Source organism: Vibrio sp. JC009 (assembly GCF_029016485.1).
Lineage (GTDB): Bacteria > Pseudomonadota > Gammaproteobacteria > Enterobacterales > Vibrionaceae > Vibrio.
The window spans coordinates 229,391-287,061 of sequence record NZ_CP092107.1; the positions used below are offsets into that span (position 1 = coordinate 229,391).

The 57,671-nt window shown below is 45.2% G+C and carries 56 protein-coding genes (3 of these 56 only partly in view); 25 read left to right on the forward strand and 31 right to left on the reverse strand.

Annotated elements, in window-relative coordinates; genetic code table 11:
• Positions 1-6 carry the 3' end of a sensor histidine kinase VxrA gene (gene vxrA / locus L3Q72_RS15970; RefSeq protein ID WP_275133155.1) on the forward strand. It extends 1,401 nt beyond the left edge of the window, so the window shows 6 of its 1,407 coding nt (coding positions 1,402-1,407); its start codon lies beyond the left edge, outside the window; its stop codon occupies positions 4-6.
• On the forward strand, positions 1-643 hold the 3' portion of the coding sequence (gene vxrB, locus L3Q72_RS15975; RefSeq protein ID WP_275133156.1) for a response regulator transcription factor VxrB. The gene continues 20 nt to the left of window position 1, outside the view; the window shows 643 of its 663 coding nt (coding positions 21-663); the start codon falls outside the window, past its left edge; it ends in the stop codon at positions 641-643. Before vxrA ends, vxrB begins: the two co-directional genes overlap by 26 nt.
• Positions 643-1,503, forward strand: coding sequence for a DUF2861 family protein (locus L3Q72_RS15980; protein WP_275133157.1), 861 nt, complete (start codon positions 643-645; stop codon positions 1,501-1,503). Before vxrB ends, L3Q72_RS15980 begins: the two co-directional genes overlap by 1 nt.
• A 66-nt stretch (positions 1,504-1,569) precedes the next feature.
• Positions 1,570-2,775 carry a conjugal transfer protein TraF gene (locus L3Q72_RS15985; protein ID WP_275133158.1) on the forward strand — a complete coding sequence of 402 codons (1,206 nt, stop codon included), beginning with the start codon at positions 1,570-1,572 and terminating at the stop codon, positions 2,773-2,775.
• 42 nt (positions 2,776-2,817) lie between these two features.
• Positions 2,818-2,967 carry a YoaH family protein gene (locus tag L3Q72_RS15990; RefSeq protein WP_275133159.1) on the forward strand — a complete coding sequence of 50 codons (150 nt, stop codon included), beginning with the start codon at positions 2,818-2,820 and terminating at the stop codon, positions 2,965-2,967.
• 552 nt (positions 2,968-3,519) lie between these two features.
• Complete coding sequence (locus L3Q72_RS15995; RefSeq protein WP_275133160.1) at positions 3,520-3,708, forward strand: hypothetical protein; 189 nt, start codon at positions 3,520-3,522, stop codon at positions 3,706-3,708.
• Between the two features lie 231 nt (positions 3,709-3,939).
• Here the strand turns inward: L3Q72_RS15995 and yciH are convergent, their stop codons facing one another.
• Both yciH and L3Q72_RS16005 read right to left on the reverse strand, forming a co-directional pair.
• The gene (gene yciH, locus L3Q72_RS16000) at positions 3,940-4,251 is read right to left on the reverse strand and encodes a stress response translation initiation inhibitor YciH (protein WP_275133161.1); all 312 of its coding nucleotides are present in this window, start codon (positions 4,249-4,251) and stop codon (positions 3,940-3,942) included.
• Between the two features lie 4 nt (positions 4,252-4,255).
• Positions 4,256-4,621, reverse strand: coding sequence for a DUF3319 domain-containing protein (locus tag L3Q72_RS16005; protein WP_275133162.1), 366 nt, complete (start codon positions 4,619-4,621; stop codon positions 4,256-4,258).
• A 100-nt stretch (positions 4,622-4,721) separates the two neighbouring features.
• On the opposite strand from L3Q72_RS16005, the gene L3Q72_RS16010 reads away from it, so the two are divergent.
• Positions 4,722-5,684 carry a tyrosine-type recombinase/integrase gene (locus tag L3Q72_RS16010; protein WP_275133163.1) on the forward strand — a complete coding sequence of 321 codons (963 nt, stop codon included), beginning with the start codon at positions 4,722-4,724 and terminating at the stop codon, positions 5,682-5,684.
• Here the strand turns inward: L3Q72_RS16010 and L3Q72_RS16015 are convergent.
• The gene (locus tag L3Q72_RS16015) at positions 5,668-6,672 is read right to left on the reverse strand and encodes a D-alanine--D-alanine ligase (protein WP_275133164.1); all 1,005 of its coding nucleotides are present in this window, start codon (positions 6,670-6,672) and stop codon (positions 5,668-5,670) included. The two genes, L3Q72_RS16010 and L3Q72_RS16015, sit on opposite strands and share 17 nt — an antisense overlap.
• A 152-nt stretch (positions 6,673-6,824) precedes the next feature.
• Positions 6,825-7,436, reverse strand: coding sequence for an SPOR domain-containing protein (locus L3Q72_RS16020; protein WP_275133165.1), 612 nt, complete (start codon positions 7,434-7,436; stop codon positions 6,825-6,827).
• Positions 7,437-7,665: 229 nt separating this feature from the next.
• Between L3Q72_RS16020 and L3Q72_RS16025 the strand changes: the two genes are divergently transcribed.
• The 4 genes from L3Q72_RS16025 (at position 7,666) to L3Q72_RS16040 (ending at position 13,131) form a co-directional block, all read left to right on the forward strand.
• Entirely contained in the window at positions 7,666-10,341 is a 2,676-nt protein-coding gene (locus L3Q72_RS16025) for a bifunctional acetate--CoA ligase family protein/GNAT family N-acetyltransferase (protein WP_275133166.1), read from the forward strand.
• A gap of 419 nt (positions 10,342-10,760) precedes the next feature.
• Positions 10,761-11,504, forward strand: coding sequence for a 5-oxoprolinase subunit PxpA (locus L3Q72_RS16030; RefSeq protein WP_275133167.1), 744 nt, complete (start codon positions 10,761-10,763; stop codon positions 11,502-11,504).
• Between the two features lie 8 nt (positions 11,505-11,512).
• Positions 11,513-12,211 (forward strand): 5-oxoprolinase subunit PxpB, encoded by a 699-nt coding sequence (pxpB, locus tag L3Q72_RS16035; RefSeq protein ID WP_275133168.1) that lies wholly within the window; start codon positions 11,513-11,515, stop codon positions 12,209-12,211.
• Positions 12,202-13,131: a biotin-dependent carboxyltransferase family protein gene (locus L3Q72_RS16040; protein ID WP_275133169.1), complete on the forward strand. Its 930-nt coding sequence runs from the start codon at positions 12,202-12,204 to the stop codon at positions 13,129-13,131. The genes pxpB and L3Q72_RS16040 overlap by 10 nt, the downstream gene beginning before the upstream one ends.
• A gap of 99 nt (positions 13,132-13,230) precedes the next feature.
• Here the strand turns inward: L3Q72_RS16040 and L3Q72_RS16045 are convergent, their stop codons facing one another.
• From L3Q72_RS16045 to L3Q72_RS16060, 4 genes are all read right to left on the reverse strand, one after another.
• Entirely contained in the window at positions 13,231-13,488 is a 258-nt protein-coding gene (locus L3Q72_RS16045) for a hypothetical protein (RefSeq protein ID WP_275133170.1), read from the reverse strand.
• A 489-nt stretch (positions 13,489-13,977) separates the two neighbouring features.
• A complete protein-coding gene (locus L3Q72_RS16050) occupies positions 13,978-14,325 on the reverse strand; it encodes a hypothetical protein (RefSeq protein ID WP_275133171.1) in 348 nt (115 codons plus the stop codon).
• A gap of 152 nt (positions 14,326-14,477) precedes the next feature.
• Positions 14,478-16,895 carry an FtsX-like permease family protein gene (locus tag L3Q72_RS16055; RefSeq protein WP_275133172.1) on the reverse strand — a complete coding sequence of 806 codons (2,418 nt, stop codon included), beginning with the start codon at positions 16,893-16,895 and terminating at the stop codon, positions 14,478-14,480.
• A gap of 1 nt (position 16,896) precedes the next feature.
• A complete protein-coding gene (locus tag L3Q72_RS16060; protein WP_275133173.1) occupies positions 16,897-17,568 on the reverse strand; it encodes an ABC transporter ATP-binding protein in 672 nt (223 codons plus the stop codon).
• Here L3Q72_RS16060 and L3Q72_RS16065 point away from each other — a divergent pair.
• The 3 genes from L3Q72_RS16065 to L3Q72_RS16075 all read left to right on the forward strand — a co-directional run bounded on the left by L3Q72_RS16065 (position 17,567) and on the right by L3Q72_RS16075 (position 21,993).
• On the forward strand, positions 17,567-18,166 hold the full coding sequence (locus L3Q72_RS16065) for an arylesterase (RefSeq protein ID WP_275133174.1): 600 nt from the start codon (positions 17,567-17,569) through the stop codon (positions 18,164-18,166). The genes L3Q72_RS16060 and L3Q72_RS16065 overlap by 2 nt on opposite strands.
• Before the next feature lie 218 nt (positions 18,167-18,384).
• Positions 18,385-20,280 carry an EAL domain-containing protein gene (locus L3Q72_RS16070; protein ID WP_275133175.1) on the forward strand — a complete coding sequence of 632 codons (1,896 nt, stop codon included), beginning with the start codon at positions 18,385-18,387 and terminating at the stop codon, positions 20,278-20,280.
• Between the two features lie 66 nt (positions 20,281-20,346).
• Entirely contained in the window at positions 20,347-21,993 is a 1,647-nt protein-coding gene (locus L3Q72_RS16075; protein WP_275133176.1) for an ABC-ATPase domain-containing protein, read from the forward strand.
• A 38-nt stretch (positions 21,994-22,031) separates the two neighbouring features.
• Here the strand turns inward: L3Q72_RS16075 and L3Q72_RS16080 are convergent, their stop codons facing one another.
• Positions 22,032-22,613 carry a DNA-J related domain-containing protein gene (locus tag L3Q72_RS16080; protein WP_275133177.1) on the reverse strand — a complete coding sequence of 194 codons (582 nt, stop codon included), beginning with the start codon at positions 22,611-22,613 and terminating at the stop codon, positions 22,032-22,034.
• Between the two features lie 195 nt (positions 22,614-22,808).
• Here L3Q72_RS16080 and L3Q72_RS16085 point away from each other — a divergent pair, with 195 nt between their 5' ends.
• Positions 22,809-23,417, forward strand: a complete 609-nt coding sequence (locus tag L3Q72_RS16085) for a DUF2238 domain-containing protein (RefSeq protein ID WP_275133178.1) — start codon at positions 22,809-22,811, stop codon at positions 23,415-23,417.
• 33 nt (positions 23,418-23,450) lie between these two features.
• Here the strand turns inward: L3Q72_RS16085 and L3Q72_RS16090 are convergent, their stop codons facing one another.
• A complete protein-coding gene (locus tag L3Q72_RS16090) occupies positions 23,451-24,227 on the reverse strand; it encodes a RimK/LysX family protein (RefSeq protein WP_275133179.1) in 777 nt (258 codons plus the stop codon).
• 30 nt (positions 24,228-24,257) lie between these two features.
• Positions 24,258-25,442, reverse strand: a complete 1,185-nt coding sequence (locus L3Q72_RS16095) for an amino acid aminotransferase (protein ID WP_275133180.1) — start codon at positions 25,440-25,442, stop codon at positions 24,258-24,260.
• A 200-nt stretch (positions 25,443-25,642) separates the two neighbouring features.
• On the opposite strand from L3Q72_RS16095, the gene L3Q72_RS16100 reads away from it, so the two are divergent.
• From L3Q72_RS16100 to L3Q72_RS16115, 4 genes are all read left to right on the forward strand, one after another.
• Positions 25,643-26,854, forward strand: coding sequence for a radical SAM protein (locus L3Q72_RS16100; protein ID WP_275133181.1), 1,212 nt, complete (start codon positions 25,643-25,645; stop codon positions 26,852-26,854).
• A gap of 240 nt (positions 26,855-27,094) precedes the next feature.
• Entirely contained in the window at positions 27,095-27,994 is a 900-nt protein-coding gene (locus L3Q72_RS16105) for an ABC transporter six-transmembrane domain-containing protein (RefSeq protein WP_275133182.1), read from the forward strand.
• The gene (locus tag L3Q72_RS16110; protein WP_275133183.1) at positions 27,991-29,136 is read left to right on the forward strand and encodes an efflux RND transporter periplasmic adaptor subunit; all 1,146 of its coding nucleotides are present in this window, start codon (positions 27,991-27,993) and stop codon (positions 29,134-29,136) included. The genes L3Q72_RS16105 and L3Q72_RS16110 overlap by 4 nt, the downstream gene beginning before the upstream one ends.
• Positions 29,133-32,219, forward strand: coding sequence for an efflux RND transporter permease subunit (locus tag L3Q72_RS16115; protein ID WP_275133184.1), 3,087 nt, complete (start codon positions 29,133-29,135; stop codon positions 32,217-32,219). Before L3Q72_RS16110 ends, L3Q72_RS16115 begins: the two co-directional genes overlap by 4 nt.
• Here L3Q72_RS16115 and L3Q72_RS16120 read toward each other — a convergent pair.
• The 11 genes from L3Q72_RS16120 to L3Q72_RS16170 form a co-directional block, all read right to left on the reverse strand.
• Positions 32,209-33,486, reverse strand: a complete 1,278-nt coding sequence (locus L3Q72_RS16120) for a HAMP domain-containing sensor histidine kinase (RefSeq protein WP_275133185.1) — start codon at positions 33,484-33,486, stop codon at positions 32,209-32,211. The two genes, L3Q72_RS16115 and L3Q72_RS16120, sit on opposite strands and share 11 nt — an antisense overlap.
• A 1-nt stretch (position 33,487) precedes the next feature.
• The gene (locus tag L3Q72_RS16125; protein WP_275133186.1) at positions 33,488-34,159 is read right to left on the reverse strand and encodes a response regulator transcription factor; all 672 of its coding nucleotides are present in this window, start codon (positions 34,157-34,159) and stop codon (positions 33,488-33,490) included.
• A gap of 94 nt (positions 34,160-34,253) precedes the next feature.
• Complete coding sequence (locus L3Q72_RS16130) at positions 34,254-34,529, reverse strand: hypothetical protein (RefSeq protein WP_275133187.1); 276 nt, start codon at positions 34,527-34,529, stop codon at positions 34,254-34,256.
• A 144-nt stretch (positions 34,530-34,673) separates the two neighbouring features.
• On the reverse strand, positions 34,674-34,826 hold the full coding sequence (locus L3Q72_RS16135; RefSeq protein ID WP_275133188.1) for a hypothetical protein: 153 nt from the start codon (positions 34,824-34,826) through the stop codon (positions 34,674-34,676).
• 122 nt (positions 34,827-34,948) lie between these two features.
• Entirely contained in the window at positions 34,949-35,416 is a 468-nt protein-coding gene (nrdG, locus tag L3Q72_RS16140) for an anaerobic ribonucleoside-triphosphate reductase-activating protein (protein WP_275133189.1), read from the reverse strand.
• Positions 35,417-35,420: 4 nt separating this feature from the next.
• The gene (nrdD, locus tag L3Q72_RS16145; RefSeq protein ID WP_275133190.1) at positions 35,421-37,541 is read right to left on the reverse strand and encodes an anaerobic ribonucleoside-triphosphate reductase; all 2,121 of its coding nucleotides are present in this window, start codon (positions 37,539-37,541) and stop codon (positions 35,421-35,423) included.
• A 373-nt stretch (positions 37,542-37,914) separates the two neighbouring features.
• Positions 37,915-38,961 carry an efflux RND transporter periplasmic adaptor subunit gene (locus tag L3Q72_RS16150; RefSeq protein ID WP_275133191.1) on the reverse strand — a complete coding sequence of 349 codons (1,047 nt, stop codon included), beginning with the start codon at positions 38,959-38,961 and terminating at the stop codon, positions 37,915-37,917.
• On the reverse strand, positions 38,958-42,278 hold the full coding sequence (locus L3Q72_RS16155; protein ID WP_275133192.1) for an efflux RND transporter permease subunit: 3,321 nt from the start codon (positions 42,276-42,278) through the stop codon (positions 38,958-38,960). The genes L3Q72_RS16150 and L3Q72_RS16155 overlap by 4 nt, the downstream gene beginning before the upstream one ends.
• 76 nt (positions 42,279-42,354) lie before the next feature.
• Positions 42,355-42,801 carry a YeeE/YedE family protein gene (locus L3Q72_RS16160; RefSeq protein WP_275133193.1) on the reverse strand — a complete coding sequence of 149 codons (447 nt, stop codon included), beginning with the start codon at positions 42,799-42,801 and terminating at the stop codon, positions 42,355-42,357.
• 13 nt (positions 42,802-42,814) lie between these two features.
• The gene (locus L3Q72_RS16165) at positions 42,815-43,234 is read right to left on the reverse strand and encodes a YeeE/YedE family protein (RefSeq protein WP_275133194.1); all 420 of its coding nucleotides are present in this window, start codon (positions 43,232-43,234) and stop codon (positions 42,815-42,817) included.
• A gap of 27 nt (positions 43,235-43,261) precedes the next feature.
• Entirely contained in the window at positions 43,262-43,555 is a 294-nt protein-coding gene (locus L3Q72_RS16170) for a metalloregulator ArsR/SmtB family transcription factor (RefSeq protein WP_275133195.1), read from the reverse strand.
• Between the two features lie 159 nt (positions 43,556-43,714).
• On the opposite strand from L3Q72_RS16170, the gene L3Q72_RS16175 reads away from it, so the two are divergent.
• The 3 genes from L3Q72_RS16175 to L3Q72_RS16185 all read left to right on the forward strand — a co-directional run bounded on the left by L3Q72_RS16175 (position 43,715) and on the right by L3Q72_RS16185 (position 46,081).
• Entirely contained in the window at positions 43,715-43,906 is a 192-nt protein-coding gene (locus tag L3Q72_RS16175) for a DUF2892 domain-containing protein (RefSeq protein WP_275133196.1), read from the forward strand.
• A gap of 130 nt (positions 43,907-44,036) precedes the next feature.
• A complete protein-coding gene (locus tag L3Q72_RS16180; protein WP_275133197.1) occupies positions 44,037-45,740 on the forward strand; it encodes an FAD-dependent oxidoreductase in 1,704 nt (567 codons plus the stop codon).
• A 119-nt stretch (positions 45,741-45,859) separates the two neighbouring features.
• Positions 45,860-46,081 carry a hypothetical protein gene (locus tag L3Q72_RS16185; RefSeq protein ID WP_275133198.1) on the forward strand — a complete coding sequence of 74 codons (222 nt, stop codon included), beginning with the start codon at positions 45,860-45,862 and terminating at the stop codon, positions 46,079-46,081.
• 481 nt (positions 46,082-46,562) lie between these two features.
• On the opposite strand, the gene L3Q72_RS16190 is transcribed toward L3Q72_RS16185, so the two are convergent.
• From L3Q72_RS16190 to L3Q72_RS16205, 4 genes are all read right to left on the reverse strand, one after another.
• Positions 46,563-47,027 (reverse strand): ASCH domain-containing protein, encoded by a 465-nt coding sequence (locus L3Q72_RS16190; RefSeq protein WP_275133199.1) that lies wholly within the window; start codon positions 47,025-47,027, stop codon positions 46,563-46,565.
• A gap of 90 nt (positions 47,028-47,117) precedes the next feature.
• The gene (locus L3Q72_RS16195) at positions 47,118-48,431 is read right to left on the reverse strand and encodes a hypothetical protein (protein WP_275133200.1); all 1,314 of its coding nucleotides are present in this window, start codon (positions 48,429-48,431) and stop codon (positions 47,118-47,120) included.
• A gap of 15 nt (positions 48,432-48,446) precedes the next feature.
• A complete protein-coding gene (locus L3Q72_RS16200) occupies positions 48,447-48,818 on the reverse strand; it encodes a hypothetical protein (protein ID WP_275133201.1) in 372 nt (123 codons plus the stop codon).
• A 206-nt stretch (positions 48,819-49,024) separates the two neighbouring features.
• Positions 49,025-50,110, reverse strand: a complete 1,086-nt coding sequence (locus tag L3Q72_RS16205; RefSeq protein WP_275133202.1) for a ketoacyl-ACP synthase III — start codon at positions 50,108-50,110, stop codon at positions 49,025-49,027.
• Positions 50,111-50,372: 262 nt separating this feature from the next.
• Here L3Q72_RS16205 and L3Q72_RS16210 point away from each other — a divergent pair, with 262 nt between their 5' ends.
• Positions 50,373-50,561 carry a hypothetical protein gene (locus L3Q72_RS16210; protein WP_275133203.1) on the forward strand — a complete coding sequence of 63 codons (189 nt, stop codon included), beginning with the start codon at positions 50,373-50,375 and terminating at the stop codon, positions 50,559-50,561.
• A 76-nt stretch (positions 50,562-50,637) separates the two neighbouring features.
• Here L3Q72_RS16210 and L3Q72_RS16215 read toward each other — a convergent pair whose 3' ends face one another.
• The 3 genes from L3Q72_RS16215 to L3Q72_RS16225 all read right to left on the reverse strand — a co-directional run bounded on the left by L3Q72_RS16215 (position 50,638) and on the right by L3Q72_RS16225 (position 53,079).
• Positions 50,638-52,335, reverse strand: coding sequence for an SgrR family transcriptional regulator (locus tag L3Q72_RS16215; protein ID WP_275133204.1), 1,698 nt, complete (start codon positions 52,333-52,335; stop codon positions 50,638-50,640).
• Positions 52,336-52,417: 82 nt separating this feature from the next.
• Complete coding sequence (locus L3Q72_RS16220) at positions 52,418-52,651, reverse strand: DUF3389 domain-containing protein (RefSeq protein ID WP_275133205.1); 234 nt, start codon at positions 52,649-52,651, stop codon at positions 52,418-52,420.
• Positions 52,652-52,653: 2 nt separating this feature from the next.
• Positions 52,654-53,079: a hotdog fold thioesterase gene (locus L3Q72_RS16225; RefSeq protein ID WP_275133206.1), complete on the reverse strand. Its 426-nt coding sequence runs from the start codon at positions 53,077-53,079 to the stop codon at positions 52,654-52,656.
• Between the two features lie 244 nt (positions 53,080-53,323).
• Between L3Q72_RS16225 and L3Q72_RS16230 the strand changes: the two genes are divergently transcribed.
• Positions 53,324-53,893 (forward strand): alkylphosphonate utilization protein, encoded by a 570-nt coding sequence (locus tag L3Q72_RS16230; protein ID WP_275133207.1) that lies wholly within the window; start codon positions 53,324-53,326, stop codon positions 53,891-53,893.
• Between the two features lie 48 nt (positions 53,894-53,941).
• Here the strand turns inward: L3Q72_RS16230 and L3Q72_RS16235 are convergent, their stop codons facing one another.
• Both L3Q72_RS16235 and L3Q72_RS16240 read right to left on the reverse strand, forming a co-directional pair.
• Positions 53,942-54,133 carry a hypothetical protein gene (locus tag L3Q72_RS16235; RefSeq protein ID WP_275133208.1) on the reverse strand — a complete coding sequence of 64 codons (192 nt, stop codon included), beginning with the start codon at positions 54,131-54,133 and terminating at the stop codon, positions 53,942-53,944.
• Between the two features lie 583 nt (positions 54,134-54,716).
• Entirely contained in the window at positions 54,717-56,450 is a 1,734-nt protein-coding gene (locus L3Q72_RS16240) for a bifunctional UDP-sugar hydrolase/5'-nucleotidase (RefSeq protein ID WP_275133209.1), read from the reverse strand.
• A gap of 135 nt (positions 56,451-56,585) precedes the next feature.
• Here L3Q72_RS16240 and L3Q72_RS16245 point away from each other — a divergent pair, with 135 nt between their 5' ends.
• A protein-coding gene (locus L3Q72_RS16245; protein WP_275133210.1) for a DUF2813 domain-containing protein crosses the window boundary here: on the forward strand, positions 56,586-57,671 show its 5' portion. 552 nt of this gene lie beyond the right edge of the window; only the first 1,086 of its 1,638 coding nucleotides appear in the window; the start codon lies at positions 56,586-56,588; its stop codon lies beyond the right edge, outside the window.

The following is a 57,671-nucleotide window of genomic DNA, read 5'->3' on the forward strand; positions in this document are numbered from 1 at the left end:
CGTTGAGGATGACAAAAACTTAGCCGATGGTTTATTGGTTAGCCTGGAACAGGCGGGATACGAATGTCTTCACGCTGAAAAGATATCCGAAGTAGCCGCGCTATGGGAAAAGTCAGATCTTGTCATTCTGGACAGACAATTGCCAGATGGGGACTCTGTCACTCATCTTGAATCCTGGAAGGAGATCAAACAGATCCCGGTGATCCTTCTAACGGCATTGGTTTCAATCAAAGATAAGGTTTCCGGTTTAGACGCCGGAGCAAATGATTATCTGACAAAGCCGTTTGCTGAAGCTGAGCTCTTTGCGCGGATCAGAGCTCAGTTAAGATCGCCTGAAGGTGAAAACGAGCCGGATCAGGATAGGGTGGTGACACGAAATCTGGTTATCGATAAAAGCACCCGTGAAGTTTTTTACAATGAAGAACCGGTCAGCCTTACACGGACGGAATTTGATCTGCTGCTATTTTTAGCCAGCAATCTTGGTCGCGTTTTTACCCGGGATGAGCTATTAGATCATGTGTGGGGATACAACCATTTCCCGACCACAAGAACCGTTGATACTCATGTTTTGCAGTTAAGGCAAAAACTGCCCGGAGTGGAAATAGAAACACTTCGCGGTGTCGGATATAAGATGAAATCCTGATGCTCAGATACTTAATCGTGATACTGGCACTGTGTAGTCAGGTTAAAGCACACGCCGAGAGCTGGTTTGAAGACAGCTCTCCGTTAATCAATGCTCACCAGATGCTGCTTGAAAACCGGATCAGTGACAGTTTCGCGTCCATGGTTCAGGTTTGGCAAAGCCGTCACGACCCGTATATGGAAAGCCACCTGAATGATTTGCTGTTAAAAGCGCTTGAGCGAGATTGCGGGAAAAGTCTGAGTAATGAGTCCTTGCCTCAATGGTTAAATGAAGTGACTATTCGCAGACAGTCCGTTCAGAGCCCAGGGCGGATCAGCCAGCGTTTAGTTATCGATATTCTGGCAGACAAAAAACTGAACAGAGTGAATTTTGTTAAGTGGCCGGAAGTGGCCATATCGCGAGATACAGAATCAAGCTGGATTAAAGAAGATAATAAAACAATACAACGTAACGTTTTTATTTTGAACCAGAGATTACCTAAAGGCTTGTATCAACTCACTTTAAAAACGGAAGATAGTCAGGAGTGGCGTTCCTGGGTACTGATGGGAGAAGCGCAAGCCAAAGAGATTGTTCGCTGGGAGACTCACGATAGCTGGGAGGTGGATAAATTCGGTTTGCTCAATCCATACTGCGAATTGCCGGTTATGGATGTCAGCTTGTATGATTATGTTGACGATCAGTATAAAAGAATCTGGCACCGCGACTATGAAAGCCGCTATCCGGAGAAACTGCCAAGAGCCAGTTATAAGCCTGACCGTTATGTTCTTGCTGTATCGATCACACATAAACGCTGGCAGGGACAGATTATGATTGAAGAACAACAAGCTATCAGCAAAACATACGATATATCAGAGGAATAAATTGATAAAGTATGTCTCAGACTTGCCGATATAGAGTTTAATGGATTACTTAGGTTCTGAATGACTATGAATAAACTTCGTTTTGCTGTAATTAGCGCCCTGACTCTTACTTCTTATTCTACTTTTGGTGCTAATTACGCTGTAGATGCTCGCGGTGACGCGATGGGTGGTGTTGGTGTTGTTGCGGCAACTTATCTGACAGCCCCTTTTTATAATCCGGCATTAACTGCGATTTACCGCAGAAATGATGATGTGGGAATGCTGCTGCCAAGTTTTGGTCTGGTCTACGATGACTCAGATTTGATGGTAGATAACCTGGATACGATTTCCGACAACATTGACGCGCTTACAAATAATACCAGCAGCGTGGATGCGGCGACGGTTGAAGAGCTTAATACCGCATTGAATAATTTACAGGGCAGCGAGTTAAAGATTGAACTTGGTGCTGCTGCAGCGTTTGGTATTCCCAACCCATACCTTTCAATGACAGCGTTTGGCAAGTTATATACAGAGTCGTATATTGTGCCGGACGTATGGCAAAGTACAGAGTCCGATACTGCGACAAATGTTGCAGAGACTGCAGAGTTGACGGCTATTAATGCTGTATCGGTCGGTGTTGCAGAAGCCGGGCTTTCTATAGCCCGCTATAGCACGGTTTTTGGTCAGCATATGTCTTTTGGTTTCTCTCCAAAAATTCAGCGTATTTATACCTATGCCTATACAGCTTCCGCAGAAAATTATGATGTAGAAGATATTCGTGAGAATGATACGGTTGAAACCGCAATTAACCTAGATGCTGGTGCTCTTTGGTTTTACGGTCCTTTACGAGTTGGACTTGCGGCAACTAACTTAATACCCAGAGACATAGATACCAAGGTGGTAACTACTACGCTAACCAGCGATGTTACCGGTGAGACTAAGTCAGTGACTACAGATTATTCATATCAGATCAGACCACAGTATACCGTTGGTGTGGGCTTTGTTGCTGATTATTTCTCATTAAGTGTTGACTATGATCTTACTGAAGATGAACGCTTTGTGGAGTTTGACGATAATATCCAGTGGTTCCGTGCTGGTATGGAAATCGATATTTTCCGTCAGCTTTACCTTCGTGCCGGTTATAAGAAAAATATGGCCTATAGCGACAGCGACGATGTGTTCACTGCAGGTATAGGTTTATCGCCACTTGGCCTGTTCGAACTGGATGTTGCAGTGAGTTATGTATCTGAAGACTCTATGGGTGGCTACGTAAACTTCCTTGCTACTTACTAATTTCCTGCTAATATTCGGCTCCTGACTTTTTAGGAGCCGAATATGTTTAATGACCTGCCAACACTTACCCACCAAGAACAGCAAGAAGCAGTAGAAAGAATTCAGAAACTGATGGAAGAGGGCATCAGTACAGCTGAAGCGATTAAAATCATTGCTGATGAGATCCGCAAAGAGCGTCCAAACCAAGATTAAATAAAGGCAAGCTTTAACTTTCCTATTCCTGCCAGATACCAGTCTTTTCTTTATATGTTATGCACTATAACTAAGTTAACTTTAAGCAATAACTTAACCACTACCCAAAATATCAAATCTCACCAAACATCTACTAACTTCCAGCAGACAAAAGGCTTTGAAATTTAGTGAGCTAAATAATAAAGTGGTTGAGCTATTCCCACCAATATCCGATCTAACTCCTTAATATACAAATGGTTACGAGTGTTGGTCGTGGCTCTTTTTCTGGTAGGGAAAGGCTGGCTACAGTGCGCTTAATACAAGATTAATACAAATACATCTTGGGGTGTAATTAAATTACAAGCCATGTTTTTGTTCAGTGAAAAATGCTAGTCTGGCGAAATAAGTGATAAAATTGGTAAGTGCTTACTATGCGTTTTGTGCATATTGCCTGTTGATTTGAAAAGAAAGGAACAGGACTAGTCGCTTTCTATTTGAATTATCAGGCCCGATAAACCATATTTAGTGAGGTTGTCGTTCGAGCTGCGTAATAATCTATGGAAAGGAGATGTTATGCTTGGTGTAAAAAGAATGTCCGAGCTACAGAAAGCTAAAAAAAGATTTGATGATGCCTGTAGTCGTCACCATGAAATGGTAGCGTTAAGAGATGCAGGCAAGATTAGTGACGAAACGTTACTGGATGCAATTGATGATATGTTTCAGGCAAAAATCGAATTAGAGGAAATCTACCTGGACAGATAAACGAAGCCAGATAGTTCTAGTGCGTATTATGTATCTTATGTTAAATAGGATTCTTTTATATATCAAATAGTTGCCGCCAACCTCCTCCATTTGCTTCATTTTAAACTTAACCATTCAGCTGTTGGCTATACTTTTGGTTTTGAGCGCTTCAGAAAAAACTCTCTGCCTAATGTAAAAAAGCCAATACTTTTTCAGGTATTGGCTTTGGTGAAATAATTTGCGGGTTTGTGATTAACCACCGGCTAATTTAACCGTGTGACCCTTTTTCTCCAAATGGGCTTTAATCTTTTCTCTGTTGTCGCCCTGAATTTCTATGGTGCCGTCTTTAACAGAGCCACCGCAACCGCATACTTTCTTTAGTTCAGCTGCCAGTAATTTCAGTGGTGCGTCATCAAGGTCTAAGCCTGTTACTATACAAACCCCTTTGCCTTTGCGGCCTTTGGTTTGTCTCTGAATTCTTACGACGCCATCGCCTTTGGGGCGCTGCTGTTTTTCTTCAGTTGGTTTAATTCTGCCGGTTTCTGTGGAGTATACGAGTGTCATATGTCTATTTCTTTTTTCTGCTTGCAGCTACCTGCAGGTGTTTATCAATGTGCTTTTTGATGGCTTCTTTAGAACCTTTCACCAACTTGCCGTTAAACATACAGTACCAGCTGTTTTTTGCGCCAGTGTCGCTTTTAATGCTGTAGCCGTTGTATTCTTCAACCTGCTCGTTGTGCTCCTCAGCCTTTTCCGGTGCTATGGATGCAAACTCTTTAGGGTCGATAACTGTTGCGGTATCGCACCACCAGTCTACGCTCTTTTTAACAGCAGGAAGACTTCCTGACAAAACCTGATTTTTAATGCGAACATGCCAGGTTTCTCTGTCAGAGTTTGATTGAATGCAGTAACCGCGATGAAATGTCGTTGCCATATGTTTGTTAAAATAATTGTCTACATTTATTACTTATAATAATTGCATCCGGCTAATATTCAAAGGTAAACTTACTTAAAAATATCTGTTATAGTGCGCCATGAGTAAAAAAAAGCTCAATCCCATCCTTGACGAAAGTGAGAAAAAGCAAAGTATCGCTTTGTTTAGTAAAAATGTGTCCAGCTCAGATATACATGGACTTACACAAGGCCAGTATTCCCGTAGCAGTGAACTGGCGATGACCACCGACTGGAACCGGTTTGTTGAGTTCTGTTGTCACAGGCATGTCTCTCCTCTTCCCGCATCGGTTACTGCGGTTCGTCTTTTTCTGGAAACAGAGAGTCGTAGCCGCAAGTTTTCCACCGTTCGACGCTACAGTGTCACTATTGGGTTAATCCATAAAATACATAGCCTTAAAGACCCCTGCTCCAACCGGCAAACTAAATTAATACTGACTCAACTTAAGCAAACTAAATCCGGAGACGCACGCCAGGCAAATGCCTTTACACAGGCGCATATCGATAAACTTCATAGTATGCTTTTAAATGAAAAGTCGTTTCAGGCTCTGCGTGATCTTGCCATATACCATTTGATGTATGAGTGCGCCTTAAAGCGATCTGATCTGAGGAAAATCTGTTTTTCCGATATTGCTCTGGAAGATGAAAACGCAGTTGTGACGATAACAGACAGCCACTACCGGCTAAGCGCACCGGCGACGCAAGTTATCCGCAGCTGGTCAGAAGCCTGTGGCAACAGTGGATACTGTTTCCGCCGAATAGACAAACACGGGAACCTGGGCAATGAAACATTGGATGACTCCTCTGTTTACCGGATTCTGAGAAGAGCCAGCGACCGGCTATGTCTGCCGGAGGAGATGCGTTTTACTACCCAATCTGCCCGCGTTGGTGCAGCGCAAACCCTGAAGGAACAAGGTTATAAGCTAAAAGATATACAGAGTTTCGGAAGATGGTTAAGCCCTGCAATGCCGGCCCAGTATTTGTCGAACCAGGACATTGCAGATAAAGAGATGACCAAATTTAAGGTGATTAAGCCCTGGAAGTGATCGCTTTTCTGATCGCTAAGGCTAAGAATTCGCTGAACTGATGACCGTTGTTTTCCAGCATTTTGGGGAACATAGAAATCGGTGTCATACCCGGAAAGGTATTGATTTCATTAAGGTATAGCTCGTTATCTTCGGTCAGAAAGAAATCGATTCTGGAAAGATCTTTCAGCTTTAACTGCTTAAATGCTTTGGCGCAGTATTTTTCAATGTCTGCAAGCATTGACTCAGAAAGCCCTTTTGCTTCAATTTCTGTTACTGAGTGGCTGTCCGGGCTGTATTTCTCATCATAGGAATAGAAATCGCCTTCAGGTGCGATAACTTCACCCGGCTTAGAAATATGCAGCTCACCATCAATTTCGTAAGCAGCCACTTCCAGCTCGCGGGGTTTTACTGATTTCTCGATTAGAACCTGATTGGAATACTGAAATGCCGAGCTGATGGCATCGTCCAGTTTGTCTAAATCCGTTACACTGTAGCATCCTACCGAAGAGCCCTGACAAGCCGCTTTAACAAAAACCTTTCCCCACTTATCAAAGGCTTGTCTGGCTCTATCATGAGATTCGGCGTCATCTTCTGTGATAAACAGATATGGCGTGTTTGGTATTCCTAAGGCGTCGTACCAGAGCTTTGAGGTGATTTTATTAAAAGAAATGACACTCGCTTCCGGACCACATCCAAGATAAGGAATACCGGACAACTCAAACAGAGACTGAAGATCTCCGGTTTCCCCCGGATAACCGTGAACACATGGAACAATATAATCGATGGCCGTTTCAGACTGCTCGGAAATCAGCGCTTTTTTGTTTATATCCAGAATGACCTCTGAACCGTCATCCGTAACCCAGGTATCAGCCTTAATCTCTACCCTAATCACGCTAAAGTCAGATTGCTTTTCAAGTTCGCTTAGCAGATATGAAGCGGATACAAGTGAAACTTCGTGTTCTGAAGATGCACCACCACACAGGAGTAAAATTGTTGATTTGGCCATTGAGGGTCTTTCCATGTACTGCGTATTCGTTGTCTGGATAATTATCATAGCGGTTTAATATGACACTTACAGCTAAAACAACGCCTTTATTTCCTAATTTGGGTTTAACTGGCTAGATTTCCACCTTAAAAAAGGGCCTGAAGGCCCTTTTTTTATCTAAGCTGATTCAGCTTAGGATAGTTTGAGTTTTTGATGTCATCAATACTCTTAACAAACGGTTTTAAGTTTCTGAATGACTCAGGCAGCGTCATGATAGCCGCTTTTGCTTCCGACTTAGTTGCGTAGTCGCCGTAAAGCAGAGCAAACCACTCTGTGCCGTTAACGCGCTTATAGTGTTCCCACATAGGTTCGCTACCCGGTAACATGGACGCAAAATCATGAATTTTTGCAGAGCTTCCAACAGCAACAACCTGCAGAGTATAGCCGAATCTTTGAACCATCTGCTTATGTTTTGGCTGAGGCGCTATAATCCGCACCTTCTTGGTTTGCGCTACCGGTTGTACTATTTGCTGTGTCTGAGGCGGCTGCAGCGTAACCGTATTCTGTTGAGTCATCGGCTGTGCCTGAACGACCACTTGCTGCTGCTGTGCCGGTTGCACAACAGTTTCTGTCATCACCGCTTCTGCCGGCATTGGCTTTGCCATCACCTTAGGCTGGTAATCTTCGCGGTAACTGTCTGAGGTAACTTCCGTTACATACTGACCACCGCCCATGGAACAAGCTGCTAACAGGACGGAAAGTCCAATAATCGAAATCTTTTTCATGAATAAAATAATCATTTGAGAATAAAATACATCTGTAGAAATCATGCCTACGGACTCTTTAAGAATCAAGCATCTATTTCGAAATGTAACAAATTAGATGTGACCCAATACACAATCTTCAATAACAAGGGGGCATATAAAGCCATTTCGGCACTCTATGTCCGCTATCCTTCTTTAATTAGATTAGTATATAGATCCGTCTTTCTTAAGGACAACTTAAGGGATCGCTATGAATAATATATCTAAATTGCTAAAGCCTTCTTCAGTAGCGGTGATTGGGGCATCAAACCGACCGTTTCGCGCCGGAGAGGTCATTATGCAAAATCTGCTTTCCGGCGGTTTTCAGGGCGCAATAATACCTGTAACCCCGAAGTATAAGGCGGTTTGCGGCGTGCTGGCTTATCCCAATATCAACACTATGCCGATCACACCCGATATCGCCATACTTTGCACCCACGCCAGCCGGAATACAGAACTTATGCAGCAATTGGCAGAGAAAAAGGTCCCTACTGTCGTTATTCTCTCTTCAGATATGCATAATCCTGCGTCCGCAGCAGCCGGTTGTACTATCGAACAGGAATGCCTGAAAATTGCTAAGGAAAATGGCATCCGGGTACTTGGATCCAATTCACTTGGCCTGCTTCTTCCCTGGATCAACTTTAATGCGTCCTTTTCACCAGCAACCGCCCGAAGAGGCAATATCGCTTTTATCTCTCAGTCAGCTGCTGTTTCTACCACCGTTCTGGACTGGGCAGAAGACAAAGAGATCGGGTTCTCGGCGTTTATTTCCATTGGTAACGGCTCAGATATTGACTGCTGTGAACTACTCGATCATCTCTGTACTGACACTAATACCAGTGCAATTCTTATCTATCTTGATTCCATCAAAGACGCCCGGAAATTTATGTCTGCTGCCAGAGCAGCGTCAAGAAACAGAAGAATACTCGTGCTAAAGGGAGGCAGAACGTCAGAAGGAAGAAAATTAGCTCAAAAACATACAGGTGCAAACGATACGCTGGACATTATTTATGACTCAGCGATACGAAGAACCGGCATGCTCAGGGTAAAAAATACTCCAGAGCTTTTTGCTGCCGTGGAAACTCTGACCCATTCGGTCTTATTGCGAGGTGAAAGACTGGCCATAGTCACCAATGGTGGCGGCCCGGCAATCATGGCGGTGGATACTCTGCTTGAGCGGGGCGGTAAACTTGCCGAATTTGATATCTCCACCAGAGACAAGCTAAGTGCGTTTTTGCCCGCCTCCTGGTCCAATACCAATCCTGTCGATATGATGGGCGATGCCGACAGTAAAAGGTATGTACAGACAATAAACGCGCTAATGGATGGCGACGATTTTGATGCGCTTCTTATTATGCACAGTCCCTCTGCCGTTGCTCAGTCAACGGAAACAGCAGGCGCAGTCATTGATGCCATAAAATCACACCCCCGGCATAAACGCTTTAATATTCTTACTAACTGGAGCGGAGAAAAGACCACCCGAGAAGCGAGGCTTCTGTTTACACAATCCGGCATCCCCACTTACCGGACTCCAGAAAGCGCGGTTATTGCCTACATGCACCTGGTGGAGTACCGCAGAAACCAGAAACAGTTAATGGAGACGCCGACGACATCCGAGCATATCGGCTCGCATCAGCTAAATGAAGTCAAAAGCTGGATTCAGTCTCAGGTCAGTCATCAAGAGGTGACATTAGACACTCACCAGATCACCCCTCTGTTTAACCACTATAAACTGGAGGTTCTGGAAACCTGGATCGCACAGGAACCCAGCGAAGCGGTGCATATTGCCAACAAAATAAGTTACCCTGTAGCGGTTAAGTTACGCTCTCCCGATATTGCCCATAAATCGGATATTCATGGGGTCATGCTTAACCTCAGAACCGCTGAAGAGGTCGAAAGCGCAGCGCAGTCAGTATTTGATCGTGTTCAGTTAAATTATCCGGCAGCCAGAGTGAATGGCTTAATCGTCCAGGCGATGGCCAGCCGCATCGGCGCCTATGAATTAAGGGTTAAAGTTGCAACTGACGCCACCTTCGGGCCGGTTATTTTCTTGGGTGAAGGAGGTTCTGAGTGGGATGAGAGCATTGACGCTGCCGCCGCCATGCTGCCTTTAAACTCCGCACTGGCGCGCTATTTAATTATCAGGGCGATAAAGGCAAACAAAATCCGGCCGCATCAGACGCAGTACTTCGATATTGATGCACTGAGCGAGTTTCTGGTAAAAATTTCTCAGATGCTTGTGGATAATCCTCAAATCCATCAGTTGGATATACATCCGCTTCTGGTTGGTGAAGACACTTTAACGGTGCTGGATGCCGATCTGCTTCTTAAGCCCTATGAAGGTGATGCTCACCGGCGCTTTGCTATCCGGCCCTATCCTTCTGAGCTTGAAGAGGCGGTGACGCTGAAAAGTGGAGAAACTGTTACTCTGCGCCCTATTTTGCCCGAAGATGAACCACAGCATGCGAAATTTCTCACTCAGGTCTCTAAGGAAGATCTGTACAAACGATTTTTTTCTGATGTTGGAGAATTTAACCATGAGGCTCTGGCCAATTTGACGCAGATAGATTACGACAGGGAAATGGCCTTTCTGGCGGTTTCGCAGGATGGAAGTATTCTTGGTGTATCAAGAGCGCTTATCGACTCAGAAAATATCGATGCTGAATTTGCTATCTTGATCCGTTCTGATCTAAAAGGAGTGGGACTGGGCAAAATCCTGATGAATAAGATAATCGAATATTGCCGGAATAAAGGCACTAAGCAGATGTCAGGAATGACCATGCCCACCAACAGAGGCATGCTGACGCTTGCACAAAAGCTTGGATTTGAACTCGATATACAATTTGAAGATGGCAGCGCAGATATGAAGTTAACCCTAAACAGTTAACCCGCAGGAACGAAAAGGACCGCTGATGCGGTCCTTAAATATTCAGTCATGTTTGCGCTTAGAATTACGGGGAGGATCAGCCTTGCTTCTTTTCTTTTGTTACCATTAAAAAAGCCGCAATAATAAATGCTATGATTAGCGCCAGTTCCATAATTTTTCCCCCATATACAATACTCCGTAAAGTGTAACAGAGATGCCGGATATTTATACAGCTTATCGTTGTTTTTGTTCAAATATAGACATCTGTCATGCAAGGAGAGTTAATATCAATCAAGCTGAGAATCTTTTAACCTGTAAGCAACATTTTAAATGATATTTCTATACAATTTTACGCAATAGCTATTACTCAACCAGGATGATTGTTGATACCATTGAAGCAAAACTGACCCCGAGCAAAAAGTAAACAAAGGGATTTATAAATGAAAAGCGAACAATTGATGATCAACTGTGATATGGGAGAAAGTTTTGGTTCGTGGAAGATGGGCGCCGACGCCTTTGTTATGCCATGGATAGATATGGCGAATATCGCTTGCGGCTTTCACGCTTCTGATCCCTATGTGATGTCTGAAACCATAAAACTGGCAGTAGAAAATAGTGTCATGATTGGTGCACATCCGGGCTATCAGGATCTACAGGGATTTGGCCGTCGGTCTATTGCTCATACTCCGGAAGAAATCATTCAGATGTGCGTATATCAAATTGGCGCGCTTATCTCCCTTTGTCACTTATACGGTACTGAGGTTAAGTATGTAAAACCCCATGGTGCGCTTTACAACGATATGATGAAAGATCCTGTGATCTTTGAAGCGCTCACATCAGCATGTGAACATTTTTCGCTTCCGCTAATGATTTTATCTTCCGGTGAGAATAACCGTTATCTTGAGCTGGCTGACAGAAAAAACGTTCCGCTGCTCTTTGAGGCCTTTGCTGATCGTACCTACACTAATGAAGGCCTGCTCACTCCGAGAACAATGCCGGGTTCAGTTCTCACAAATAGTGATGATATTTACCATCAGGTGATGCAACTGGCAAAATTTCAAAGTGTTACTTCAATCGATGGTCAAAAAATTCCAATTCAGGCCGATACTATATGTATACATGGAGATAATGAACACTCTATTGCTGTTGCTCAGCGATTACATGATGCAATTAACGCGCTTTAGGTGAAAAAATGTGGGATAAACTTTCTATAGAAGCTGTATGTGAATCATCCATTCTTGTCCGTTTTTCGGATGAAATTAACATTAACCTGCCCCACTATATTAACGCAGTGGCAGAATTGATCGTTGCTCAGCACGCCAATTCAATCATGAATATCACACCATCATACACAACGCTGCTTATTGATTATCTTCCCTACCGGGTTTCTGAAGATGAATTTATCGCCAGCGTTGCCTCGGTGCTGCATGATGTTGAGGTAAACCTGACGGCGCTTAGCTATAACACCATTGTTTTGCCTGTGTTTTATGATGAGTCGGTGGCCCCGGATCTGGCTGCGGTAATGGAGGCGAGAAAACTTTCAAAGCAGGATCTGATCGCTTTGCATACCGGGCAGGAGTATACCGTCTGTGCGATTGGTTTTACTCCCGGCTTTGCTTTTCTTGCAAATGTACCTGAACCTTTGGCAACGCCCCGCCTGAAGACTCCCCGCTTGTCTGTGGCAAAAGGAAGCCTTGGTATCGCAGACAGACAAACTGCAATTTATCCCACTCAGACACCGGGAGGCTGGAATATTATCGGTAATTGCCCGGTTCCTTTATTTGATCCTGCCAGTGAAAAGCTGTCTCCATTCAGAATTGGAGACAAAGTAAAATTTGAGTCCATAGACAGAGATTATTATTTTGAGTTAGGTGGTGAACTATGGGATTAGTACAGGTTATTAAACCAGGCCAGCTTAGCCTGATTCAGGATTTCGGCCGTTACGGAATCGGCCCTCTTGGCGTTACCCAGGGCGGCCCGGTAGACGAATATGCTTATTGCTGGGCCAATCACCTGCTTGGCAATCCGCCAAACTGTACCTCTTTGGAAATAACCCTTGGGCAGGCTGAATTTGTCTTTACCGAAAATTGTATGGCAGCGATATGTGGTGGAGACCTTCAGGCTAAACTGGACGGGAAGCCGGTCACTAACTGGAGCTCGTTTTATATTAAAAAGGATCAGGTGCTTCGCTTTGGCTTACCGGTTAACGGATTGCGGGCTTATCTGGCGGTTTTAGGTGGTTTTAACGTAACACCAACGCTGGGAAGTACAGCAACCGTAACAAGAGAGCAGCTTGGAGGTTTAAATCAAAACGGCGAGCCTCTGGCAAGCGGTGATGTTATTCCTTTCAATAGTGGAATCCAGACCCAGCTGAAACCAAAACAGATCACCTTCCGTTTTAAGCCAGATTACAACCTGCCGCTGAAATTAAGAGTTATTGAGTCTTACCAGTCGCATGAATTCAGTAAAGAAGCAAAAAGAGCCTTTTATCGCCAGCCATATCACGTAAGCCAGTCAAGTGATCGTATGGGCTACCGACTGGAGGGCGTTCCTGTTTCGCCTCCGTCCGGGGGAATGATTTCAGAAGGTATTGCACTGGGGTCTATTCAAATTCCTCCTGATGGTCAGCCAATTATATTGCTAAATGACCGCCAGACTTTAGGTGGCTATCCCAAGATTGGTGTATTGGCGAGAATCGACCACCCTCGCATTGCACAGGCAAAACCGGGACATGAAGTTAAGTTTATTCGCGGGAATAGAAAACACCTGCAGGCAATCTGGTGCTCCTGGGCTTTAAGGTTTGGATATTAGCTAAAAACGGCTTGCTTTTCAGTTATCCCGAATGTTATCCACCGAAACTGTGTATATCTTCCTGTTAACAGGTGAAATTTAGCTAAATTTGTGGATATTCTAAATCAGCTTTTTGAAAGAGCGCTCGTCGCCTCTTGATACCGATATGTCTGAGAGTTCATGCATCGCAGCCACCTGCACCGGGCTTAATTCGGCATCAAAAGGTACGTCATTTTGGGTTAACAGACGTCCAATTTCATTAACCACTGCGGTTAGTTGGTCAGAATCAATTTTATGGCAAAGTGTTTCAGAGAGCTGGTTACTGGTCACCGACAGCTCCCCTTCGAACTCTTTAAACTTAAATTTGAACTCTAGCATAAATTTTTCACGGCAAATTGATAACTGCTGGGAATAATACCATTTGATGTGATTTAGCTCGACAGAATTAGATTAACTTTTAGTTAAAGTCGCTACAACATCAGCTTTAACAGTGTGATCTGCTTTCAATTATTCACGCCGCATCCAGATCTATTTTATTAACAATCGGTAATATTCTGTTAAATTTATGACTTGTCAGACTAGCTTGCGTGATGTGTATCACATTAAATAATGTTTCGCTGAGCTGTTAACTAAAGAATAAGAAGTGGTTATTTGAAGCAATAGTACCTAATGCCTGTAGCCTGATAGGCTATTTTAGTTGCGTCTTACAAATAAGACATAAGAGCCCCAAAATTTTTATTACAATAGCCTTGACAAGATTGTTCCCGCAATCCAAATTTGCTCTAAGCCTTGTCCTGTAAGGCTTTCGACAACTTATGCACATCCTCTTCCACCGATTTTGTGGATAAATGGAAGATCTACAGGGTTTTACTTTTTACTGTTGATATCCTGAAAAGCCACAGACTTTGCCAGGAGCGAAGGAAGTGAATAGGAGGAGCGGTATCTTGAAGCGACGTGTTGCTGGTGGCTTTTATTGCCGTTGAGATAAATCAGAAACTCTTCAGTAATAGGGAAACCGGATGCTGAGCCAATCACCTGTTTTGCTTCACAGTAAGGACAAACAGCGGTCGTGCTGTGCGAATCCCATTCTACTATTTTGCAAGGTTCGAAAATCCTGGCGCAGCTGATGCAGCCACAAGACGTTGAAGAGACAATCTCGCGAAAGTTTCTTTTGGTGTGCTTTTTTACTGATTGTCTGCGGTTTACAACATTCATCTTGAACAACTAAATTTACTACTTTATCAATAGAACATGGTCATAGTGCCAGAGTGTTGTTACAAAAACAATATGGAAAAGCTCAAAATTTATCAGGATGTTCAGGCATGTGAACCTCTGCCGGAAAGGCAGAGGCCAGATGAAAGAAAGGCTTAATATATCGGACTTAATAACTTCTTTATCAGAGTATTCAAAGTAATCGCAAGGATGGCAAAAGCGATTAATGGCAGCATAAACCACATTCCGGTGTGGATTTTCGCTCCCAGTTCAAATCCCCATACCATAACGCCGGCAACACTCAGTTCAGCCCCTATTGTGGCAACCACTCCGGCGACTACGGCCATCAGGCCATATTCGCTCCAGATAGTTCTGGTAATGCTCTTTTTGCTCGCGCCAAGCGTTCTGTATAGTCTTATCTCATTTTGCCGTTGTGAAAGACTCAAGCGAAGCAGAGTAAAAATCAGCATAATCCCGGCAACAACCCCTAAAGCCGCCAGTACGGTGACCGACCAGATAATCTGTTCAAGCAGAGCCTGAATTTTATTCCCCATACTCCGTACATCTAAAATGCTAACCGTAGGGAATGTGCGCGACAGTTTGGCAATGTTTCTGCTTTGACTATCATCAATACGGTAGCTGACCATCCAGGTTGCCGGGAGTTTTTCCAGAACATCAGGCGTAAAAATAAAGTAGAAATTTGGCTTCATCTCCCGCCACTCCACTGACCGGATAGAGTTAACCGTGGCTGTTGTTTTCTTGCCATTAATCACAAAACCCAGCTGGTCCCCTAGTTTCAGATTAAGATCTCCGGCGATTTCTGATTCTACGGATACTCCCTGTGTATCGGTCCATCTGCCCTGAATTACCGGATTTCGTGCCGGCAGCTTCTCTGCCCAGGTGAAGTTTATCTCACGTCTTAATGAATCACTTCTCTTATCGACGCCCTGATAGCTTTTCGCTTCTACGCCATTGATCTCTGTCACCCGTCCACGGGTTATAGGGTAAGCCTGCGAACGCTCAATTCCTTTTTCATCAAGAAACTTAAGGTAAGCCTCCTTTTCATAGGGGGCGATATTTAGCGAAAAGGCATTTGGCGCATCTTTAGGAATGGTCCTCTGCCAGTCGGAAAGCAGATCGGTTCTTACCAGCCAGATAACCGCAAGCAGCATCAATGACAGCGAAAGCGCGCCAAACTGTAAGCCGCTGGCTACAGAGGAACGGCTAATCCGGCTGACGGCCAGTTTCATGGATGCAGAAAGAGGAAGTCTGGAAATCCCCTTGATTAAAGACATACTCAAAACGGCAAGCAGCACTAACAACAGAATTATCCCGGCAAAAACAATCCAGACTAAGGTGTTCTCTCTGTAGGCGATAAACATAGGCACCAGAGGTACCAATATCATCCAGAGTGCACGGATATTGAGTTTTCTTTCTGCCAGTTGTGACTGCATTACTGTGGCGGCCGAGGTATTTACCAGCTTAGTCAACGGAATCCCCAGTGCCGGGATTCCTATTAGCGTACAGGTAAGAAGCGAAACCAGAAATGGCGTTACACCGTAGCGCGGAAGCGGATCCGGCAGCAGCCCTTCTAAAGGAATTCTCAGCAAAACTTCCAGCCCCGCCCCGAGCAGCAGTCCGAAGCCGACACCGACAATAAACAGCAGCGTAACCTGCATCGCCAGCCAGCGGTAAAGCCAGCCCTTTGTCGCGCCAAGGCTTCTTAGCATTGCCACGGTTTTTCTGCGGCTTGAAACATAGTTCTGGCTGGTCAGCACCAGAGTTGTAGCCGCCATAATAATAACAATAGCGACAGTCAGAGACAGATACTGCGTGGTCCTCTCAAACAGCTCATTGTTTCTGGAATTGCTGTCGCTATCCATCCAGCGGTCACTTGGGGTAAGTTTAACGGCGCTTTTTATTTTGGCTGCTGTTGCTTCATCCGCCTGAAGATAAAGGTTAAAGCGGACCCGGCTTCCTAACTGCAGTGCGCCTGTTTTCTCGATGTCTTTAGAGTGAATATAAACGGCCGGCATTTGCTGGAACGGATTAAAGCTAAGCCCCGGCTCCTGTATCACTCTTCCTGAAATCTTAAAATCGGCGTCGCCTATAGTGACGCTGTCACCAACATCCACCTGAAGCAGATTGAAAACCCGCTCTTCTAACCAGAGTTCACCCTGCTCAACATAGCCTTTTCTTGTGACCCCGTTATCCAGTGAAAGCTCGCCTCGCAGCGGATAACTGATATCGACCGCTTTTACCGTAACCAACTGCATATCGGTGTCACTAAAAGCCATGGAGCCATATCTGACCAGCGAGGCATGCTCTATGCTCTCCCCGCTTATGTAATTCATCAGGCTTTCCGGGATGGGATTCGAAGAGGTATAAACCAGATCAGCCGTTAAGGCATCTTTGCCCTGCTTAACAACTATCTGTTCCATTCTTTCGGCAAGTGCTGAAAGCGCAAAAACACAGGCGACAATCAGTGTTAATGCGATAGAGATAGGCCACAACTGACCGTGGCGGATTTCCTCGCCACTCCAGAGAAATAAGCGTTTATTGATATCAGCCATCTTATTCCTCCAATTTACCTGCGCGCATATGAAGGGTCCGGTGACACTTATCGGCTAAATCCTGGTCATGGGTAACCAGTACCAGTGTGGTTCCGTGCTGAGTGTTCAGGTCAAAAAGCAACTCGATGATTTTTTCAGCCGTGTGCTGATCAAGGTTGCCGGTAGGTTCATCGGCGAAAAGAATTTTAGGTTTGATCATAAAAGCGCGGGCAAGCGCAACGCGCTGCTGTTCGCCGCCTGACAGCTGAGAAGGCAGATGATTCATCCGCTTTTCAAGACCGACCGATGCCAGCAGCTCTTTCGCGCGTTCCGTATCTTCATTTTCACCTTTTAACAAACAAGGCAAGGTGACATTCTCCAGTGCCGTAAGGCTGTCTATCAGCAGAAAGCTCTGGAAGACAAAGCCGATAGAAGTCCCCCTCAGCTGCGCCCTTTCCTCGTCATCCAGAGAGAGCATAGACTGGCCAAGAAGGTAAACATCGCCCTTAGTTGGCACATCCAGTCCGGCCAACAGGGTCATTAATGTGGACTTTCCCGCCCCCGAAACACCAACAATAGCGACCGTCTCTCCTTCACAAATCTCAAGATTCACATCTTCCAGGATTGTTAAATGTTCTTTATTGGTAGAAACTAGCTTAGCAATGGATTCAGCTTTAATAACGGACTCTGGCATGATTCGATTTATTTCCCTGTTAGTTATTCTTTTTTCCGGTTCAGTATGGTGTAACACATTATTAATCATAGGTGATAGTTTAAGTGCTGGTTATCAGATGCCAGTAGAAAAAAGCTGGCCTGTCAGGCTTGAGTCTGAATTAAAAGAGCGCGGGTTTGAATACAATGTAATAAACGCAAGCATTTCAGGCGACACCACAGGAAACGGCCTTGACCGTTTGCCTGATCTTCTTCGCGAACATTCGCCTGACTGGGTTCTGATTGAACTGGGTGCAAACGATGGCCTGCGCGGCTTTCACCCTAACCTGATTAAAAAGAACCTGAACCAGATGATTCTTATGATCCAAAATTCAGACGCACACCCTGCCCTGATGCAGATACAGACGCCGCCAAACTACGGAAAACGCTATAGCCAGGCCTTTAGCAGTGTTTATGATACTCTGGCATCCAGTCATCAGGTGCCGCTACTGCCCTTCTTCCTTGAACAGGTGATTCTTAAGCAGGAATGGATGATGGGTGATGGCCTGCATCCCAATGAAAAAGCTCAGCCATGGATTGCCGCTTATGTTGCCGACAATCTTTCACTCTATCTGGACTAATCAGCCCAAAAGATCGAATCCATGGAAATCAAACCCGTTATCCTGGTCATTTTTGAAGCACTTAAACCTTAGATTGCCGTTTTTTGACCAATTTTGTGAGGATTTATCAGAACTAGTCAAAAGATCACCTTATAATTAAAAATGAGCCCGGTTGGAAAACTCAGGAAGAGTTTTCGGGCTTATACCGGAAGTAATAAGCACATGGAAAGGTGCAATAAATGAATCGAATTGATACAAAAAATCTGTCTATTCCTGAAAATATCTTTTTCAGCTGGCAAAAGGCTATGAAGCTGCTTGCCGAAATCTCAGAAGTTCCCGCCGCTCTGATTATGCGGGCTCATATCAAAGAAATTGAAGTGTGGTGCTGTAATGAAAGCAATGTATCGCCTTTCAGTCCGGGTGATACCGTGCCTCTGGACGCCAATACCTATTGTGCGCATGTTATAAAGCATCAAAAAGAGTTACATGTTGCAGACTGTCGTGAAGATCCAATGTGGCGCGAAAATCCAAGTGCAGAGCTTGGTATGTTTGCCTACCTGGGACTACCAATTAACTGGCCGGATGGCAGTGTCTTCGGCACCATCTGTATTTTTGATAACAAAGCGAATCAGTTTAACGGCACCACAAGAGCGCTGATCGATACTTTCAGGGACCAGGTGGAGTCTCAGCTTACGACCATTTTTCAGCAGCTAAGGCTGAGAAGGTTAAATGAAGAGCTGAAAAGCCGGGTGAAAAAGCGTACCCAGGATCTGGCCAGTCTTAACTATACCCTGAGCCAGGAAATCGACAGACGCCGTGCCGCTGAGCAGGAAATCAATTATCAGAAGTCTCATGATATTTCCACAGGCTTTCTGAACTATGACGCGCTTAAACGAAAACTGACCGATAAACTTGAAGCGCTTGCGGACGACACTCATCTTTTTCTGGTACAAATCGGCTTTACCAACGGGCGAAGAATTCAGGCCAGATATGGCGACAGAGCGCTCAGTGAATTGATCGTGGCGTACCGCGAGCGGATTGGCACTATTGATTCCATCAATGCCTGGACCGGGCGAATTGGTCCTGTTGATCTGGCTATTGCCATTGAGGCACCCGCTTCCAGTCAGTTTATTGAGAACTTCTGTTACCGCCTGCTGGAGCTGAGTCATTCAGAGTTTAAACTGGGCCATGAAAAAATCCACCTGCACGCCTATATCGGCGTTTCTTCCAGCTCAGACTCTGAAAATGCCGAAGATATGACCCTGCACTCCAGAGAGGCCATGCTCTCCTGCAAAGAGTCCGGGCAGAAGTATATGTTCTACTCAAGCCAGCTATCTGCAACCCAAAATCATGTGAATAAGCTTGAAAGCTATCTTTTGCAGGCGGTACGTAATGATGACCTGATCCTCTATTTCCAGCCTAAAGTGGACCTGCAAAACGGCGGCTGGAAGGGAGCAGAAGCTTTGATTCGCTGGAATCACCCTGAGCTTGGCGTGGTGTCTAATGAAACGCTTATTCAGATGGCAGAGCAAAACGGACTGATATTTGAGGTGGGTAATTTTGTTCTCAGATCGGCCATAGAGCAAGCCAGTGAATGGTACCTGAGCATTAAGGATTTTAAAGTTGCCGTGAATGTTTCCGCCGTTCAGCTGCAAAACAAAGAGTTTGTGGAGCAACTTGAACATCTGCTGGAAACCTACAAGCTCCCGGCCAGCTATATTGAGCTGGAGATAACGGAAAGTGCGTTGATTTCCAATGAGTTACTGGCTCAGCAAACTTTGCAGGAGCTGAAAAGCTTAGGCGTGACATTGTCACTGGATGACTTCGGAACCGGCTATGCCTCTTTCAGTTATCTTAAAAAATACCCTTTCACTAACATCAAAATTGACAAGAGTTTTATCCAGAACATAGCCAACAAAGAAGAAGACAAAGAGATTATGCACTCCATTATTCAGGTGGCTAAAAAGATGGATCTGCTGGTGACTGTCGAAGGCATTGAGACTGTGGATCAGGAGCTGTTTGTGGTGAATGAAGGGTGTGATTTTGCTCAGGGTTATCTGTACGGCAAACCAATGGATACGCAGGAGTTCAGTGATTTCTTTATTCAGCAGTCCTCTCACCATATCGTTTGTTGATTCATTTTGATTAATGGGGCGCGGTTAACTATAATCGCCGCCCCTGTTCAGCGATAAATGAAGACTATGGATCAATTAACCGCAAAGCTTAAAAAACTCGAAAAACAGAACTACCGAGCTTATCAGCAGATAAAAGGCAGCTACGACTATCAGGACTTTGAGCTTTACATCGATAATATTCAGCCCGATCCTTATGCACCGGCGTCCCGCCTGCGGGCTGTCCGGCCATGGTCTCTGACAGGTCTTGCCTGGCTGAAAGACAAATCTTCGGCCTATCAAATTGCAGCGCGTGACTTTATCGCCCGCTCTTTTGCTCTGTTTGCTAAACATGACTCAGCGGTTTCTGTGGCTTTAACCGGTCAGACGGTTTTAGACAACACAGCAGTACTTTTTACCGAAGAAGGCATAGAGCTGCGCTTCAGAGTGGATCTGCCTGCCGATGGGCGTAGTATTCTGGCTAAGAAGGCAATTAACCTTCTGACTTTCCACCTGCCTAAGTATATTCGCAAGGCGACTCTGGAAAGAGAGCTTGATAAAGACGCACTACAGCGTCATTGCGAAACCATTGAAGATCAGGCGTCTCTTCGCTCTCAGCTTGAAGATAACGACCTGGTTGCGTTTGTTGGTAACGGCTCTGTCTTGCCACGCCTGGCCGGTAACAGTGATCTGCCGATGAAAGACGCCGTGCCGTTTCAGTCCCCTGCTTCGCTGGAAATCACTCTGGATGTGCCTAACAAAGGCGCTGTAACGGGTATGGGGATCCGCAAAGGCATCACCCTTATTGTTGGCGGTGGATTTCACGGTAAATCTACTCTGCTAAATGCTATTGAGCGTTCTGTTTATGATCATATCCCGGATGATGGCAGAGAAACCGTGGTGACTCTTGCTGACTCTATGAAGATAAAAGCAGAAGATGGCCGCTGTGTGCATAGCCTGAATCTGTCCAACTACATTAATCACCTTCCTATGGGCAGAGATACGGTTAACTTTTCAACTCAGGATGCATCCGGCTCAACTTCGCAGGCAGCCTGGCTGCAAGAGTCAATTGAAGCGGGCACCAGTGCACTTCTGATAGATGAAGATACTTCAGCAACCAACTTCCTGATTCGTGACGAGCGCATGCAGGCACTGGTTTCCAAGGGCGATGAGCCAATAACGCCTCTGGTGGATCGCATTGACCAGCTAAGAGATATTCAGGGTATCTCAACTCTGATGGTTATGGGCGGCTCAGGAGACTATCTTGATGTGGCAGATACCGTGATTCAGATGCACGATTATCAGGCCGTTGATCTGACGGAAAAAGCGCAGCAGGTGATCAGTCAGCACCCGACCCAAAGAGAAAAAGAGGCGGAAACGGAACTGGCGAAAGTAAAACCCCGCTCTGTTAACCGCTCTGCGCTTCAGGCTATTCTTACCGACGGCAAATTCCGCGTAAACGCAAAGGGAACTGATTCACTGCGCTTTGGTAAGGAGTATGTGGATATTTCGGCGATGGAGCAGATTGAGTCAGCCAATGAAATTAATGCCATTGGCTGGGTCTGGTTCCAGATTGCACAAATGCCGGGCTGGTCAAAGAACCTTAAGCAGGAAATAGACAGCTACCTGAACGAATCATGGAGCCGTAATATGCCAAATAATGGTGATCTGGCAAAGCCAAGAACCATTGATGTGATGGCCGCTCTAAACCGTCTGAGAAAAGCGAATTTTAAATAGCGAAAAGACAGAGAGCAGATACGCAGGTGTCTGCTCTATTAATCTTCCTGAGTTTTCAACACTGTCCAGGCTTCACAATACTTTCTGAATTTTTCGGCATTGCCTTTGTCTCTGTCCGGGTGCCATTTTAACGCCAGTGCCCGCCAGCGTTTACGGATCTCAGCAGGTTTCGCGTCTTCCCGTAGTTCAAAAATCCTGAGCGCTTCAGTTCTGGAGACAGAAATGCTGCTACTGCCCACATGCCTTCGGTAGCGGGTCCAGAAGTCCCGAAGAAGACGCCTGACCTCCCCCTCTTCTGCCTCATAGTTCGCCCAGTTGGTGTAATAGTCTCTTAGAGGATCATCGTTTGAAACCGAATCCTTTTTATTGATATCAGTCCGGATTAACCGGATATCCATCGCTTCAACCTGAACATAGACATCAGGATGAAGATCTTCCTGAAGCTGGTATAAGGCATTCATTATCAGGAAATTGCGTTTAAACAGATCCTTTTCTGCCGATTGATCCAGAACCGGCATGATGTCTAACTGGCCTAAACTGGCGGCTAAAGTATGCACTTTCCAGCCATCATTTTGCTTTTCCAGTATTTCCAGAATTGGCCAGATTAACGGATTTTCCATTTGCTTATTCGTATCGATAGTGGCTAGGGCGGATTTCATTTTACAGCTTAACTCGGTGATATCGTGAAGTAATTCTCCTGACGGTTAGGTTAACATTAATTTTGAGCAAAGGTTAAAAACAGTTGATATAATTTAATTGAACAGTGTTCAATATATTGTAGAATGCAGTGAGTTAATAAAAAAGAGAACCTCTCTATGACTAACACAAGTACCGGTATGAGCAAGGCCTTAAAATTATTGCTCTTGGTTTATTCGTTTGTTTTTATCTTCGCAGCCGTCTCTCCTTTATCCCGGGCTGTCTGGGTTGCTGAGATAATTCCGGTTGCCGCTGCCGTTGTGGCCATTATTCTTATCTCCCGTGTTCACCGGTTTAGTACCACGGCTTATGTGCTGATGTTTGTCTGGATCTTTATGCATACCATAGGCTCGAAGTACACCTTCGCCGAAGTCCCCTTCGACTGGTTTAATCAGCTGATTGGCTCTGAGCGAAATAACTTCGACCGCGTTGCTCATTTTTCCATTGGTTTTTATGCCTACCCCATCGCAGAGTATCTGTACCGGAACAACTACTGCAATAAACTGATATCGGCTCTGTTTGGCCTGTTTGCGCTTATGAGTGTGGCTGCCGGTTATGAAATTATCGAGTGGTGGTACGCCGAACTGGCTGGTGGCGATGAAGGTATTGCCTTTCTGGGATCCCAGGGCGATATTTGGGACGCACAAAAGGATATGCTTTGTGACACTTTAGGTGCGCTTAGTTCATTGGTTTTATTCGGCATGAGCCGGAATAAAATCAACGCTTAAAAAAAAAGAAGCCCGGTAAACCGGGCTTCTGAACTAATCTTTCACTTTTGGCTGTATAAACTGCCTTTTATCATCCACTACAGCAAATTTGTCGAAGAAATTTTTTCCGAGAACAAAGGCAGATCTCATATATTTAGCATCGACAAGAGTCAGATTGATCGTTTCACTCATATCGCCCAACTGAATCCAGGAGTTAACTACAGGCTGTTTTTCACCTGATTTCAGCTCGTTTTCAACCCAGCCAATCACAGGCAGACTGACCTCTTCCGACTCATTCATCCCGTGACGGATTTTAAATTTGACCCACTCTTGTCCGTCTCTGTCGAAGTGGACAATATCTGTAGTACTGGCGGAAGAACTGGCGATACCGGCGTCGATTCTGGCAACAAAGCTATTGCCAAAATTGGGAACATAAACCCACTCTTTGCTACCCAGTATCAGTTTGCCTTCTTCGGTTTTTAGTGGTCCTGAATTCGCTTCTGGTGCAGGCTCCGGCTCGTTGACAGGTTCAGCTTCTGTAAAAGGCTCAACGATAACCACCTCTTCAGCCACTGGCTCGGGAATAGGTTCGGCTATAGGAACCATTTCAGGGGCTTTTACTTCAACGGCCAGCTCCTTTTCTGCCGGGGTGTCAGCTTCGGCTATTTCGAGTAAATCTGGTTCGAGAATTAAACCGTATTCAGACTCGATAAGCTCCGGTGGCTCCGTCACTTCCGGATCTGTTGGCTGATTAGCATGAAATCCGGAAGAGGAACAGGCTGCCATACCACCACAAAGCGCAATAACTAACAGATTATCCCTTTTAATCATTATTATCCCCGGCCGTTTTTGGCTCTTAAGTTATTCTGATAACGAGGCTATCGCATTCGCTACATAACTGATATCGCTTTCTTTTAAACCTGCGATATTGATCCTGCCGTCCACGACACCATAAATGCCGAATTTTTCTTTTAACTCGGTCATTTGCGCTGGTGAGTATCCCAACATAGTGAACATACCTTTATGAGCTTTAATAAAGTTAAACTCATCGGATTTATGCACCAGTTTCAGCTCATTACACAACGCCTCTCTGAGAGAAACTAATCTTTGCTGCATTTCACTAAGCTCAGATGCCCAGACTGATTTAAGTGCATCATCAGAAAGAATGGTATTTACCAAAGCAGCCCCGTGATCTGGCGGCATTGTGTAAGTGGTTCTGGCAAGTGTCAGCAATTTACCTTTAGCATTCGTGGCGTCTTTAAGTGACTTACCCACAACAATAGCAGCACCGGTTCTTTCCCGGTACAGACCAAAGTTCTTAGAGCATGAGGTTGTAATCAGCATTTCTTCCAGATTGTCAGCCATATATCTCAGGCCCATGGCATCTTCTTCCAGTCCGTCACCAAAGCCCTGATAAGCAATGTCTACAAAGGGTGTAAACCCATTCTTTTGTGACAGCTCAGTAATGATTTTCCAGGTATCAAAGTTTATATCTGCTCCGGTGGGGTTGTGACAACAACCGTGCATTAGCACCACGTCGTCTTTTCCTGCCCCTGAAAGATCTTCCAGCATAGCTGCTGTATCAACTTGCTTAGTCTTACTATCGAAGTAACGGTAAAACTTAACCTTTAATCCGGCTGCAGCCATAATCGGCCGGTGGTTTACATAGCTTGGATCCGTTAGCCAGACAGTCGTATTTGGCTGAGCAAACTTCATCAGATCGGCCAGCATACGTAGTGCGCCACTAGCGCCAGGTGTCTGAATTGCGCTCACACGGGACATAGCGGACGTACCGGAAAGAAGCAATTCAGTGATTCGTTGGTTAAACTCTTCGCTTCCGGCCAAACCGACGTAGGATTTTGTATTTTGAGAAGCAATAACTTTTTTCTGCGCTTCTTGAACAGCGTTCATAATCGGGGTTTCACCCTGGCTGTTTTTGTATACTCCGATACCTAAATCAACCTTCTCCGGTCGGGGATCGTTTTTATACTCGATAGCTAAAGAAAGAATAGTGTCCTGCTGAGGTGCTTGTAGATGTGAAAACATGAAAGTCACAACCCTTTGAAATTCATTGTTAATGACGCCAAGTTATCATTAGTTACAAAATATCGGAAGGGATTTTTGTTATCCTGCCAGTCATAAATCTGGATTATAATCATCAAAGGCACATACCCAGAGCAAAGATAACAAAAAGTTAACCATTAACCGGCTAATCTGAGTCCATCGTATGAACAAGGGCAAAAAGAATGAAAATCTATTTAATTAAAGCATCTTCCGGTAGTGACTACTCAAAGTACAAAGCCGAGACCGGCGGACCACCACAAAATATATTTTCAGCTGCTGCAGCAACCCCGGAAAGATATCAGTTGGAAATGACAGATGAAACCATCGGCATGAAAACCAATATGAAATCCAAGGCGGATTTAGTGGTTATCTTTATGTCGACACCAGATGCGTATCGGGCTTACGAACTGGCAGAAAAATTCAGAGCCAGGGGAAAAACCGTTGTCTTAGGCGGACTTCACACCATGTTTATGCAAAAAGAAGCTTCTGAAAATTCGGACAGTATTCTGCTTGGTGAAGTTGAAAACTACTGGGAACAAATGCTGTCCGATGTTGAAAACGGTGTTCTGAAAGATATTTATCAAAGTGATGAACCCGTAGATCTGGCGACACTTAAGCCCTATCCCACAGATGTTATTCCACCATCAAAGTACAACTACACCTGGTCAGTCGTTGTGACAAGGGGCTGCCCACACAAATGCAGTTTTTGCCTGGTGCATAAATTCTTCAACAAGTTCAAGCAAAGACCGGTTGAGAATATTGTTGCAGAAGTTAAGCAGTTGAAGCAGCTTGGTGTTCAATGGGTAGAACTGCACTCCGATAACCTGACTCATGACAGAGCCTATGCTATACAACTGTTTGAAGCGCTGGCTCCGCTTAAGATGAAGTTTTATGGAGAAACTACCGTTATGATTGCCCGTGATGACGACCTTCTTGCTGCGGCTAAAAAGGCCGGTTTTCAGGCCGTGCTTCTTGGTATAGAAACACCGTCGGAAGATGCATTGAAAGCATCGAAAAAAGGTTTTGTTAAGCCTTCAAAAATGAAAGATTACATTAAGAAGATTCGGGACAACGGCATAGAAGTATGGGGCGATTTCCTGTTTGGCTTTGACGAACATACGCCGGAAATCTTCAAACAGACACAGGACTTCGTTGATGAGATCAATGTGGACAGAGTGATTCCGCATAACATCATCCCATTTCCGGGCTCAGATACCTTTAAAAAGCTTGATGAAGAGCAGAGGTTGCTGACCAAAGATTGGTCAAAATATGATGGCAGCCACACGGTTTATCAACCAATGAATATCGGAGCTTCAGAGCTTGAAGAGGGAATCTATTGGGTTTGGAAACAAAACTCTGGCTTTACCGCAAAACTAAAAAAATGGTTTAAATAAGTTCACAAATAAAAAAAGGGGCACCGCAAGGGTGCCCAAAAAGTGGTTGGAAATGCTAAGACCGTGAGCATTATCCGATCTGTCCTCAAGATAAGCTCACTAGCCCTGACCCCTTCATCTAAAACAAGTAAGGTAAATTTTTGGTTAACACTCAACAAATTAAATCCGGACTTCAGAGATAACCAAATATTTACCTCCACCAACCTATATTTCAGGTTCCATCTTATAGGAGCCTTTATCGTGCCCGAATTTACAAAATTTACCGTCAGGTCAATCCTTACACACAACAAGCGCAAAGTGGCAATTACCTGGTTTTTGGTCGCACTGGAAAATGTATTTACAGTGCTATTACCGCTTTTTATGGGGTTTGCCATCGATGATCTTCTTACCGAAGAGCTAACCCGCCTTTTTGAGTTAGCTGCCCTACTGCTATTGCTAACACTGGTTGCTGTAGCAAGACGCTTTTATGATACCCGTGCATATGGCTCAATCAGAGTTGATATAGGGGAAGCGGTGGATGCCCAAATGAGCACCCATCCGTCAAATGTCAATAATATCTCGGTTCGTAATGCCCGTTTAGATATGTCACGGGAGCTGGTTGATTTCCTTGAAAACGACATTCCACCTTTAATGACTTCTGTGATTCAGTTAATTGCCTCCGTCATTATTCTTGGTGCATTTCAAATTCAACTGGGATTAAGTGCGGTTGTCGCAGGTATAGCCATGCTGATTATCTACGCGCTTTTTCACGACTACTTTATGCGTCTGTACACCTCCCTTAATAACCGCATGGAGCAACAGGTCGCCATATTATCCAAAGTCCCATTTCGTGGCATTCGTCGTCACCTGGAACGTATCAGACGCCGGGAGGTTCTGATCTCCGATGCTGAAGCCGTCGTTTATGGGCTGATTTTCCTGGTTCTGTTTGGTTTTGTTATTGTTAACCTATGGCTTTCAACGCTTATCAATCATCCCACTGCAGGTCAGATCTTTTCCATCGCTACCTATTCGCTGGAATTTGTTGAAGCAGCTGTATTGCTGCCGGTTACTTTACAAACCCTGTCTCGCCTCACTGAAATCAGTCGACGCCTGAATGGCAATAACGGTTTGATTCAATTGCAAACGGTGGATAAATCATGAATCTGAAAAAACTTTTTCCGGTTGTTTTAAGTCTTAGCCTGCTTCTTTGTGCCGGTGTATTGGTGATCGCTTTAGAACCAACGCCGGACACTCCTATTCAGAAAGAGGCGGTTAAGCAACCTGTTACTGTTACCAGAACAGTGCCCCGGGCTTACACTCCGGACATCCGCCTGCTTGGAACCACTTCTGTACGCTGGCCTGTTCAGATTAAGGCTCCTGCCGGTTCAAAATTAGTATGGCTAAACCCCCAATCAGAACCTGGTACATTATTCAGGAAAGGGGATGTTCTGGCTAAGCTTGATACCACACACCTGAAATCACAGCAGGCACAAGCCTACAGTGCAGTGAAACAGGCAGAACTCAACCTTGAACGCGAGCTGCATGAACAGACCGTGGCACTAAAAATGCTGTCACAAAAAAACAGCTCGGCTTACGCTCGCAGAGAACCACAAATTGCCTCTGCAAAAGCACAGCTTCAACAGGCCAGAGAAACCTATAAAAGTGCAAGTCAGCACATGAAAGATGCCATCATTGTTGCCCCTTTCGATGCAGTGGTTCTGGCCCGTACAGTTGGTCCGGGTCAGCAAGTTGAACCTGGTGAGAATATGTTCAAGCTCGCCTCCAGTACCAGCCTTGATGTTCACATGCCGGTTTCCGAACAAGAGTGGGCAGACATCAATGCTGCGCTTAACTCACCCAGAATTCAGGTAACAGACAAACTTGGTAAAAAATACGCTGCATCGGTCCGCTATATTTCCCCGCAGGCAAATAACACAAGCCGTCAGAGACAAATTGTTCTGGCAGTAAATGACCCATTCCAGACTTCACCACATCTGCTGCCAAATCAGCAGGTAACGGTAGAAATTGGACTTTCCCCATACAATCAGGTCAGCAGAATTCCGCAAAGTGCCCTTACCCGCGATGGTCAGGTCTGGACACTGGATCGCAAAGATAAGCTTTGTCTTGAAAACATCCGACTAATTAAAGAAAACCGGGATCACGCCTACGTCATTTTTGACCATAACCCGGATCAGCCAAGATTAGTTGTTTCTTATCCGCTGCTTTCAATGATCGCTGGAATTGAGGTCTCCCCTGAACTGAGCACTGACACACTAGTGAAGAATAAGGAGCATAACCAATGAACTGGCTGACAAAATGGTTTATCGACAATCCTGTTGCCGCCAATCTGCTGATGTTTGCAATCATCGCTAGCGGAGTTCTGGCTTATGGTCAGTTGCGCGTGGAATCATTTCCGCAAATCGCACCATCCGGTATTGTTATTAATGTCGCCTACCCCGGTGGGACGGCCAGGCAGATAGATGAGAGTATTACCCAGAGAATTGAGGAATCGATCAGCGGCATCGGTGGCATCAAGCAAATCACCAGTCAGTCTTCTGCCGGACTTTCAACGGTGCATGTAAAGAAAACCAGTGACGCTAAACTGGATAAACTTCTTGATGATATAAGAAATCAGGTAAATGCGATCAGTAGTTTTCCGGCTCAGGCTGAACGCCCTCAGGTGATAAGAGATGAATTTACTAATCTTGCCGCTTTTGTGGTTATCTCGTCTCCCAGATCAGATGAACAATTACAACCTATCGCCCGACAGGTTGAACTGGCACTAAAAAAGCACCCAAAGATCTCCAAAGTATCCAATTGGGGCAGTCGCAGCCCTTTAATAACCATAGAGCCTGACCTTGATAAACTTCGCAATCTCGGCCTGAGCCTTGAAGATCTTTCCGTTAGAATTGAACAGTCATCACTGGAAGCAAAAACCGGTGAGCTTAAGAGCGATAGAGGGCGCATGATAGTACGTGCAGATGGTTATGCCGATGATCTGCAAAAACTAAGATCTCTGGAAATTCTTTCAACCCTCTCCGGAACCATTCAATTAGGCGAAATAGCTAAACTGAACAGGGGATACGAAGAGAGTGGTACCATTGTCCGTAACAACGGCGAAAATGCCATCGCTTTGCTGGTTAGTACCCGCCAGACAGATAACCTGCTACATATCAGTCAGGCAATCAGGGAAACGCTGAAAGCGGAACAAGGACGTTTACCCTATGATGTATCCCTGTCTACCATGGCCGACATGGCTCCATATATTAAAGATCAGCTATTTCGCTTAGGAGATAACGCATGGCAGGGGTTGCTGATTGTGCTTGTTCTCCTGGGTCTGTTCCTTGAGCTAAAACTGGCTTTCTGGGTAGCAGCCGGAATCCCCATTGCACTTTGCGGCACACTGGGTGCGATGAAAATAATGAACTACAGCATCAACGATATCACCCTGTTCGGTTTTATTCTGGTATTGGGTATTTTGGTTGATGATGCCGTTGTAGTGGGTGAGTCTATTTATTCAGAGCGAAATAAAACCGGTGACTCAAAACTGGCAGCCTGGAAAGGTGTTCACTCCGTTTCTGTCGCTACTGTTTTCGGTGTGCTGACAACAATCGCAGCATTCTCGCCTATGCTCTGGATCAATAATGATTTTGCTAAGATACTCGCCGGCTTCTCGGCGGTGGTTATTTTTGCGCTGTTTTTCTCTCTGGTTGAAAGTAAGTTTATCCTGCCGTCCCATCTGGCTGAAATGAAATCAGAAAAAGGAAAAGCAGGAGTAATTGCGCGTATTCAGTCATTGGCACAACGGGGGCTGGACAAAGCAAATAATCAATTTTACCGTCCGTTACTTGAACATTCACTGGCAAACAAGTTTGCTTCACTACTCGGATTTAGTGCCTTTATCATTCTGGCTTATGGCATGTGGTCAACAGGTGCAATTCGAAGTGCGATTTTTCCCGAAATTCCAGGACGTTACGTAACAGCGAAAGTATCATTAGAAGATGGCGCACCACTGCCTCTGCAGGCTAAAGCGTTAACCAGACTGGAAAGCGCAGCTCTGCATCTGAATAAAGCACTGCAACAGGATTATCAACTAAAAGACCGTCCATTAGTGAACCTGCTTGGCTGGTCAGACGGATACGGTGATATTGAAGTGACAGCCGAACTCAGGAGTGAGGCACTATCAAACCTGCCGGGCAACCAGTTGACCAAAGAGTGGCGCAGGCTGACCGGGACAATTGAGGGAGCCTACTCAGTGAAATTCTCTGCGGCAGACACCCCAGCCGGAGGGACTTTTGTTTCCGTTTCTGCATCCGATCGCAAACTGGCCATACAGGCTGCAAAAGAGCTGGAGCGTCAGTTAGCACAACAGCCGGGCGTTGCTGATATCTATGATGACGGCAAAGGCGGACAGGAGCAAATTCGGATCACGCTGAATGCCTATGGCCGTCAACTGGGGCTAACGCAGGACAAAATTGCACACCTTGCCGGAGAGGCATTTGGTCATAAAGAAATTCACCGCTTGCTGGATCAGGGCATGGAAACAAAAGTGATTGTCCGTTACCCGAAAAGTGAACGTATGACGCAGGCTCAGCTTATAAACACTCCGGTTATGCTGACAAATGGTCAGACGGTTCCTCTGGGTGAGGTTGCGACATTAAGAACTGAGCGGGAGCCTGAGGTTTTATACCGCAGGAACCGTGAGCAGGTAGTCAATGTATACTGGAACCAGGACAGAAGCGTTCAGTCTCCGGAGAAGACCCTGCAAAAAATCAAACCGGCTATCGAATCGATACAGAGACGTTTCCCTGGAGTGACCATCAAAGCTGCAGGCGAATTTGAAGAGATGGGGGAAGTACAGCAAGGGTTTAAATCCGCAATGATCCTTACCATTTTACTGGTGTACATTCTTCTGGCTGTACCCCTGAAATCCTACTGGCAGCCACTTATAATTATGGCGGTTATACCTTTCGGCTTTGCCGGTGCTATCTTTGGTCACTACCTGATGGATTTACCTATCAGTATTCTGTCTATGTTCGGCATGATGGCAATGACCGGCATAGTGGTTAATGACTCATTGGTGTTGATGACACGCTTTAACTCACAATACCGGTCAAGTATTCCGCTAAATCAGGCTTTAGTTACAGCTGGCACCAGCCGGATGCGGGCGATTTTTCTTACCACGGTAACAACGGTTTGCGGGCTCCTGCCGCTGCTGAGTGAGAATGCGGAGCAAGCACAATATCTGAAACCTGCTGCTGTTTCTCTGGTATTTGGTGAGTTGTTTGCCACTGCTGTTACGCTGATCCTTGTTCCGGTTCTTCTGGGCTGCACTCACAGTCCAAAAATCAGCACAAGGTATGTCACTGCGTCAGTTAAAACCTGACGCTAACCATAAAGCGGTCTTTTTCCTGAACAGGTTTAAATTGCCACCCTTGTTTATGGCATATTTTTTCTACCAGAAACAAGCCTACACCAAAACTGGTGTTATAAACATCACTACCCTGTTTATCATTTGTCACTGAAAACGGATTTTCAATAACAACACCAGTTTCATCAAGGCGGACAGAAATCCTGCCGCCGTCAGTATGCTGGATTGCATTTCTGATAAGGTTCATAAACACGATGCGAACCAGAATCTCAACCTGATCGCTAAGAGTTCCACGGCCTTCTATCGCTATATCAAGCTCTTTGTTCTTAATCAGATAGCTATGTTCTTCTATAATACCTTCCACGAGATCGTGAAGTGGAATATCTTTGGTAGCAAGGTCCTCACTCTTTTCTCTGGAAAGCCAAAGTAAAGTAGTCATCAGCCCCTGAATACCGGTTACAGAACGGTTGATACGGCTTATTGCCCGCTGACTGCTACCAGGCAGATCGCCCTTCACCCGCTCAAGCATCTCTGAGCTGGCAGAAATAACCGCGATAGGCGTTCTCATTTCATGGCTTGCCGCCCGAAGAAAAAACTCCTCTCTTTCGATAACTTCCCGCTGCTTTTCTATACTGGAAACCAGTTGTTGTGAAAGCAAATTGATTTCGCTATAGCGAAGGTTTTCAATCTGCGATGTATCTTTAAGATCAAGTGACTCAGCCCAATTCGCCAGACTCAAAACTGGTTTGGTAAGCCGGTGAATTAACAGACGGATAATCAGAAATACCAACAACATTAATATGCCGCCGACTATGGTATTAAATGTATTTATAGACTCTGGGGGATCGGCTTCCAGCAGCGCGTAGTAAAGATCCTCATCATACTCAGAGACAAGAAAAAGCGTGATATCACTCCCTTTAAGCATGTGATAAGAGGCAAACAGATACTGTGCCGCTTTGTCTGGAGTCGCCAAAAGATAGCTATCGTATATCACATCTTCTTCAAAGCGTTCCCAATCAAAATTATCCCGAATATAAGCAGGAAGGCTGTCGTAGTCAGTAAACACCTGAAAGGTGCTGCTATCCGCACGACGGGGAACTTCACCTGTAGCTAAAAACTCCTGTTCGACAAGGCTTACTTCATACATAAATGCATATTTTGCGGACTCGTTAAGGCCAACATTATAGCTCTGGTTGATCATCAGGCTGTAGATAGCAATCAGACTGATAGCAAGGCCGAAAAGATAGAGATAGATATCCCGTTTAATGCTAATCCCTTTCATATTACGGCTCTCGAACCACTATTCCGACGCCATGTACGGTATGAATTAACTTTGTATCAAAGGGCTTATCCACCGCCTGCCGCAACTTAAACAGATGCACCTTAAGGCTGTCAGGACTCGGTAAACTGTCGCCCCAGACCACCTCTTCAAGCGTTGACTTTGAAACCACATTCGGGCTGTGTTGCATCAGACAAGCGAGCATTTTCCAGCATACAGGAGGCATGGATATCATTTTCCCTGCCCGCGTTACCTCATGTTTATCCAGATCTATCACCAAATCGGCAACCGACAGTTGCTGCACCGTTCCCAGAGTGCGGCGAACCAGCGCCTGCATACGAACCTTCAGCTCTTCCATGGCAAAAGGTTTCACCAGATAGTCGTCCGATCCTACCGAAAAGCCTTTCAGTTTATCATCCAGTGAATCCCGGGCAGTTAACATCAGAATGGGTGTGCTGATGCCTTTTTGACGAAGAGTCTGACAAACATCAAGGCCGTCCATCTTTGGCATATTGATATCGGTCAGGATAATGTCGTACTGGTTTTCCAGCGCCAGTGTCAGCCCAGATTCACCATTGTACGCAAAATCAAATTCAATATTATCCAGCTCCATATAATCGCTGATGGCTTCAGCAAGGTCGCGATCGTCTTCAATAATCAGTGCGTTGATTTTCATTTGTATTCCGGGAAATTACGTTTCTTTTACAAAGATAAGAGTAACTGATCTTAAAAAAAACCACCGTAGTTCGGTGGTTTTTTTAATTAACAGGCTATTTAATAAGCGCTAAAAGCATTTCATCCATAAAAAAATAAGTTATTCCGGTGACTCCCCATATGCCAACAACTATCCAGTACAACACTGGATTTTCATCACGCTCGATCCTTTCGACAAAATAGGCTTCCCTATTCCGGATATTCTGAACGGCCCAAAACAGACAGAAAATACCCCAGACAAACATTAAATTAAACTTAAAAGCGATGATTGCTAATACTAGTGCGAGGATGGTCTTCCATCTTTCCCGGATGACTTGCATCATGTTGCTCATATACAAAACGACTCCAATAAAATACTGAACTCACGGCCAGGGTCGTGAGCTATTACTTCATTTAAAATGATAGAAGAAGCTTACTTTTTACACCAATTAAATGATTGAAAATACCTAAGATTGGACAGCAATATATCCTGAGCCTTAAGAGCGCCAACTGTTACCTACAAGCAATGATATGCCTATCGAAATTGCCAGCGCGATAAGAATATTTGCAACGCTAATTCCCCAGATCACTACGCAAACCGCAACAGTAACCAGTGACCAAAGTAATGTTTCTAAAATCCAGGTACCCATGTTTGACCTCTTATTCAACGTATAAATAGAGAATAGCAATCCGTTGGTTAACATTTCGTTAAGTCAGACAAACAAAAAAAGCCGACTCCATAATAAAGTCGGCTTTCTAATAGTTCTAAACTCTAAATCTTAAACTGATGAATAATCTGATTGGAGCTTCCACGCCACTTCAGGCTTGGGTCGGCATTTTCCTGTTCAAACTTTCCATCAACCAGCGCATCGATAAGATCGACTACTTGCTTCTGTTCCGGAGTCAATTCCGACAGCAGATAACCGGTCCAGGCCCAGATATCTTTACCCGGACACTCACTTCGAACCCTTTTTACCAGTTTCAGAATGGCTTCAAGGTTTGCAGGATGAAGCGGATCGCCACCGGATAGAGACAAGCCTCTGCGCTTTATACGGGTATCATTCAGATCATTAATGATCTGATCTTCCATCTCCGGAGTAAAAGGAACTCCAGAGTCTGGCGACCAGGTAGCCTGATTATAACATCCCCGACACTGATGCTCACAGCCGGACACAAACAGAACGCAACGTGTGCCCGGACCATTAACAACATCAATAGGATAATACTGACTATAATTCATGATGTTACAGATGTTTCACCCGGCGCATCACTTCTTCTTGCTTACCCAGGTTGAAAGGTCGTGCATCAGGACTACCCAGATAACCACATACGCGGCGTGTTACTGAGACCTTGGTTGAGTCATGGTTGCCACACTTAGGACAGGTAAAGCCCTTGCTGGTACATTCGAACTCGCCTTCAAAGCCACATTCGTAACACTCATCAATTGGCGTGTTTGTGCCGTAGTAAGGTACACGGCTGTAGCTGTAGTCCCATACGTTTTCCAGCGCTTCAATGTTCTGCTGCATATTCGGGAACTCGCCGTAGCAGATAAAGCCACCGTTTGATAATGGCGGATAATCCAGTTCAAAATCGATCTTATCGTAAGGGTTAACCTTTTTCTCAACATCCAGGTGGAAGCTGTTTGTGTAGTAACCTTTATTTGTTACGCCGTCGATAATACCAAACTCTTTGGTGTCGATACGGCAGAAGCGGTTACACAGGTTTTCACTTGGCGTGCCGTAAAGGCTGAACGCATAGCCTGTTTCGTTCTTCCACGATTCAACCGCACGCTTAAGGAAGCTAACAATCTCAACCGCTTTTTCACCCAGCTCTGGCTCGTCATATACGTGGCCAGAGTTTTTGTACAGCGCATTAATCGTTTCGTGGATGCCGATGTAACCAAGAGAAATCGATGCACGGCCATTTTTGAAGATTTCAGCCACAGAGTCATCCGGGTTCAGACGTACACCACACGCCCCTTCCATATAAAGGATAGGTGCAACACGCGCTTTAACCGTTTCCAGACGGCTGATACGCGTTTCCAGTGCACGGCGCGCAAGCTGCAGCTTGTCATCAAGAAGCTGGTAGAACTTATGCTCGTCACCGTTTGCCTTGATCGCAATACGAGGAAGGTTCAGGCTGACTACACCCAGGTTGTTACGACCATCATGAACTAACTCACCGTTCTCCTCATGAGGGTTCAGGAAGCTTCGGCAGCCCATAGGCGTCTTAAATGAACCCGTTACTTCAACCACTTTGTCGTAGTTAAGAATATCCGGATACATTCTCTTAGAGGCACACTGTAGCGCCAGTTGCTTGATATCATAGTTTGGATCAGACTGCTTATGGTTCAGTCCGTCTTTAATTGCAAACACAAGCTTAGGGAATACCGCTGTCTTACGGTTTTTACCCAGTCCGGCAATACGGTTTTTCAGCATGGATGCCTGGATAAGCTTTGATGCCCAGCTTGTACCAAGGCCAAAGCCGAAGGTAACGAAAGGAGTCTGACCGTTTGCAGTGTGCAGCGTGTTTACTTCATATTCCAGAGACTGGAATGCGTCGTAACACTCTTTCTCGGTGCGCGCAGTTGCAAAGGCTTCAGGGTTATGGATATCCCACTCTTTTGCAATTTCAAGGTGCTTGTCGTAGCTCGCCATTACGTATGGCTCAAGGATCTCATCAATACCGTTAATGGTTGTGCCACCATAAATGTGAGATGCTACCTGAGCGATAATCTGTGCCGTAACGGCTGTTGCTGTAGAGATAGACTTAGGAGTATCAATCTCAGCGTTGCCCATTTTAAAGCCGTGTGTAAGCATGCCGCGAAGGTCGATAAGCATACAGTTAAACATAGGGAAGAATGGTGCGTAGTCCAAATCGTGATAGTGGATATCACCGTTTTCGTGTGCTTGTACAATATCTCTTGGCAGAATGTGGGTTTTGGCATAGTGCTTAGCCACAATACCCGCCAGCAGGTCACGTTGGGTCGGGATGACCTTGCCGTCTTTGTTTGCATTCTCATTCAGAAGGTCTGCGTTGCTTTGTTCAATCAGACCCTGAATTTCCTGGCTAAGTGCACTTTTCTTCTCACGGGCGATATCGCGATCGTGACGGTACTCGATATACGCACGAGCCATGCCCTTGTATGGGCCCTGCATCATTTCGTTTTCAACCAGTGTCTGGATTTCGCCAATATCCACTTCGTAACGGTCTGATAGAAGAGATTCAACCTTTTCCGCTACAGAGTTAGCGTAGGAGATGACTTCGGAATCAATATAAGTCGCTGAGCTTTCCACTGCTGCAATGATACGCTCTTTAGTAAACGGCGCACGGGAGCCATCCCTTTTGATAACGACTAGTTTCAATTTTAACTCCTTACCCTAACAATATTAACAAACACACTATATAGGGCTTTAAATTTTATCTTGGACACAATATGTAGTGGCGTATTAAACGAGAAGCGCACTATAAAAGTATTGATTTAGATCAAAAAACAGTAAGCAGCGAACAAGATCAAATCGATCTTAGTGCGTAAGATCAAGGTATGGCAATAAAGTCATTTTTCATTAAAATTTTGCTAAATCAGGGTTGATTTTTGCTGGTGTCTTTAAGCGCGGGAGCTGAGAGGAAAGCAAGTGTTTTTGTTATGAATTATTTGCGTTTGACATCCAATTTGGTATCACTTTTTTGCAGCATTGGTGGCTGATTATTTATTAAACAGCCACCAATAGGATTAGCTTAATAAGTTAACGGATTAAGTAACAATTTGTCTCCTGCTGAAACGCCTTTTCTGACGATATTGTTTTTCCCCAGCTGAACCAAACGCCTTTTCACCTGATCATCCTCAACAATTTTGACGTAATCAAGCTGACCAACCTGATAAATGGCGTCACCGGGTAAAATAACACCACTGACTTCACCGGCAGTAAGTGTTACTTTGCCATAGGAGCCGGGATAGATGGTCTGATCGCTGTCCATAGACAGCTTCACAATAAAGCTGCGGGAGTTTGCATCAGCCGCCGGTGATATTTCTACAACCTTCCCTTTACCGTTTAAACTGTGTGTGGGGATAGAATATTCCAGCTCTGTTCCAAGCCTTACATTTTTGATCTGACTTTCAGAGATACTGGTTTCCAGCTGAAGCGTGGCGGGATTGTACATACGCAGAAGTTCCATCCCCGGCGTCGCCGTATCACCAAGATTTACCGGACGTTGCGTCACCTGACCATCAAATGGCGCTGTGATAACACTAAATCCATAGGTTGTCTCGGCTTCTACAACCGTCGCTTCCGCTTGTCTGAAATTAGCCTGAGCCGTTCTTAGCTCACTTTCAGCGCGGTCAAACTCAGATTGTGACAAGAGTTTCTTTAACACCAGCTCTTTCACTCTTTTGTACTCTTTACGTGCAGCGTTTAGCCTGGCTTGCGCCGAGGAGAGGCTCTGCTCTGTCTGCTTAACCCTTGCATCCAGATCCCGGCTCTCCAGCCTCATAAGTACATCACCCTGTTTAACCATGTCGCCCACGTCCACAAGGACTTCTGCGACTTTCGCCGTCAACCTGGCTGACACTGTGGCTTTCTGGTCCGCCACTACGGTGCCGGTATATGAAGTTTTTAGCGGGATCATCTGCTCTTCAAGAACATGAACTTTTGCGCCCTGCAGATCAGAAAGTTTTACGATTCTCTGCTCCGGCAGCTTTTCAGTAAAGAAGCCCGCCATATACAGGAAAAGTACGCCAAGAATAGAAAATAAAACGACACCTAAAAAAAGTTTTGACGTCTTCATGCTTCTTCCTCCTCTTGAAGCGGCAGGCCATGCCCTTCAACGTTTTTATAAGCCATGTTGTACACAACCGGAATAACAAACAAGGTAAACACTGTGGATGCAGCAATACCGAAAATAATCGCCCACGCCAGCCCGTTAAAGATAGGATCCAGCGTAATGACCACATTACCAAGTAGTGTTGTCCCTGCTGTCAGTAAGATTGGCCGCATCCTTACTGCTCCTGACTGAATCAGAGCTTCATTCAGTGGCATCCCGGCCGCAAGCGACTGCTGGATAAACTCAATAAGGACCAGAGAGTTACGCACCACAATACCGGCAAGTGCGATCATGCCAATCATAGCTGTGGCGGTGAACAGCGCAGGGTTCGGATACCCATTAATTTCGCTGCTTAACGAATCCAGCAACCAGAAACCGGGCATAATGCCGATAACGGTTAACGGAATAGCCAGCATGATAATCCCGGACACAGCAGGCAGGCCGGTTTGCACCAGCATGACAATAAATACGCCAAGCAACGCCGCGCCATAGGCGATACCTAAATCACGGAATACGTCCACAGTGATCTTCCATTCACCCTCGCCGCTCCAGACAACGCTGATATCATCACCCACAGACCAGGCGTCTCCTGCCCCGTTATTGAAGTAGTGGCGTTCACTTAACGGCACACGTTTATCTGAAGACTCGCCATCATGATCGGCCAGTACATCGGCAATAATTTCACCAGGTACCCTGCCCGAGGTTTCAGCATAGACATAAACGACAGGTTTCAGGTTTTTGTGGTAAATCGGCTGATCGGCTTTGTGTTTTACAAAGCGGCCGATTTCAGAAAGCTGAACCAAAGGCTGTGGTGCGTCCACAAGGGCTCCGTTAACCAACTGCTTGCTGATCCCCGCCTGACCGCGAACATATAAAGAAAGCAGCTCATTGAGATCGTCTCTGTTTTGATTTGCTAAGCGAATAGTAATCGGAAGTTCATTGAGTTCGCGTTCCGCCTTAAGGTTTGCCAGAACAAAGCCCTTGTTTGCGGCAGAGATCGTCTGATTGACGTCATAAACAGAAACACCAGAAAGCGCCGCTTTTTCATGGTCAACAATAAACTGCCAGGTCTCATACTCACCCTGAATGGAGGTATCGACTTCTGAGACAAACTCTTCGCGTTTCAGTCTGTCGGCAACGATCTGAGCCTGCTGTTGCAATCTGGTGTAAGAGGTCGTTTCCTTACCATACACTTCCGCCGCAATGGTTGAGATCACCGGAGGTCCGGGTGGCATTTCAACCAGCTGAATATCTGCGCCATTTTGTGCAGCGATTGCTTCTAAATCATTTCTCAGGCGGGTAACAATTTCATGAGACTGATGATGACGTCGGTCTTTTTCTGCCAGCACGATTCGCAACTCCCCCTGATTAGGAAGAGAGCGCATAAAGTAATGACGAACCATTCCGTTAAAGTCCATAGGCGAAGCGACACCTGAGAACCCGGATACCGAGGTGACTTCAGGTACGGTTACCAGATAATCAGAAAACGATTTAAGAACATTTGAAGTTTCAACAAAGCTCGCCTTCTCAGGCATATTCAGCACTATCTGAAATTCGTTTTTATTGTCATACGGCAACAGTTTTAGCGGAACAAGACGCATAGCCGGCAGCATGGCCGCAGCAAAAAACAGCAGTGCCACAATCCCAAGGAAGCCCCAGCTTTTTCCCCTGCTGTTTAACAGCGGGGTCAGCAATTTCTGATACCACTTATACAAAAGCGTGGTTTTAACATCGTAGGCACCTTTATCTTCCGCAGCTCTGAGAATCTTCTTCGCCAGCCAGGGCGTGATCATAAAGGCAACAAAGGTACTGAAAATAACACTCACAGGAACGTTAAATGCCAGAGGTGCCATATAAGGCCCCATCATTCCGGTAATAAAGAACATAGGGGTAAATACGATGACAATGGCTACCGTCGACATCAACAGCGCGCTGCGGATTTCCGCCATCGCCATAACGATAGCTTTGGTACGGGAAAGATCTTTTCTTTTCAGATAGCGCTCTATGTTATCGATACTGGCAATCGGGTCATCAACAATTAAGCCCAGAGCCAGGATTAACGCGAACAGCGTTACCCTGTTGATTGAATAGCCAAAGGCTAGGTCCATACCTAAAGCCGCGCCATAACTGATTGGAATCGCGATCCCGACCACCAGTGCGCTTCGCCAGTTCAGGAATAGCCCCACAAAGACCACAACGGTCAGGATAGCGATACCCAGACTGGACACCAAATTAGTTACCTTGTCACTTGCAGTCTGGCCGTAGTCCCGGATAATGCTGATTTCAACGCCATCGGGCAACTGAGTCTGCCTTATCTGCTCCAGTTCATGCAAAATACTTTCTGAAACCGCTACAGCATTTGAGCCTTTCTGTTTGGCAACAGAGATAAATACCGCCGGATAGACCTCACTTGGCTCGCCTTCTGACGGACCATACTGAAACCAGGTATCGGTCTGAGGCTCTTCCGGACCGTCGGTAATGGTTGCCACATCCTGCAGATAGACAGGCTTACCATCCACAACATTCACCACCAGTCTGCTCAGATCTTCTGCGTTTTGGAAAAACTGGCCGGATTCCAGCTGATAAACATTACCGGACTGATGAATTAACCCGGACTCCTGTTTCGTATGAGTCAGCGCGAAAGCATTTCTCAGATCTTCAATGCTGGTTCTACGGCCAGCCATTGAAGAAGCATCAAGAGCCACTTCAACCGTTCTTGGCTGACCACCTGTTACTTTAACAACATTGGTGCTGTCCAGCGCTTTGAGCCTGTGTGTTGCCTGCTCTGCAATACGTCTTAATTCATAGGTACCGATTTGCTCAGGCTTAGTGGAATAAAGAGAGGCGATAACAATTGGCACATCATCAATTTCAACCGGTTTTACCATCCAGTTGCTGACGGTAGACGGTATTTTGTCCTGATTGGAATAGAGCTTGTTATAAAGCTTGATCAGCGCATCTTCGCGCTGCTCACCAACGAAATATCTGACAATAACCTGAGCAGCGCCTCTCATAGAAGAGGAGTAAACATACTCCACACCATCAATTTGGCTCAGAAGCTTTTCTAACGGTTCTGTGACCTGTTTTTCTACCTGTCGTGCGCTAAGACCAGGAGCCTGAATCAAAACATCCGCCATAGGCACGATGATCTGAGGATCCTCTTCCTTAGGCGTTAGCCAGAGGGATGCGGCGCCGATAACCAGCGCCAGCAGAATAAGAATGGGAGGAAAAAAACTGTTCATCACTTTTTGGACAACGTTGGCTTTCAATTCTTTTTTCATTTTTCCTCCCTTATTCTCTTTGTAAGAAAGTTTGTTAGCTTTATTTAGAGCTAACTATTGTCTGAGGTTAGTTGCACTAAACCGACTCTGCTGTCACCTGGCGGTTTTTTGCGATACAAATCATTAAATTAGTTGCGCCCAGCCCCACCATCATGGTTGCAAAGAAAAGCACAACGCCTCCATTTCCTGCGGCGAGAGAAGCCACTGCCGGTCCCGGACAGATACCAACCAGTCCCCAGCCTATGCCGAATGTTGCAGCTCCGGCAATCAGGCGGAAATCGATTTTTTTGTTGTTTGCCAGACAAAACTCTTCAGCGATCATAGGCTTTTTGCGTGGCTTAATAATCAACAGATAAGCTGGCATAAACACCGCAAGCGCGCCACCCATAACAAAAGCAAGATCCGCAGACCAGTTGCCCGCGACATCCAGAAAGGCAATCACATTAACAGGGTCTACCATTCCGGAGATTGCCATTCCCATACCAAATAAAACGCCGGCAAAAAGCGATACTAAACGAAACATATTATTCTCCGAATCAGATTAGGTGTAGACGAACAAAAACGGTCATTCCTGCAACCAGCATAAAAACACAGGTTGCGACAATGGAGCGTACAGACAGACGGCCGATACCACAGATCCCGTGTCCGCTTGTACATCCGTTACCTAATTTGGTTCCGATACCCACCAGCAAACCTGCAAGTGCGATCATAGCCGGAGTGGCTGCAAATTCGGTTGGAATTTCAGCGCCAAAGAAATACACACCGGCCATACCACCGGAGATCATTCCGATAAAAAACAGTAAACGCCATGAATAATCCTTCGTCTTTGGCGTTAAAAGCCCGGTAAGAACACCGCTTATACCGGCAATTTTGCCATTCACCAACAATAACAATGTGGCCGAGATCCCCAAAAGCACACCACCAAACAACGAATCCCAGGGAACAGTAAAGCCCATCAAATAACCCTCAAGTAAAACTAAAAATCAGCGACAAAAAATCACATGTAAATTTTGCAGCAGATGAGCAACACGCTCATCCGCCAGAGAATAGAAAACCTGTTGTGATTCCTTGCGAACAGTAACAAGGTTGTGCTTTTTCAACACCGTAAGATGCTGAGAAAAAGCCGACTGGCTCAGCGTTGAGCCTTCCTGAAGCTTACCCGCCCCTACTTCACCCTGTGTCAGTTGACAAAGAACCATCAGCCGTTCCGGATGGGCCATCGTTTTTAGCAATTCAGATACTTCATTAGCATTGGTCTGCATTTGAGCTATGTCCATAGTGGCCTCCGGAAACTCATTTAGTTTGTTTAGATGTTACTAATATACATTCATTAGTCAACACTTAATTAGTAATTTCGGTTTTAATGAAATAAATATTAGACAAAACTAAATTAGCTGATTATTATCATTAGTGCAAGTTCACCAGAGGAATAAAAGATGACAATTGATAATGGAGTTCGGGTGTTGGCAGGAAGCATGGTGCTTTTGTCTGTGATTCTGACCGCCACCGTTCACGAGTACTTTGTCTGGTTGACCGTGTTTGTCGGCTTAAACCTTATCCAGAGTGCTTTTACCGGTATCTGCCCTGCTGTAGCCATACTGAAAAAAATGGGCTTGAGCGAAAGTTAGTTCAATAGCCAAAAAGTGAAATCTAAAAAGGCATATATCTGTCTCAGCTTAGACGTTTTAGCCCTGAGACAGCATGTATGCTTTTTTAGATTTTTATTTGTATATGTTTTCGTCAAAGTTGGAGTAAGCCATGACAAAAATAGTAATAGTGGGCGGTGTTGCCGGTGGTGCATCAGCAGCAGCCCGTGCTCGCCGTTTAAGTGAAGACGCAGAAATCATTATGTTTGAACGAGGAATGTTCGTTTCGTTTGCCAACTGTGGCCTTCCATATCATATCGGTGGCGATATTACAGAAAGAGCGGATCTGCTTCTTCAGACTCCAGAAAGCTTCCTGGCACGATTCAACGTTGATGTCCGGATAATGAATGAAGTGGTTTCTGTTGATAAAGAAGCAAAATCTGTCACGGTAAGAAACGTATTAGACGGCAGTGAGTACACAGAGAGCTACGACTTTTTATTACTAAGCCCGGGCGCAGGCCCTATTGTTCCGCCAATTCCGGGAATCGAAAACCCACTGACGCATTCCCTGCGTAATATCCCGGACATGGATAAGATTCTGAACACCATCAGAATGAACCGCCCTGAGCACGCAACCGTGGTTGGTGGCGGCTTTATCGGCCTTGAGATGATGGAAGCCTTCCACCAGCTCGGGATTAAAACCACACTGGTTGAACTGGCAGATCAGGTAATGACTCCGGTTGACCGTGAAATGGCGGGCTTTGCTCATGAAGAAATTAAAGAGCATGGTGTTGACCTTAAACTGGGCGTGGCTCTTGAAGCGGTTGAGTACGTTCAGGAGCCCCATGTTCCTAACATGGAAACCGGTGAATCAAACAAGTATGCTCATATTCAGGGACATCTGGATCTGACATTAAGCAGCGGCGAGAAAATTCAGACAGAAATTCTGGTGATGGCTATCGGCGTACGCCCTGAAATTAAGCTGGCACAGGAAGCGGGCCTGAAAATCGGTGACCTGGGTGGTATCTGGACAACACCTGGTATGCAAACCAGCGATCCTAGCATCTATGCAGTGGGTGACGCTGTAGAAGAGGCTGACTTTGTAACTGGTAACCCAACCCTTGTTCCGCTTGCTGGCCCTGCAAACCGTCAGGGTCGTATGGCTGCCGATAATATGCTGGGTCGCGAAGAAACTTATCAGGGCACTCAGGGGACGGCTATTTGTAAGATCTTCGATCTGGCTGTTGCTTCAACGGGTAAGAATGAGAAAACCCTTAAGCGTGAAGGTATTCCTTATAAAAAGGTTTATGTACACACCGCCAGCCACGCAAGCTACTACCCTGGCGCAGAAGTAGTGTCATTTAAGATGCTTTACTGCCCGGAAACGAAGAAAATTCTTGGTGCTCAGGCCGCAGGTAAAGACGGTGTGGATAAGCGCATCGACATTATGGCCGTTGCTCAGCGCGCAGGAATGACTATCGAACAGCTTCAGCACCTGGAACTGACTTATGCTCCACCGTTCGGTAGTGCGAAAGATGTTATTAACCAGGCTGCGTTTGTCGCAAACAACATCGAAAAAGGCGACTCAAAGGCGATTCACTTTGATGAGCTTGATTCTCTGACTGACAACCAGATTGTTCTGGATGTACGAACTCCCGAAGAAATTGAAGAGTTCGGTACGCTTGAAGGTGCAATCAATATCCCTGTAGATGTGCTACGTCACCGCATGAACGAGCTGCCGAAGGATAAAGAGATCATTATTCTTTGCGCTGTTGGGTTACGTGGTAACGTGGCTTACCGTCAGCTGGCCAATAATGGCTACCAGGCTCGCAATGTGATTGGTGGTTACAGAACGTATCGATTCGCAAAAGCTTAAAATTGTATTAGGGGAGCCACATGGCTCCCTCTTTTAAATCTAGCCAAGTTTCAGCGTCAGTATATATCCATAGATATGATATATTGTTGTGTTCGATAACTTATTGATTAGACGCTGTTATGTACGGAGAAAAACAAACCAAAGCTTTTTGCTCTGAATGCGAAAAACTCACTCTTCATGAGTATGTGCAGTTTGGCAAAGATAGTACAGGAGAAAAACAAGGAACAAAGATAGGCTTTCTCAAAGCCCTATTTTCAACTCTTGATCCTGGCTATGGAACTGGCGACTACAAATGTACAGTATGCGGTACTTACCTTCATACACCTGATTACCTCGATTAATACCAGTCCACCAAAACAAAGCCAACTAAGAGTTTTGCGCCCGTTTCATCGAAAAGTCCCATAGCTTGATGATGTGGTTTTTAGCCGATAAATTCTGTCCTTGATTTATTGGCACTGATAGAGCAAATGGAAGCTTAAATGGGATGAAAGATAACTCCCAATTTTGAGCTCGTTTAGGATTTAGTTGTCCTATCGAATAATTGAATAGTTACGCAAAACTCTCGTTCCCATGGTCCTCCGTGGGAATGCATATCAGACTCAAAGTTACCAGCCGGGGTATAAACTTCCACGGAATTTATTTTCTTTGTTTTTAGTGTATTACGCGGATGCTTTAAGCCTCGGTATGCATTCCCACGCAGGAGCATGGGAACGAGGGCGTGGTGAATAGTTTGAGATCTTATTGCATAAATAAAGCATGCTATTTCAAATGGCAGCGCTCGTTTTTGTCCAATTTCGTGCATGGACGGCACCATGACATAGCTTACAAATAAACAACTTTAAACCGCTCAAGAACCAACAGCATATCTTCACTGACAGCTATGCCTTCTTTTTCACACTCATCGCTAAAGAATTCCCAGTGCGCTTTTCTCCACCATTCTAAAGATTTGTCTCCCTCACCTTCAGATGCTGCGAATTCAGCGGTTACTTCAGAGAACTTACATACCGAAACTTCTGTCGTTTCTATAATTGATGTTGGATTACCATTCCAGTCGGTTACTACCATTATATCCCCGACTTTTGGCATCTCTTCCTGACCGTTTTCGTACCAGTGTTTCATACTGCAGGTTGCGGTTTTCTCACCAGCCAGGATCAATTGGGCACAGATGTTGGCGTTCTCTTCGTCTGCACAAAAGCAATCCGCTACCTGTTTGCTATGCCTTTCTCTTTGCGAAGGCGTCAGACTGTCTAAATAGGCATCGAGAAATTTTTGCTGTACTTGGTTCACTTTTAAATTACCTGATTTGATTAAAAAAAACGCAATGGCTAACTTGCGAATTCCCGGAGCAAAATATAAACAACATATGGTGCTTGTTACCTACTCTGGGCAAACACTGGCCCCAGGACGTGCTGTTCCGGTAGCCTCCTCCCAGCAATCAACAGGCTCTGGTTTTGGCAGAGGCTTTGCAGCCGGCTGACATGCGGCGCTATTTGGATAGCGGCGGCAGGTCTCGCCTTTGAAGTAGGTTTCTTTGGGTACGCCTACCTCATCGACGTACAGGTGAAGATCATGGGACGTTTGCCCGGAGCTGTTCTGAGGTGCGGGAATAATGGCCGTATCAGAGACTGATGGTACGGAGAGTGACTGATTGTATGCTGACGCTTTACCGGCTGCTTTTTTCTTCAGGGTGTTCCTTTCCGCTTTTTCTCTAATTGCAATCACACGGGCGTTTTGCTCAGCCATAAAGCGATCCCACTCCTGCCGTTCTTTCTCTGCCTTTTCTTTTTCTCGTTTGGTAAGCTCAGCTTCGCTGGGAGTGTTTGCTAATACTGCTTTCGCTTTATTAAACACATCTTTCTTTTGCTCATAGGTTAACTTTTCAGTGTTCCGGTAATAGTCAGCCATAAACGATGCGGCCTGGTTATATCCCTTGCATATGGAATAAGCTAAAGCAGAGCTTCCGGCATAATGCTCACAGCGCCCGCCTCCGGATGTTTCCGGCAAGATATTGTTGCTCTCATCCAGCAGTAAAGTCAGCATCTGTGTTTTCTGAGGGCTTGCATCAAAGTGTTCGATAGCAAAATAGAATGCGCCTGGTCTGTAAAGCCACTCTCTTGGAGTCTTCCTTGTGATATCGATAGGATAATATTTACAGCTATAGCTTTCGGTGATGTCGTAGCTACGCCAATACTGTATCCGCTGTTTAAGGATAACTTCGTATGACAGGGGGTAATTTTTCAGATAAGCCGCAGCCAACGGCGTTTGGTAGCCTAACCCGCATTGGTTGGTGCTTATTCGGTGCTTTGTCATAAGATTGAGGAAGCTTGCTGCCTCTTCATCACTCAGGTCAAACCGCAGCGGTGCATCAATGACAAACCTTAGTTTTTGATGCTCACCTTCTTCTTTATACACGTACTTCCGGACAAGCGCCGACATGGTACGCTCAAAATCCCACTTCTCAAGCATCCGTGTTGCCAGTCCGAGATCCTTTTTATAAACCGCACACTCTAACAGCGTTCTGCATGGGCCACTCGATTTGTACTCATCCCGCCTGACAGATTGCTGTATGTTTTCTTTGTCTGCAACGTTAGTCTGATTACTTCCGGCAATCTGCTGATGGGTAGATTGGCAGCCTGCTAAAAGAGCAGAGCAGGCCAGTGCCGTCACAGATAGAGTGGCTTTGCTTTCCATTTACACTCTTTGCTCTTAACTACCGTTAAAGGCTGACTGAAAACTTGTGTCGTTCAGCAGATCAAACAGCATGGCTTTGGCCGTTGAGCGTTGCGAATCACTTAACGCTTTGTCCGGATTTTCCCTTGATTTGGTTAATATATTTTTCACGAATTTATTGTTCACACCGGACAGTTCATATACGTACTTTAACGTATCGAGAAGCTCTGACTGCTTCAGGCTGTAAACCGTCATTTCCCGCTCAATAGCATCTAATTTCAGCAGGTTCTCAACGACGGCCTTCCGTTCGGCATTAAATTTCTCTTTGGCTTCATAGGCATCAATCAGGATCTGGACTTTTTCCACTAATGCCAGCGGAATATTCATTGTTTTAGTTTGAGTGCTCATTTGTTATTTTTAATGTTAGTGATCAGTGAGGTCAGTGTAGTCCCTGATGGAATGGCAAGTCATCATTTAGTGGAAGATATGTGATGTAGAAAGGAAACTGAAAAGCCCGGTGGTTAAAAGTTCTGCGTCAGGTAAATAATGTCTGGCTTTTCAAATTATTGAGGGAAGCATTTTGCTTCCCTCAAATGGATACTTCTAAACTAAGCTTACTCTGGTCTTTCCTGACACTTTTTCACACTCTCAGCAATCAGTTCAAGTGCGCTTTTATCGCACTCTGGCAGACTTGCATCGGATTCAGCGACAGGTGTTACCCGCTCACCCCATTTCAGTAAGCCAGCACCCCAGGTCAGGCCGGCACCAAACGCAGCAAGTAAGATGGTGTCGTTTGGTTTGACTCTGCCCTGATCCACTGCCTCACAAATGGCGATAGGTACAGTTGCTGCTGAAGTGTTTCCGTAGTTCTGGATATTAACAAACGCCTTATCCTGACCAATTCCGGTAAGATCAGCCAGTGTCTGAATAATACGGATATTGGCCTGATGAGGAATAAGCAGATCAACATCTTCTACAGATATACCTTCCCTCTGCAAAACGGTTTGAGCAGCAAGGCCCATACCTTTAACTGCGCGTTTAAAGATCTCGCGCCCTTCAAAGGTAAAGTCCCAGTAACCGTTATCTGCTGCGAATCTGTCCATACAGGTACCAAATTTAGGAACGGACAGGATATCACGGCCACCAGAATCACAACCGATAAGCGCCTGTTGCAAACCAACCTGTTCTTCGGTTCGGCTAAGAATCGCAGCACCGGCACCATCACCAAACAGAACCGCTGTGTCACGCTTAGTCCAGTCAATGAAGAATGAAAGTCTTTCCGCGCCAATAACCAGTGCGTGCTTGTAATTGCCAGCCTGAATAAGTCGTGTTGCTGTCTCAAGGCCGTAGACAAAACCGGTACAAGCTGCATTTAAATCAAAAGCTGCCGCGCCAACTACGCCAAGGTTCTGTTGTACTTTTGAGGCGATATTCGGGATCAGGGAATCCGGAGAACAAGTCGCAACAATGATGATATCCAGATCTTTTGCTTCAACTCCCGCTGCTGCCATTGCTTTTTTAGCGGCAACTGTCGCCATATCAGAAGTTTCAACATGGCTTATTCTTCTGTTTGCAATACCGGTACGTGTACGAATCCACTCGTCAGATGTTTCCAGAAACGTGCTTAAATCATCATTAGAAAGAATGGCTGGTGGAACGCATTTTCCCCACCCGGTAATTTCAGCGAAATACTTACTCATTGAATGCCTCTGCGCCTTCGATTTTTATTACAAATTATATAGTTTTGATGAGTATACGCGCATTTATGCTTAACGGTAAATACCGTTTAAAGTTCTGAATTGAAAACGTATTACACGTCATGTTATTAAAATATCGCGGCCTAAATGTTTTTTAGAATTAAGATTTTGATTGCAAAGTGCTCAATTGGCGCAATTCCGTATTGACTATCCCTGTCATAAAATTGTAAAGTGCTATCGTTTGTATATACACTAGGGGTATGATGTGAGTACCACAAGCAAAGCGACAAAAACGAAAAACGAATCAAATAAGAAAGATAGCCAGCTAATTATCAGAATTAACGGCCAACAGCGGGATGAATTCGTTGCATTATGTGAAGACCTTGATACTTCCGCAGCTCGCGAAATTAGACATTTTATTAAACGCTTTATGGCAGAGAACAGAGAAGATTAGCTGTAAGCTTAGTGTCACGAGTATCAATTACAAAAGAGCCTTGAAAGGCTCTTTTGTTTTTTCTAAGCTTTTTTGTTTAGGAATGGTTATCTATTTCGGGCTTCACCCATACCTCACTAAAATCAAACCAGCCTAACGCATTGCATTTCGCATTTTGCAGCGTACCGCAGTGGTCCTTACTTACACCCAGCCAGCAATGAAACATGGGGACAATCTGATTGCTCTCAACTAACAAGCGTCCCAGTTCTTTCGCCGGAAATGCCGTGTCCTTTTCTCTTCTCCAGGCTTCAATCAGTTCGTGCCACTGGCTGAAGCTCTGTTTATCGCTCATGCGCTCGATATCGCTGTGCCCTAAAAGCCACCCTGCCAGGGCATCATCTCTGTTTGTTCCCAGGCCCATGGGTTTCATCCACAGGTCGATGTTATCTGTCTTATCTACTTTATAGCTGTATTTTACAAATTCCACTGAGATGCCATCAGCACTGAGTACTTTCTCTATGGACTTAGCCAAAGCAGGAAATATAGGATGCTGACCATGATAGGCGATTGTCAGTTTTTCTTTGCCAGGAGGTGACAGTTTTTTATACCCCGACAACGAATGATGCCATCCGGGTTTTAGCCCGTGAGCCGGTAACAGGCCCATATCAACAATGGTCTGTTCCGGTAGCGCCCGAAACAGGTTGAACGAATTGAGCGTATTGCTGATATACCTTGCCCACTGAGGGTCCTGTAATACGCCATTACGCCTGTTCATCAACAAATAAGTACAGCCGGGATCGAGCTCTACATCCTGGTTCACGGTATTTTGCGGTTTAATCGGATTGGAAAGGCTGGGAAAAACGAGTGTTGAGTAGGCTTCATCAATCACCCAGACTTCCACATTGTCAATCAGGGGTCGATAGCCAAAATAACCATCATAGGCTTCAAGGATCAGACGCTTGTCATTGTTAACTTCTACCTTATACGGCCCGGTTCCAATGGGCATCAGGTCAAAATTATCCAGTTGCCAGGTTTTAGGAGGTATGATTTTCGCGGATACTTCACTAAGAATAAGTGGTAAATGCCAGTCATCGCTGACAAGGTTAATATCAATCACCCAGGGCATTGGACTAACAACGCTCTCAATGTGGCTGAAGAGTTTATGCTCTTTCAGACTACAAAGGCTTTCTATTACATGCTCGGTCTGCAATATATTGCCATTGTGAAAGCGCACTCCCCGCCTGAGATAAAAACGCCATTTGTTTCCTGCAATCGCTTCCCAGGTGTGGGCAAGATCAGGTTGGATCTGATCATTTTCATCCAGTTTGGTCAGCCCGCTGAAAATCTGACTGATGATATGCTGCTCAGAACGCCGGTGAGGCTTAGTGGGATTGAGCATGGATAGCGGACGGTAATATGGCAGACGAATGACCTGCTCGCCTTCCAGATGTTGAACGCCGAGATAATCCTGAATTACCTGAGTGAGTTTTCCCGCGTCGCGATCAAGAACCGTCAGCGCCTGACCAATTTTGCCCTCTTCAAGATAACGCTTAGCCAGGTTTTCACTCACATCTCTGCGGTTTCGCTTAAATATAAGCTGAGAAAGGTTCCCCCGTCCGGCAGCCGGATGCCACTCAATCCAGCCCTCCTCAGCAAGTTTATTCAACACAATACGAGCATTACGCCGGGTGCAAAACAAGATCTCGGTAATATCATCCAACTGGATACCGGTATCTTTTCCATTAAAGTGTTCAAACAGGGTTTCAAACTGGGCTCTAAGCCTTGGGCTGCTCATAAAGAGGAAAACTCACGTAAATCTGGTTTGGTCAGTTTTCCTATTTTAGCACAGAGAAGATTGGCTTTGTGCGTAGCAGTCGTTAACTTTGGATATCTATGCCAATTTCAGCAGCCAGCTGTTCCAGTTGTTCGGAATTATCTAATTTAATCGACCACTTACATTCACTGCCGTTGACAGAAATAACATTAGCACCGCCTATCAGTTGAATAGCGTCAACCTGCGCTTGCATAGTCAGCATATGCTCGCCCATCATTCGCACAACAATTTCATACTGAGTCACAATAATTTTTCCGCTTTTAAATTCTATAACCATTACTACTTCTTATATTTCATCACTGCGATCGTTAATCTGCTGGTGCAAACCAGTCTGCCTCTTTCATCTTTAATTTCAATTTGCCATACCTGTGTGGTTGCACCCAGGTGAAGTGGTTTAGCTGTGCCTGTCACAATGCCGCTTCGCATCGCCCGTATATGGTTTGCATTTATATCGAGACCAACGCAGTAGTAATTTTCATCGACACAAAAGTTTGCCGCAAGCGAACCAAGAGTCTCAGCAAGAACAACCGATGCCCCACCATGCAGCATTCCAAGGGGCTGATGGGTAAAACTGCACACAGGCATGGTTGCTGACAGCGAATTTTCAGTAAACTCCGTATACCTGATTTGAAGATGCTCAACCAGTGTGTTTTTTGAGGTCTGATTCAGCCTGTCCAGATCAATCTCTTTTTTCCAAATGCTCATAGGGTCCCCTTAAAATTTAGTGATATCATTATAAAACTATATCTATAAAAATGTATTCGATTGTTTGAGGGTTGAACCGGTGAAACGCTGGAAAATTGCATTATTTACAACCATTTCGCTTGCTATCACTGCCTGCATTTCATCACCGCCGTGAAATCTTTAATTTCATTCTTAGTTAATTCTTTAATATTCCGCGATAAAGTGCATAATACTGCGAAAATTAATCCTATTAAGGAAATACTAAATGTCTACTGAGTCAACTATGCTAGAGCGCTGCGGCTCTAAATGTGAGCTATGCGGTTCTGATTCTACTCTTTCTCCGTTCGTCGTTGCACCTCATACACAGGTAACTGTTGACCATGCAGTTATGCTTTGTGATACCTGCAAAAGCCAGGTAGAAGATCCTGAAACTATGGACGCAAACCACTGGCGTTGTCTGAACGACAGCATGTGGAGCCAGGTTCCACCGGTACAGGTACTGGCATGGCGTCAGCTTAAGCGACTGTCAGCAAAAGAGAGCTGGGCGACCGATCTTCTCGACATGATGTACATGGAAGAAGAAACAGCACAGTGGGCTGAAACCGGCATGGAACAGGATGGCATGAAGCACGTTGACTGTCACGGTGCTGAGCTGAAAGCGGGTGACAACGTAACTATCATCAAAGACCTTCCGGTTAAAGGTTCAAGCATGGTAGTAAAACAAGGCACAATGGTAAGAAACATCGGCCTTGCGAAGGATGACTTCGAACTGTTCTCAGGTAAAGTTGAAGGCCAGTCAATGTGGCTGCGTTGCGAGTTCTGTCGTAAGAAGTAAAATAAAAAGCCCCGGCGCATATCCGGGGCTGGAATTCAGTACTGCTGTTTAACGCATCATGCCGATATCTTTTTGCATATGGTCAGACAGTTCTGAAGAGTAATAACTTTTCTCTACACTGTCTTCCACAAAAAGAACGTCTAACAAATGAGCAATCAATCCTTTGATATTCACCGCGTAGGTTCTTTTGTCCATAGAGGTATGTACCGGGATGTTGTTAGCATGAATTACCTGAGCCATAGTCACCTCTTTGATTAATTTTGATTACTTATCTGATACAACTGATTTTAGGCAATTTATCTCACTTCTGAAAATGACAAAAACTCGACTTTCAGATTAGATTATCTAATGCGAATAAAATTTAACAAAGATTTCAACATTGGCGGGCACGTTGCGAATAATTATTCAAAAATGCCAATATTTGTTGCATTTTATAAAGTGCTCATGCAATTTAAAAACTTCAGGCAACAAGTATAAAACATCACCGTCAGAATCATCCCGGCTTTTGAAGGTACATTTTTGCGATTTGGGTCAATTTTATTAATGCGATGGAGAGCTCTGAAAACGCAACAAAATACGCTGACAACGTAAAAAGGAGCCGAAGCTCCTTTTTATCACTATTTTTGCGACAGTAACATTCAGACACCGGTTAAGGGTACTAAATAAACGAGTGCCGACCAGGCTACCACCCAAACAACTACAACCGCTGTGTCCATCCAGTCTTTAGTCCACATAACTACTCTCCCATCAGTTCACTACACACTCCACTTGTTTAATAATTAAACAGCAAGACGCGTGCCAAAATGGAAAAGGCGCTTTATGGTTAGCCGATGTCTCCTGCAAAAGACGCCCAACTGCCGAGTTTTTCCGGATAGTGGCGGACAAAGTCAATAAAACAGTCGGCCATGGAATAATGGGTGACTGTTCCACTCCCCTGCATTTCCGTTAAGCCTTCGTAGCCCTCTTTGCCTTTCATGGTGTAGGCTGAAGAAGTTCCTGAGTACAGTTTTTCAGGCTCTACTTCTGCCCATCCCAGCCCGTCCTGATAAATCTTAAGATTGATAATCCGGCTTCCGGCCGGGTTTTCAGGTTTGTATATATAATCCAGATTGTATGCGTATGGATAACTGCCCGAGCCAGTGCCAATCACACCATTATTCGTTGCATTGTTAATTGCCCCTTCCAAAGCAGTGGCAATATATTTCCCTTTTATACGGTAAACACCGATAGGAACGGCAAACGGAAGCAGCTTACCGGCAATATCGGCAACCGAAATTGGTCCGGGATTTAAAGAAGTTCTGACGCCACCTGCGTTATGAATGGCAAATTCTATCTGATGACCCAGAGCATTCATCTTATGCATAAATGATTCGGCAACCAGTGGCGCGATTTCACTTCCGCCCATATGATCCGGAACTCTCACATGCCTCAGAGTTCGGTTTACCTCACCAATCTTGCTGGCCTGCAATTCCCTTACTCTGGGAATGTATTTGTCTTCAAGCAGGCTGTGCACGTGAGGATCCCGCTTACAGATAACCACATTCTCATGCTGCGCAAGATAATGGTGTGCCTTCTCGTGTGTGCAATCCTGATGAACTTCCTGAAGGCTGGCATCAATACACAAGCGTCTGCCAATCAAAAGCTCGTTTTTACCGGCAAAGTGCACCACATTACCATCTTCATCAAAATCGATATCGCAGTGACCAATACTCTGAGAGTGCAATCCGGCCTGAACGATATGAGTACCATTAACTTTAGTTCCATACTCATCTTCGGTATTCATGCCAAGCGAGCTGAAATCTCCCTGCAGCGTATGACTGTGAGCTCCGATGATCAGGCTAATACCCTCTACGGCTTTAGCCAGTTCCTGATCAAGTTCATATCCGTTATGGCTAAGCAGAATAATTTTATTGATCCCCTGCTGATGCATCGCCTTTACCGTCTGTCTGGCTGTCTCTATGGTATTCATAAAGGGAGTGTCAGGGTCAGCGTTGGCTATCTCAGCCATCTTATCGATAGAAAGACCAAACACGGCTACAGGCTCACCGTTCACATGTTTTACAATCCAGTCCGCTCTTTTCTCCACTGCGTTGTAGGAGATCAGGTTTGATTTATCATCCAGTCTGACCTTTTTACTTTCAGACTCTTCACTGATATTCCAGTTACCGGAAAGAAGTGGAAAATTGATTCTGCCAAGAAACTCAGCCACAGGCTCATTACCCATGTCCAGTTCATGATTGCCAAGCGCCATTGCGTCAATTTTAAGTGCGTTGAGCATCTCAGCGTTGGCTTCACCTTTAAATAGTGAGAAATAGAGCGTTCCCTGAAAACAGTCACCGCCATGGAAAAACATAAATTTCCGGCCACTTTGCTGCGCCTGCAGTTTAATCTGTTTTGCTCTTGTGGCTATGCGGGCAAAGCCACCGTTGCTGACGTATGGAGATATTTTTTCGCCATCAATGTCCAGATTTAACTGCAGAGACTGGGGCTCAAAGTAGGAGTGGGTATCGTTGATATGTGCCAGTGTCATTCTAACCGGCTTATTTTTTCTATTCATATTTTTTCTGTTTTAATCTCGTCCCCGCAATAGTAAGCGAAATCTTGTGACAATGTAATGACGAATTTATGTGACCTGCCTTTATGCGTGAAAACTAAGTTTGGATTATGCTTATGTTAACGAGAGGAGTATGTTATGCAGTTACAACGTATTGATATCTCAGGATTCCGGGGCATTAAACGTCTGTCTCTTACTTTCGATGAACTTACCACGCTCATTGGTGAAAACACCTGGGGTAAGTCTTCCCTGCTTGATGCACTTTCCATTGCACTTCCCGCTGAAACCATTCCCTATGAATTTAAAATGCAGGATTTCCATGTGGATTATGCCATTGCGCATCCGCAAACGCAGAATATTCAGATCATTCTGACCTTTGTCCCCAGCTATGACGGTGAAGAGCATTCAGGCCGGTACCGGAAAATCAAACCCATCTGGACACAGGATGAGACAGGCCAGAAAAAAATAATCTACCGGATAAGTGCCGACCGGGATCTTTACAAAATATCCCAGAGTTTCTCTTTTTTAAACGAAGAAGGCGAAACACTGGCTTTACATCACTCTGAAAAACTGGCCATTGAGCTGATGTCACTGCATCCGGTTATTCGTCTGCGTGACTCACGCCGTTTACGTAGCTACGAAAACGGTAAGGCTCAGGATCAAATCAATTCCAGAATGGAACGGAGAATAGAAAATACCTGTCGCAGGCTGCTGCATATTCCCGGTCATGTGAGTAAAGGCGAAATAAAAAGCAGCCTGAATTCAATGCAGGATCTGCTGGAGCACTATTTTTCATTTAAACCACGCAAAAAGGATATCACTAACAAACAGCGCGATAGCCTGCTGTTTTCGTCGTCTTCAAACTCCAACAGCCTGATTCAGGAGATAAAAGAGGCGAAAAACACACAATCAAGATTACTTATACTTGTTCTTCTGAATAATTACCTTCAGGCCAAAGGTCCGGTGAACCTGAGAAAATGCGCCCGGCCGATATTTATTATTGAAGATCCTGAAGGCCGCTTACATCCAACGCATCTGCTCAGAGCCTGGAATCTGGTCAACCTGATCCCGATGCAGAAAATCATTACAACCAACAGTGCTGATTTGCTGGCAGCGGTTCCTATTTACTCCATAAGAAGACTTGTCAGGCATTCGGAAAAAACCGTCGCTATGTCGCTGCCCTATAAAATGCTGGGAAGAGACGAACTAAGAAGAGTCGGCTTT

Bases quoted from the DNA above. Each gene is read 5' to 3' on its own strand.
- L3Q72_RS16240 (WP_275133209.1), bottom strand. From the start codon at position 56,450: ATGAATAGAAAAAATAAGCCGGTTAGAATGACACTGGCACATATCAAC.
- L3Q72_RS16055 (WP_275133172.1), bottom strand. From the start codon at position 16,895: ATGGCTGATATCAATAAACGCTTATTTCTCTGGAGTGGCGAGGAAATC.
- L3Q72_RS16125 (WP_275133186.1), bottom strand. From the start codon at position 34,159: ATGAAAATCAACGCACTGATTATTGAAGACGATCGCGACCTTGCTGAA.
- L3Q72_RS16085 (WP_275133178.1), top strand. From the start codon at position 22,809: ATGACTAACACAAGTACCGGTATGAGCAAGGCCTTAAAATTATTGCTC.
- L3Q72_RS16100 (WP_275133181.1), top strand. From the start codon at position 25,643: ATGAAAATCTATTTAATTAAAGCATCTTCCGGTAGTGACTACTCAAAG.
- L3Q72_RS16180 (WP_275133197.1), top strand. From the start codon at position 44,037: ATGACAAAAATAGTAATAGTGGGCGGTGTTGCCGGTGGTGCATCAGCA.
- L3Q72_RS16080 (WP_275133177.1), bottom strand. From the start codon at position 22,613: ATGGAAAATCCGTTAATCTGGCCAATTCTGGAAATACTGGAAAAGCAA.
- L3Q72_RS16030 (WP_275133167.1), top strand. From the start codon at position 10,761: ATGAAAAGCGAACAATTGATGATCAACTGTGATATGGGAGAAAGTTTT.
- L3Q72_RS16095 (WP_275133180.1), bottom strand. From the start codon at position 25,442: ATGTTTTCACATCTACAAGCACCTCAGCAGGACACTATTCTTTCTTTA.
- L3Q72_RS16090 (WP_275133179.1), bottom strand. From the start codon at position 24,227: ATGATTAAAAGGGATAATCTGTTAGTTATTGCGCTTTGTGGTGGTATG.
- L3Q72_RS16115 (WP_275133184.1), top strand. From the start codon at position 29,133: ATGAACTGGCTGACAAAATGGTTTATCGACAATCCTGTTGCCGCCAAT.
- L3Q72_RS16060 (WP_275133173.1), bottom strand. From the start codon at position 17,568: ATGCCAGAGTCCGTTATTAAAGCTGAATCCATTGCTAAGCTAGTTTCT.
- L3Q72_RS16175 (WP_275133196.1), top strand. From the start codon at position 43,715: ATGACAATTGATAATGGAGTTCGGGTGTTGGCAGGAAGCATGGTGCTT.
- L3Q72_RS16065 (WP_275133174.1), top strand. From the start codon at position 17,567: ATGATTCGATTTATTTCCCTGTTAGTTATTCTTTTTTCCGGTTCAGTA.
- pxpB (WP_275133168.1), top strand. From the start codon at position 11,513: ATGTGGGATAAACTTTCTATAGAAGCTGTATGTGAATCATCCATTCTT.
- nrdG (WP_275133189.1), bottom strand. From the start codon at position 35,416: ATGAATTATAGTCAGTATTATCCTATTGATGTTGTTAATGGTCCGGGC.
- L3Q72_RS16165 (WP_275133194.1), bottom strand. From the start codon at position 43,234: ATGGGCTTTACTGTTCCCTGGGATTCGTTGTTTGGTGGTGTGCTTTTG.
- L3Q72_RS16215 (WP_275133204.1), bottom strand. From the start codon at position 52,335: ATGAGCAGCCCAAGGCTTAGAGCCCAGTTTGAAACCCTGTTTGAACAC.
- yciH (WP_275133161.1), bottom strand. From the start codon at position 4,251: ATGACACTCGTATACTCCACAGAAACCGGCAGAATTAAACCAACTGAA.
- L3Q72_RS16025 (WP_275133166.1), top strand. From the start codon at position 7,666: ATGAATAATATATCTAAATTGCTAAAGCCTTCTTCAGTAGCGGTGATT.
- L3Q72_RS16135 (WP_275133188.1), bottom strand. From the start codon at position 34,826: ATGGGTACCTGGATTTTAGAAACATTACTTTGGTCACTGGTTACTGTT.
- L3Q72_RS16230 (WP_275133207.1), top strand. From the start codon at position 53,324: ATGTCTACTGAGTCAACTATGCTAGAGCGCTGCGGCTCTAAATGTGAG.
- L3Q72_RS16130 (WP_275133187.1), bottom strand. From the start codon at position 34,529: ATGAGCAACATGATGCAAGTCATCCGGGAAAGATGGAAGACCATCCTC.
- L3Q72_RS15980 (WP_275133157.1), top strand. From the start codon at position 643: ATGCTCAGATACTTAATCGTGATACTGGCACTGTGTAGTCAGGTTAAA.
- L3Q72_RS16195 (WP_275133200.1), bottom strand. From the start codon at position 48,431: ATGGAAAGCAAAGCCACTCTATCTGTGACGGCACTGGCCTGCTCTGCT.
- L3Q72_RS16050 (WP_275133171.1), bottom strand. From the start codon at position 14,325: ATGAATGTTGTAAACCGCAGACAATCAGTAAAAAAGCACACCAAAAGA.
- L3Q72_RS16045 (WP_275133170.1), bottom strand. From the start codon at position 13,488: ATGCTAGAGTTCAAATTTAAGTTTAAAGAGTTCGAAGGGGAGCTGTCG.
- L3Q72_RS16155 (WP_275133192.1), bottom strand. From the start codon at position 42,278: ATGAAAAAAGAATTGAAAGCCAACGTTGTCCAAAAAGTGATGAACAGT.
- L3Q72_RS16070 (WP_275133175.1), top strand. From the start codon at position 18,385: ATGAATCGAATTGATACAAAAAATCTGTCTATTCCTGAAAATATCTTT.
- L3Q72_RS16015 (WP_275133164.1), bottom strand. From the start codon at position 6,672: ATGGCCAAATCAACAATTTTACTCCTGTGTGGTGGTGCATCTTCAGAA.
- L3Q72_RS16170 (WP_275133195.1), bottom strand. From the start codon at position 43,555: ATGGACATAGCTCAAATGCAGACCAATGCTAATGAAGTATCTGAATTG.
- L3Q72_RS16160 (WP_275133193.1), bottom strand. From the start codon at position 42,801: ATGTTTCGTTTAGTATCGCTTTTTGCCGGCGTTTTATTTGGTATGGGA.
- L3Q72_RS15990 (WP_275133159.1), top strand. From the start codon at position 2,818: ATGTTTAATGACCTGCCAACACTTACCCACCAAGAACAGCAAGAAGCA.
- L3Q72_RS16200 (WP_275133201.1), bottom strand. From the start codon at position 48,818: ATGAGCACTCAAACTAAAACAATGAATATTCCGCTGGCATTAGTGGAA.
- L3Q72_RS16220 (WP_275133205.1), bottom strand. From the start codon at position 52,651: ATGGTTATAGAATTTAAAAGCGGAAAAATTATTGTGACTCAGTATGAA.
- L3Q72_RS15985 (WP_275133158.1), top strand. From the start codon at position 1,570: ATGAATAAACTTCGTTTTGCTGTAATTAGCGCCCTGACTCTTACTTCT.
- L3Q72_RS16185 (WP_275133198.1), top strand. From the start codon at position 45,860: ATGTACGGAGAAAAACAAACCAAAGCTTTTTGCTCTGAATGCGAAAAA.
- L3Q72_RS16205 (WP_275133202.1), bottom strand. From the start codon at position 50,110: ATGAGTAAGTATTTCGCTGAAATTACCGGGTGGGGAAAATGCGTTCCA.
- L3Q72_RS16010 (WP_275133163.1), top strand. From the start codon at position 4,722: ATGAGTAAAAAAAAGCTCAATCCCATCCTTGACGAAAGTGAGAAAAAG.
- L3Q72_RS16005 (WP_275133162.1), bottom strand. From the start codon at position 4,621: ATGGCAACGACATTTCATCGCGGTTACTGCATTCAATCAAACTCTGAC.
- L3Q72_RS16110 (WP_275133183.1), top strand. From the start codon at position 27,991: ATGAATCTGAAAAAACTTTTTCCGGTTGTTTTAAGTCTTAGCCTGCTT.
- L3Q72_RS16075 (WP_275133176.1), top strand. From the start codon at position 20,347: ATGGATCAATTAACCGCAAAGCTTAAAAAACTCGAAAAACAGAACTAC.
- L3Q72_RS16235 (WP_275133208.1), bottom strand. From the start codon at position 54,133: ATGGCTCAGGTAATTCATGCTAACAACATCCCGGTACATACCTCTATG.
- L3Q72_RS16225 (WP_275133206.1), bottom strand. From the start codon at position 53,079: ATGAGCATTTGGAAAAAAGAGATTGATCTGGACAGGCTGAATCAGACC.
- L3Q72_RS16120 (WP_275133185.1), bottom strand. From the start codon at position 33,486: ATGAAAGGGATTAGCATTAAACGGGATATCTATCTCTATCTTTTCGGC.
- L3Q72_RS16040 (WP_275133169.1), top strand. From the start codon at position 12,202: ATGGGATTAGTACAGGTTATTAAACCAGGCCAGCTTAGCCTGATTCAG.
- L3Q72_RS15995 (WP_275133160.1), top strand. From the start codon at position 3,520: ATGCTTGGTGTAAAAAGAATGTCCGAGCTACAGAAAGCTAAAAAAAGA.
- L3Q72_RS16020 (WP_275133165.1), bottom strand. From the start codon at position 7,436: ATGAAAAAGATTTCGATTATTGGACTTTCCGTCCTGTTAGCAGCTTGT.
- L3Q72_RS16150 (WP_275133191.1), bottom strand. From the start codon at position 38,961: ATGAAGACGTCAAAACTTTTTTTAGGTGTCGTTTTATTTTCTATTCTT.